General features: G+C 56.8%; 51 protein-coding genes and 1 pseudogene (1 of these 52 running past the window's edge). 30 read left to right on the forward strand and 22 right to left on the reverse strand.

Going from position 1 to position 51,713, the window contains the following annotated elements:
* Positions 1-1,107 carry the 5' portion of a hypothetical protein gene (locus JFT58_RS21915; protein ID WP_054898830.1) on the reverse strand. The gene continues 114 nt to the left of window position 1, outside the view, so 1,107 of the gene's 1,221 nt are visible here — the first part of the coding sequence; its start codon is at positions 1,105-1,107; the stop codon falls past the left edge of the window.
* Positions 1,108-1,120: 13 nt separating this feature from the next.
* Entirely contained in the window at positions 1,121-1,570 is a 450-nt protein-coding gene (locus JFT58_RS21920) for a YcgN family cysteine cluster protein (RefSeq protein ID WP_003172524.1), read from the reverse strand.
* Positions 1,571-1,724: 154 nt separating this feature from the next.
* Between JFT58_RS21920 and JFT58_RS21925 the strand changes: the two genes are divergently transcribed.
* Entirely contained in the window at positions 1,725-2,318 is a 594-nt protein-coding gene (locus JFT58_RS21925) for a nitroreductase family protein (protein WP_054898831.1), read from the forward strand.
* 122 nt (positions 2,319-2,440) lie between these two features.
* Here JFT58_RS21925 and JFT58_RS21930 read toward each other — a convergent pair whose 3' ends face one another.
* From JFT58_RS21930 to JFT58_RS21950, 5 genes are all read right to left on the reverse strand, one after another.
* The gene (locus JFT58_RS21930) at positions 2,441-3,373 is read right to left on the reverse strand and encodes a D-2-hydroxyacid dehydrogenase (protein WP_054898832.1); all 933 of its coding nucleotides are present in this window, start codon (positions 3,371-3,373) and stop codon (positions 2,441-2,443) included.
* Positions 3,374-3,480: 107 nt separating this feature from the next.
* Complete coding sequence (locus tag JFT58_RS21935; protein ID WP_003189597.1) at positions 3,481-3,774, reverse strand: YcgL domain-containing protein; 294 nt, start codon at positions 3,772-3,774, stop codon at positions 3,481-3,483.
* Complete coding sequence (rnd, locus tag JFT58_RS21940; protein WP_034126618.1) at positions 3,771-4,904, reverse strand: ribonuclease D; 1,134 nt, start codon at positions 4,902-4,904, stop codon at positions 3,771-3,773. The genes JFT58_RS21935 and rnd overlap by 4 nt, the downstream gene beginning before the upstream one ends.
* A gap of 122 nt (positions 4,905-5,026) precedes the next feature.
* Positions 5,027-5,626, reverse strand: a complete 600-nt coding sequence (locus JFT58_RS21945; RefSeq protein WP_054898833.1) for a class I SAM-dependent methyltransferase — start codon at positions 5,624-5,626, stop codon at positions 5,027-5,029.
* 100 nt (positions 5,627-5,726) lie between these two features.
* Positions 5,727-7,097: a glutamine synthetase family protein gene (locus tag JFT58_RS21950; protein ID WP_034126616.1), complete on the reverse strand. Its 1,371-nt coding sequence runs from the start codon at positions 7,095-7,097 to the stop codon at positions 5,727-5,729.
* A 447-nt stretch (positions 7,098-7,544) separates the two neighbouring features.
* On the opposite strand from JFT58_RS21950, the gene JFT58_RS21955 reads away from it, so the two are divergent.
* Positions 7,545-8,318, forward strand: coding sequence for a transporter substrate-binding domain-containing protein (locus JFT58_RS21955; protein ID WP_054898834.1), 774 nt, complete (start codon positions 7,545-7,547; stop codon positions 8,316-8,318).
* Positions 8,319-8,411: 93 nt separating this feature from the next.
* Here JFT58_RS21955 and cynR read toward each other — a convergent pair whose 3' ends face one another.
* Positions 8,412-9,263 (reverse strand): transcriptional regulator CynR, encoded by an 852-nt coding sequence (gene cynR, locus JFT58_RS21960; RefSeq protein ID WP_054898835.1) that lies wholly within the window; start codon positions 9,261-9,263, stop codon positions 8,412-8,414.
* Positions 9,264-9,375: 112 nt separating this feature from the next.
* On the opposite strand from cynR, the gene JFT58_RS21965 reads away from it, so the two are divergent.
* Genes JFT58_RS21965 through JFT58_RS21975 form a run of 3 tightly spaced genes read left to right on the forward strand, consistent with a single transcriptional unit; the run spans position 9,376 to position 11,411 of the window.
* Positions 9,376-10,017: a carbonic anhydrase gene (locus tag JFT58_RS21965; protein WP_198834596.1), complete on the forward strand. Its 642-nt coding sequence runs from the start codon at positions 9,376-9,378 to the stop codon at positions 10,015-10,017.
* A gap of 28 nt (positions 10,018-10,045) precedes the next feature.
* A complete protein-coding gene (gene cynS / locus JFT58_RS21970) occupies positions 10,046-10,516 on the forward strand; it encodes a cyanase (RefSeq protein WP_014717475.1) in 471 nt (156 codons plus the stop codon).
* Positions 10,517-10,571: 55 nt separating this feature from the next.
* The gene (locus JFT58_RS21975) at positions 10,572-11,411 is read left to right on the forward strand and encodes a cache domain-containing protein (RefSeq protein WP_034126612.1); all 840 of its coding nucleotides are present in this window, start codon (positions 10,572-10,574) and stop codon (positions 11,409-11,411) included.
* A 56-nt stretch (positions 11,412-11,467) separates the two neighbouring features.
* Here the strand turns inward: JFT58_RS21975 and JFT58_RS21980 are convergent, their stop codons facing one another.
* Both JFT58_RS21980 and pobA read right to left on the reverse strand, forming a co-directional pair.
* The gene (locus tag JFT58_RS21980; RefSeq protein WP_054898836.1) at positions 11,468-12,985 is read right to left on the reverse strand and encodes an MDR family MFS transporter; all 1,518 of its coding nucleotides are present in this window, start codon (positions 12,983-12,985) and stop codon (positions 11,468-11,470) included.
* A gap of 66 nt (positions 12,986-13,051) precedes the next feature.
* Positions 13,052-14,236 (reverse strand): 4-hydroxybenzoate 3-monooxygenase, encoded by a 1,185-nt coding sequence (gene pobA, locus JFT58_RS21985; protein WP_169918859.1) that lies wholly within the window; start codon positions 14,234-14,236, stop codon positions 13,052-13,054.
* A 189-nt stretch (positions 14,237-14,425) separates the two neighbouring features.
* Here pobA and JFT58_RS21990 point away from each other — a divergent pair, with 189 nt between their 5' ends.
* Positions 14,426-15,301: a helix-turn-helix domain-containing protein gene (locus JFT58_RS21990; protein WP_054898838.1), complete on the forward strand. Its 876-nt coding sequence runs from the start codon at positions 14,426-14,428 to the stop codon at positions 15,299-15,301.
* On the opposite strand, the gene JFT58_RS21995 is transcribed toward JFT58_RS21990, so the two are convergent.
* Together JFT58_RS21995 and JFT58_RS22000 are read right to left on the reverse strand one after the other, a co-directional pair.
* The gene (locus JFT58_RS21995; RefSeq protein ID WP_003189580.1) at positions 15,294-15,473 is read right to left on the reverse strand and encodes a hypothetical protein; all 180 of its coding nucleotides are present in this window, start codon (positions 15,471-15,473) and stop codon (positions 15,294-15,296) included. The genes JFT58_RS21990 and JFT58_RS21995 overlap by 8 nt on opposite strands.
* 91 nt (positions 15,474-15,564) lie before the next feature.
* Positions 15,565-16,470 carry a LysR family transcriptional regulator gene (locus tag JFT58_RS22000; RefSeq protein WP_034126609.1) on the reverse strand — a complete coding sequence of 302 codons (906 nt, stop codon included), beginning with the start codon at positions 16,468-16,470 and terminating at the stop codon, positions 15,565-15,567.
* A 105-nt stretch (positions 16,471-16,575) separates the two neighbouring features.
* On the opposite strand from JFT58_RS22000, the gene JFT58_RS22005 reads away from it, so the two are divergent.
* Entirely contained in the window at positions 16,576-17,442 is an 867-nt protein-coding gene (locus JFT58_RS22005) for an MBL fold metallo-hydrolase (RefSeq protein ID WP_054898839.1), read from the forward strand.
* Positions 17,443-17,476: 34 nt separating this feature from the next.
* Positions 17,477-18,091, forward strand: coding sequence for an NAD(P)-dependent oxidoreductase (locus tag JFT58_RS22010; protein ID WP_054898840.1), 615 nt, complete (start codon positions 17,477-17,479; stop codon positions 18,089-18,091).
* A gap of 147 nt (positions 18,092-18,238) precedes the next feature.
* Here the strand turns inward: JFT58_RS22010 and JFT58_RS22015 are convergent, their stop codons facing one another.
* Entirely contained in the window at positions 18,239-19,108 is an 870-nt protein-coding gene (locus JFT58_RS22015; RefSeq protein ID WP_054898841.1) for a LysR substrate-binding domain-containing protein, read from the reverse strand.
* A 111-nt stretch (positions 19,109-19,219) separates the two neighbouring features.
* Between JFT58_RS22015 and JFT58_RS22020 the strand changes: the two genes are divergently transcribed.
* The 3 genes from JFT58_RS22020 (at position 19,220) to JFT58_RS22030 (ending at position 23,285) form a co-directional block, all read left to right on the forward strand.
* Positions 19,220-20,842, forward strand: coding sequence for a 5-guanidino-2-oxopentanoate decarboxylase (locus tag JFT58_RS22020; RefSeq protein ID WP_054898842.1), 1,623 nt, complete (start codon positions 19,220-19,222; stop codon positions 20,840-20,842).
* A 182-nt stretch (positions 20,843-21,024) separates the two neighbouring features.
* The gene (locus JFT58_RS22025) at positions 21,025-22,212 is read left to right on the forward strand and encodes a cyanate transporter (RefSeq protein WP_054898843.1); all 1,188 of its coding nucleotides are present in this window, start codon (positions 21,025-21,027) and stop codon (positions 22,210-22,212) included.
* A 137-nt stretch (positions 22,213-22,349) separates the two neighbouring features.
* A complete protein-coding gene (locus tag JFT58_RS22030) occupies positions 22,350-23,285 on the forward strand; it encodes a LysR family transcriptional regulator (RefSeq protein WP_034126603.1) in 936 nt (311 codons plus the stop codon).
* Positions 23,286-23,318: 33 nt separating this feature from the next.
* On the opposite strand, the gene JFT58_RS22035 is transcribed toward JFT58_RS22030, so the two are convergent.
* Positions 23,319-24,278, reverse strand: a complete 960-nt coding sequence (locus JFT58_RS22035; protein ID WP_198834597.1) for a LysR substrate-binding domain-containing protein — start codon at positions 24,276-24,278, stop codon at positions 23,319-23,321.
* Positions 24,279-24,556: 278 nt separating this feature from the next.
* On the opposite strand from JFT58_RS22035, the gene JFT58_RS22040 reads away from it, so the two are divergent.
* The 7 genes from JFT58_RS22040 (at position 24,557) to JFT58_RS22070 (ending at position 31,113) form a co-directional block, all read left to right on the forward strand.
* A complete protein-coding gene (locus JFT58_RS22040) occupies positions 24,557-25,516 on the forward strand; it encodes an isopenicillin N synthase family dioxygenase (protein ID WP_198834598.1) in 960 nt (319 codons plus the stop codon).
* Positions 25,517-25,530: 14 nt separating this feature from the next.
* Positions 25,531-26,067 carry a hypothetical protein gene (locus JFT58_RS22045; protein ID WP_057975672.1) on the forward strand — a complete coding sequence of 179 codons (537 nt, stop codon included), beginning with the start codon at positions 25,531-25,533 and terminating at the stop codon, positions 26,065-26,067.
* Between the two features lie 180 nt (positions 26,068-26,247).
* Positions 26,248-27,318, forward strand: a complete 1,071-nt coding sequence (locus JFT58_RS22050) for a fatty acid desaturase family protein (RefSeq protein ID WP_054897595.1) — start codon at positions 26,248-26,250, stop codon at positions 27,316-27,318.
* 142 nt (positions 27,319-27,460) lie between these two features.
* Positions 27,461-28,480 carry a TauD/TfdA family dioxygenase gene (locus JFT58_RS22055; protein ID WP_198834599.1) on the forward strand — a complete coding sequence of 340 codons (1,020 nt, stop codon included), beginning with the start codon at positions 27,461-27,463 and terminating at the stop codon, positions 28,478-28,480.
* A gap of 18 nt (positions 28,481-28,498) precedes the next feature.
* Positions 28,499-29,683: an amidohydrolase family protein gene (locus JFT58_RS22060; RefSeq protein ID WP_054897596.1), complete on the forward strand. Its 1,185-nt coding sequence runs from the start codon at positions 28,499-28,501 to the stop codon at positions 29,681-29,683.
* Positions 29,684-29,793: 110 nt separating this feature from the next.
* Entirely contained in the window at positions 29,794-30,681 is an 888-nt protein-coding gene (locus tag JFT58_RS22065; protein ID WP_229999924.1) for a hypothetical protein, read from the forward strand.
* Between the two features lie 27 nt (positions 30,682-30,708).
* Positions 30,709-31,113: a hypothetical protein gene (locus tag JFT58_RS22070; RefSeq protein ID WP_054897598.1), complete on the forward strand. Its 405-nt coding sequence runs from the start codon at positions 30,709-30,711 to the stop codon at positions 31,111-31,113.
* A gap of 46 nt (positions 31,114-31,159) precedes the next feature.
* On the opposite strand, the gene JFT58_RS22075 is transcribed toward JFT58_RS22070, so the two are convergent.
* Both JFT58_RS22075 and JFT58_RS22080 read right to left on the reverse strand, forming a co-directional pair.
* Positions 31,160-32,086, reverse strand: coding sequence for a LysR substrate-binding domain-containing protein (locus tag JFT58_RS22075; protein WP_003189553.1), 927 nt, complete (start codon positions 32,084-32,086; stop codon positions 31,160-31,162).
* 242 nt (positions 32,087-32,328) lie between these two features.
* A complete protein-coding gene (locus JFT58_RS22080) occupies positions 32,329-32,475 on the reverse strand; it encodes a hypothetical protein (protein WP_169918770.1) in 147 nt (48 codons plus the stop codon).
* A 197-nt stretch (positions 32,476-32,672) separates the two neighbouring features.
* Here JFT58_RS22080 and JFT58_RS22085 point away from each other — a divergent pair, with 197 nt between their 5' ends.
* Positions 32,673-33,980 carry an MFS transporter gene (locus tag JFT58_RS22085; RefSeq protein ID WP_003189550.1) on the forward strand — a complete coding sequence of 436 codons (1,308 nt, stop codon included), beginning with the start codon at positions 32,673-32,675 and terminating at the stop codon, positions 33,978-33,980.
* Complete coding sequence (locus tag JFT58_RS22090) at positions 33,977-34,735, forward strand: substrate-binding domain-containing protein (RefSeq protein ID WP_034126595.1); 759 nt, start codon at positions 33,977-33,979, stop codon at positions 34,733-34,735. Before JFT58_RS22085 ends, JFT58_RS22090 begins: the two co-directional genes overlap by 4 nt.
* On the opposite strand, the gene JFT58_RS22095 is transcribed toward JFT58_RS22090, so the two are convergent.
* Positions 34,727-35,629 carry a LysR family transcriptional regulator gene (locus tag JFT58_RS22095; protein ID WP_034127031.1) on the reverse strand — a complete coding sequence of 301 codons (903 nt, stop codon included), beginning with the start codon at positions 35,627-35,629 and terminating at the stop codon, positions 34,727-34,729. The genes JFT58_RS22090 and JFT58_RS22095 overlap by 9 nt on opposite strands.
* A 210-nt stretch (positions 35,630-35,839) precedes the next feature.
* On the opposite strand from JFT58_RS22095, the gene JFT58_RS22100 reads away from it, so the two are divergent.
* A complete protein-coding gene (locus JFT58_RS22100) occupies positions 35,840-36,244 on the forward strand; it encodes a ribbon-helix-helix domain-containing protein (RefSeq protein ID WP_080757712.1) in 405 nt (134 codons plus the stop codon).
* Positions 36,241-36,594, forward strand: coding sequence for a type II toxin-antitoxin system RelE/ParE family toxin (locus JFT58_RS22105; protein WP_034126594.1), 354 nt, complete (start codon positions 36,241-36,243; stop codon positions 36,592-36,594). The genes JFT58_RS22100 and JFT58_RS22105 overlap by 4 nt, the downstream gene beginning before the upstream one ends.
* Positions 36,595-36,612: 18 nt before the next feature.
* On the opposite strand, the gene JFT58_RS22110 is transcribed toward JFT58_RS22105, so the two are convergent.
* The 3 genes from JFT58_RS22110 to JFT58_RS22120 form a co-directional block, all read right to left on the reverse strand.
* A complete protein-coding gene (locus JFT58_RS22110) occupies positions 36,613-37,665 on the reverse strand; it encodes a histone deacetylase family protein (protein ID WP_198834600.1) in 1,053 nt (350 codons plus the stop codon).
* Positions 37,666-37,799: 134 nt separating this feature from the next.
* The gene (locus JFT58_RS22115) at positions 37,800-39,032 is read right to left on the reverse strand and encodes a Zn-dependent hydrolase (protein ID WP_057975667.1); all 1,233 of its coding nucleotides are present in this window, start codon (positions 39,030-39,032) and stop codon (positions 37,800-37,802) included.
* An 11-nt stretch (positions 39,033-39,043) separates the two neighbouring features.
* Complete coding sequence (locus JFT58_RS22120) at positions 39,044-40,360, reverse strand: MFS transporter (RefSeq protein ID WP_054897601.1); 1,317 nt, start codon at positions 40,358-40,360, stop codon at positions 39,044-39,046.
* Between the two features lie 156 nt (positions 40,361-40,516).
* On the opposite strand from JFT58_RS22120, the gene JFT58_RS22125 reads away from it, so the two are divergent.
* Together JFT58_RS22125 and JFT58_RS22130 are read left to right on the forward strand one after the other, a co-directional pair.
* Positions 40,517-41,458 carry a LysR family transcriptional regulator gene (locus JFT58_RS22125; protein ID WP_054897602.1) on the forward strand — a complete coding sequence of 314 codons (942 nt, stop codon included), beginning with the start codon at positions 40,517-40,519 and terminating at the stop codon, positions 41,456-41,458.
* Positions 41,459-41,591: 133 nt separating this feature from the next.
* Positions 41,592-42,818 (forward strand): MFS transporter, encoded by a 1,227-nt coding sequence (locus JFT58_RS22130; RefSeq protein WP_054897603.1) that lies wholly within the window; start codon positions 41,592-41,594, stop codon positions 42,816-42,818.
* A 72-nt stretch (positions 42,819-42,890) separates the two neighbouring features.
* On the opposite strand, the gene JFT58_RS22135 is transcribed toward JFT58_RS22130, so the two are convergent.
* Positions 42,891-43,142, reverse strand: coding sequence for a DUF6124 family protein (locus tag JFT58_RS22135; RefSeq protein WP_054897604.1), 252 nt, complete (start codon positions 43,140-43,142; stop codon positions 42,891-42,893).
* 642 nt (positions 43,143-43,784) lie between these two features.
* Between JFT58_RS22135 and JFT58_RS22140 the strand changes: the two genes are divergently transcribed.
* The 4 genes and pseudogenes from JFT58_RS22140 to JFT58_RS22155 all read left to right on the forward strand — a co-directional run bounded on the left by JFT58_RS22140 (position 43,785) and on the right by JFT58_RS22155 (position 48,461).
* On the forward strand, positions 43,785-44,024 hold the full coding sequence (locus JFT58_RS22140; RefSeq protein ID WP_054897605.1) for a type II toxin-antitoxin system RelB/DinJ family antitoxin: 240 nt from the start codon (positions 43,785-43,787) through the stop codon (positions 44,022-44,024).
* A pseudogene (locus JFT58_RS22145) lies at positions 44,014-44,305 on the forward strand (type II toxin-antitoxin system RelE family toxin). The gene JFT58_RS22140 and the pseudogene JFT58_RS22145 overlap by 11 nt, the downstream one beginning before the upstream one ends.
* A gap of 253 nt (positions 44,306-44,558) precedes the next feature.
* The gene (locus JFT58_RS22150; protein WP_198834601.1) at positions 44,559-46,130 is read left to right on the forward strand and encodes a site-specific integrase; all 1,572 of its coding nucleotides are present in this window, start codon (positions 44,559-44,561) and stop codon (positions 46,128-46,130) included.
* A gap of 492 nt (positions 46,131-46,622) precedes the next feature.
* Entirely contained in the window at positions 46,623-48,461 is a 1,839-nt protein-coding gene (locus JFT58_RS22155) for a hypothetical protein (protein ID WP_198834602.1), read from the forward strand.
* A gap of 46 nt (positions 48,462-48,507) precedes the next feature.
* Here the strand turns inward: JFT58_RS22155 and JFT58_RS22160 are convergent, their stop codons facing one another.
* Positions 48,508-49,476: a DNA-methyltransferase gene (locus JFT58_RS22160; protein WP_078481968.1), complete on the reverse strand. Its 969-nt coding sequence runs from the start codon at positions 49,474-49,476 to the stop codon at positions 48,508-48,510.
* A gap of 288 nt (positions 49,477-49,764) precedes the next feature.
* Here JFT58_RS22160 and JFT58_RS22165 point away from each other — a divergent pair, with 288 nt between their 5' ends.
* Complete coding sequence (locus tag JFT58_RS22165; protein ID WP_198834603.1) at positions 49,765-50,439, forward strand: hypothetical protein; 675 nt, start codon at positions 49,765-49,767, stop codon at positions 50,437-50,439.
* Positions 50,440-50,689: 250 nt separating this feature from the next.
* Positions 50,690-51,616 (forward strand): replication initiation protein, encoded by a 927-nt coding sequence (locus JFT58_RS22170; RefSeq protein ID WP_198834604.1) that lies wholly within the window; start codon positions 50,690-50,692, stop codon positions 51,614-51,616.
* Positions 51,617-51,713 lie beyond the last annotated feature (97 nt).

Consider the following 51,713-nt stretch of genomic DNA (forward strand, 5'->3'; position numbering starts at 1 on the left):
ATCGTCCAGGGAGCGTTTGTTGTGGGTCTTCACGCGGATCTCACGGTCCAGTTCCTGCAATACCACCACCGAACGCGCCAGCGTCGCGCCGTTGACGTGCTCGCCTTTGAGAGTGGTGACATCTTTGCCTTCTTTGGTCAGCCGCGCCTGGATCGCCGCATAGCGTTCATCGGTGATGCCACCGGCACGCCGCATCAGCTCAATCGCGTAGTACTCGCCCAAGCCCTCGCTGATCCAGTCACTACTGTCGTGGTCATTAAAGCGCCCGATGGCCTGCACCACTTCGCGCAGCAACGGGCTGCTGCCATTTTCGCCAACCAGCGGCGTGCGGCTGTTGAGGTAGATCGAATCGCGTAACGAATAAGCGCCCCGCCGCATCGGGTCACTGGCACCGACAATCAACAGTTTGCCAGGATGGCGCGGGAACGCGGCCTCCATCTGGGGCCAGACAAACGTCAGTAACGTCAGCACGTCCATGCGGCGCATCCCCTGGCCCTTGGGCGAGGCCACGGTGACGTCGGTATCACCCAGGCGCAGGCGGCGGCTGCCGAGGTTGCCCGCCAGCATCCAGCCGGTGGGGCGGTCGAACAGGCGGGACACGTTGTCGATGCGGAATTTGTTCTGGCCGATGCGCGGCCAGGCGGTTTCGACGCTCTTCCAACCCGTCGGCAGTTCAAACATCAGGCGTGAGACCAGTTCGACGCCGTCTTGCTGGTCGAGACGGGCGGCCGGCACCAGGTCTTCGCCGCGCAGTAACGCCCAGCCGGGCGTGATGCGTGTGTCATACACGCCGGGCTTGCGCGCATGGGCCAGGCGCACCCGGTAGGTCAGGCTGGCCTTGTCAGGGCTGGGTTGCCACAGGCCACGGTTGCCCGTGACTTGCCACTGGCCATCGGCCTTGAAGTCGCTGTAGTCACCGTCGCGGCCCAGGTCGAAGTTCAGGCTGCGCACCGCCGCGCCCTGGGACAGGCTGACGCGCACCTCGGCCTGCTGGCTTTGGGGCAACAGCTTGATGTGGTAATCCAGGTCGACTTTCTTCGCGCACCAGCCCGGTCCGCTCAGCGCCAGCACGACCAGGCCCGCTGCCCACTTGGCGGCCACCTTCATACACACTCCTCATTCAGCCTGCGCGGAAAATCAGGTAATCCTCCCAGTCGTCCTCGGGCACGCTGCCTTCGCTGAGCATGCGCCCGGACTGGGAAATGCGTTCGTGGTGCACCGCATCACGGTCGCCGCAGACCAGGTGATGCCACAGCGGCAAATCCTTGCGCTCGCTGACCAGGCGGTAACCGCAGGTCGGCGGCAACCATTTGAACTGATCGGCCTGGCCCGGTGTGAGCTGAATGCAATCAGGCACCGAGGCGCGGCGGTTGGGGTAATCAGTGCACTGGCAGGTTTTCAGGTCGAGCAGTTTGCAGGCGATACGCGTGTAATAGACGCTGTTGTCGTCCTCATCCTCAAGCTTTTGCAGGCAGCACAGGCCACAGCCGTCGCACAATGACTCCCACTCCTCTTGGTCGAGGTGCTCAAGGGTTTTGCGTATCCAGAAAGGTTCGACTTTGGCGGCCATGGCTCTGCATCAGTATCGGAAGGTGAAAAGGCCGCCAGTCTAGTGCCCAAGCCCGTTGGGGCCAAGCGCTTACGACTGACGGTGTTGCAAGACTTGTCAGGCCTGGGTGGGCGCAGTAGTTTTGAATCCCGTTTTTTTCCATCAGGGTCTGTCCATGAGCAATAACCCCCGTGTTGCCGATTATCCGATCCACACCCAATTCACCGAGCGCTGGTCGCCCCGCGCCTTTACCGGCGAGAGCATCCCGCAGGAGACGCTGCTGAGTTTCTTCGAAGCGGCACGCTGGGCGCCTTCGGCCTACAACTCGCAGCCGTGGCGGTTTCTGTATGCGCGCCGTGACACGCCGGACTGGGAGCGCTTCCTGGGCCTGCTGAATGAATTCAACCGCAATTGGGCGCAGCATGCGTCGGCCCTGATCATCATCGCGTCGAAAACCGACTTCATCGCCCCCGGTGCTACCGAAGAAACCCCGGCGCTTTGGCACACCTTCGACACCGGCTCGGCCTGGGGCCACCTGGCGCTGCAAGCCAGCCTCAGTGGCTGGCACACCCACGGCATGGCCGGTTTCGACCAGGAACTGACCCGCAAGGAGCTCAAGATTCCCCAGGGTTATGCGCTGCATGCGGCCGTGGCGGTGGGCAAGCTGGGTGACAAGTCGAGTTTGCCGGAGTACCTGCAAGGGCGCGAAATGCCGAGCCCGCGCAAGCCGTTGAGCGAGCTGGTGTCCGAGGGTGACTTCAGTCTCTAAGACTTGCGTACACTCAATGTGGGAGCGGGCTTGCTCGCGAATGCGGTGTGGCAGCCACCCAATGTGTTGACTGATCCACTGCATTCGCGAGCAAGCCCGCTCCCACATTTTTCCGCGTTTTGTCAGTAGCCGCGCTCGAAATCCACTTCCCCGCGCAGCGCTTGCTTGGCCTGATACGCCCGCAGGTTCTGCACAAACAACGCCACCATCATTGGCGGCGAGGTCGGGGCCGAGCTGTGCCCGGTCAACAGCAAACCCCACGCCGTCCAGAACGGATGGCGTTGCGGCAAGGGCTCCTGGCGGCACACGTCGATCACCGCGCCGGCCAGGTGCCCTTCTTTGAGCGCCTCGACCAGGTCGGCGTCCACCACCGCCACGCCGCGTCCGACGTTGATAAACAAACCGGTGGGTTTGAATTGCTTGAACAGCGCCGCGTCGTACAGGTCATGGGTATCAGGCGTGTTGGGCAGCAGGTTGATCACGTAATCCACCTCCCCCACCAGCCGGCCCAACTGGTCGAGCCCCGCCACTTCGATAAACGGTGCCTGCTCGCGGGCCTGGCTGGCGATGCCATACAACTGCACGCCGAACGGCAGCAGAAACTCGGCCACGCGCTGGCCGATGTCACCGGTGCCGACGATCAGCGCCTTACGCCCCGCCAGGCTCTGGCCCATGCGGTTATCCCATTTGCGCTCCACCTGGCTGACCAACCGCGCCAGCACTTCGCGCTCGTGGCCCAGCATGTAGGTGAGGACAAACTCGGCCATGACCTGGCCAAAAATGCCTACCGCGCGGGTCAGCCGGTAGTCGCGTGGCAAGCCATCGGCCAGCAGGGGCGTGATGCCCGCCCAGGTCGATTGCAGCCATTGCGGATGATGGCCCTGGCGCAGCAGGGTAGCCAACAGATCGGGCTGGCCCAGCCACACCGGACAGTCGGCGGCCAGGCGCGAGAGTTCGGCCGAGTCGCCGCTGGTCAGCACTTCGAGGTCTGGGGCGGCGTCCCTGAGCAATTGGGCGTAGAGCGGATGATCCTGTTCAGCAATCAGAACACGCATGGTTCAAACCTTTGAAAAAACAGTGCAGACGGCCGCCCGCATCCTTACGGCCACCGTCCTCTAATACGATTCCATTGAAGCTGTGCCCTGAAGCGGGCACTGGTCGATCACATCGGGTCGTTGCGGCGCAGCAGCTCTTCGGGCAAGTGCTCGATGTACTCGTCCTCGGCCGGCGGCATTTGCAGGTGGTAGCCCTGCTTGTCGAGGTTTTCCAGCACCACGGCGATGTCTTCGCGCGACAGCTTGCGCTCCGGCGTCAGCACCATGTCAAAGGCGTGATGCGCCTTGCCAAAGGCTTCCATCAACGGCTCGGGCACGCGCTCCAGGGCATCGCTTTTGAGCACATAGAGGTACATGCCGTCTTTTTTCTTGCTGCGGTAGATGGAGCAAATACGTTTCAAGGCTGTTCTCCGGCATTGGCCAGGCTGTCGAGCAACGCCTGGCCCATCAACTCGCGGCGCCAGCCACGCAGCGAGTCTGGCAATTGGTAAGGCCCATCGGGGTAGCCACTTTTAACCAGGGCTTCGAGGGTTTTCTTGCGCAGCATCAGTTCCGGCGCCATGTCCAGGCGCTCGGCGAAGGTTTGGCCCAGGGCCCGCAGTTGCTTGATCAACGCTGCAGCGTCCACCGGTAACGGCTCTGCCACGGCAGGCGGCCATTGGTCCATGGGCAGGCTGGCAGTGCGTTTGATCAGGTCCAGCAGGAACTGGCCGTCCTGGCGCACCGTACGCGGGTGCATGTCTTCGATCTTGCCCAGGGCGGCGAGGTTATCCGGCTGGGATTTGGCCAGGGGCCATAACGAGTGCTCGCGAACGATGCGGTTGCGCGGCAAGTCGCGGGCACGGGCCTGCTGCTCGCGCCAGGCGCAGAGCTCACGCAGCACTGCGAGTTGGGCACGGGACAATTTCCACGCCAGCTTGGCGTCGCGGTACAGCTCGTAGGGGTCGATCTCACGGCGCAGGTTGGCCACCAGTTCGGCGCCGTCTTCCAATACCCACGCGTATTTGTCGTCCGACAGTTGCGGGCGCAGGCGGGTGTAAACCTCGGCCAGGTGCACGGCGTCTTCGGCGGCGTAGCTGACCTGCGTCTCTGACAATGGCCGCTGCAGCCAGTCGGAGCGGGTTTCGCCCTTGGGCAGCTCGATATCCAACACCGCCTGCACCAGGCGCGAGTAGCCCATGGAGAAACCGAGGTTGAGGTACGCCGCCGCCAATTGGGTGTCGAACAACGGCACTGGCAAGCTGCCAGTCAGGCGCAACAGCACTTCCAGGTCTTCGCTGCAGGCGTGCACCACCTTGATCACCGCCGGGTTCTCCAGCAAGGCGGCCAAGGGTTGCCAATTGTCGATAGTCAGGGGGTCGATCAGGTAAGCGCGCACGCCATCACCGATCTGGATCAGCCCGGCAATAGGGTAAAAGGTGTCGACCCGCATGAATTCGGTGTCGAGGGCGACGAATGGCAACTGCTGCCATTCGGCGCAATGCTGGCCGAGGCTATCGTTGTCGCAGATCCAGTGAATATCGATGGCCACACGGCTCTCCCTTGAAGAATGGCGCGCAGTATATATCGCGAAAGGGGCTTGCGAGCATCCGCAGTGCACACGCCATCATGAAAACTCCGACAGAAGAGGAAGAATAGTCCGACAAATGGGCGTTATCCTCTCTTACGCAAAACGTAGACGCACCATCGCCGCGAGCCCGGCAGGAACTCTTGGTAATTGAGGATTTTGAAGCCGGCTTGGCGAAACTCGCTCTCTACCGGCGTGCCCACGTTCACGGCAACAATCACCGTGTCGCGACTGACGCGGTGAAACTCATGCAATAACATGAGCCGTGCATCGCTGCCGGGCACATGGCGAAACAAATCCAGGCAGAAAATGCAGTCCACCGCATTCGCCGAAAGGCCAATGGAAAACGCCGAGCCCTGGAATGTTTTGACACGCTTGAGCAACGTACCCGGGTGATGGGTGCGCGCGTGATCGAGCATCGCCTGGGAGTTGTCCGAGGCCAGGATCACACGGTTGACGTGTTCGGCCAGCACCGGCCAGAAGCGCCCGGAACCGCACGCCAGGTCGAGGATAAGCCCTGGCTCGCCCGCCACTTTCAGGGCCTGGCGTACCAACCGCGCATCGCGCCACGCCGACAGGCGCTGCAACAGCCTGGGCGGACGCGGGTCGCCACAGCCCCTGGCATGCTCACGGTCATAGCGCTCGGTGAATTCGGTCTCGATGGAGAATGGAGGTTGTGGCGACATCGCGGGCTCATGTGAATGAAACGGTAGTGAACGACCTTGATCCGCAGCTTAACCTTCGCAACGTGAAAAAAAGGTCGAAAGCCCACCCCGCTAAAACCGGTCACGCTTGATGCAAGTACCACCGCCAATCCTGCTCCCCCACCTCGCCCATGAACTGGCGGTATTCGGCACGTTTGACCGCCAGGTAAACGCTTAGGAATTCGCGCCCGAACGCATCCGGTGCCCAGCGGGAGGTTTCCAGCGCGCGCAAGGTGGTCAGCCAGTCGGTGGGCAGCAGTTCCTTGGCCTGGGCGTAGCCGTTGCCTTGCACCGGGGCGCCAGGGTCGAGCTGTTCGCGGATGCCTCGATGAATGCCGGCCAGGATCGCAGCAGCCGCCAGGTAGGGGTTGGCGTCGGCACCGCAGATGCGGTGTTCGATATGCCGGGATAGAGCCGGGCCACCGGGCACGCGCAGGCTGACGGTGCGGTTGTCCACGCCCCAGGTGGCAGCGAGCGGCGCATAGCTGTTGGTTTGGAAGCGTCGATAAGAGTTGGCGTTGGGGCAGAACATCAACAGTGAATCGAGCAAGGTACTGAGCATGCCGCCCACGGCTTGGCGCAGCAGTGGCGTGCCGTCGGTCGCTTCACTGGCAAACAGGTTATTGCCCTGGGCATCGGCCAGGCTGACGTGCATGTGCATGCCGGTGCCGGCCAGGTCGTCGAACGGCTTGGCCATGAAACAGGCGGTCATTCCATGTTTGTGCGCCACGCCCTTGACCAGGCGTTTGTAGCGCACGGCTTCGTCCATCGCCTGCAGCGCGTCGGTGCGGTGTTCGAGGGTGATTTCCACTTGGCCCGGCGCGTACTCGGAGATAGCTGTGCGCGCCGGAATCCCTTGCAGTTTGCAGGCGCTGTAGAGGTCGGCAAGAAACGGCTCGATCTGCTCCAGTTCGCGCAAGCCGTAGACTTGCGTCGAACGCGGGCGATTGCCATCCACATCCCGCGCCGGTTGCGGGCGGCCGTTGCTGTCGGGCTTCTGGTCGAGCAGGTAGAACTCCAGCTCCGCCGCCATCACCGGGTAATAACCGTCGGCCTTGAGCGCCTCGATAACATTGGCCAGCAGGTGCCTGGGGTCGGCCACGGTGGCGGGCAGACCTTCGGTGGGGTGCATGCTGACTTGCACCGCTGCGGTGGGGATCAAGCGCCATGGCATGCGCTGCAAGCTGCCGCTGATCGGGTAGGCGCGGCAGTCAATATCCCCCACCTCCCAGACCAGCCCGGAGTTTTCTACGTCATCGCCATTGATGGTCAGGCCGAGGATGGTACTGGGCAGAGGCCGGCCACTTTCGTACACCGCCAGCAGTTCGTCGCGGTGCAGCAGCTTGCCGCGCGGTACGCCGTTGTTATCGAGGATAAACAGCTCGAACATCTCAATGTCGGGGTTCTGTTCAAGGAAGGTCTGGGCTTCATGCAGGCTGGCAAAAACACTCATGGGAATTCTCATACGTTTGCGTCAGGCAAGCGCGCAGGCGCCGCCGGGCAGATGCGCACAGGTGCGCGTCATCCTTGGGGGTAGATCAACGTAGGAGAGAGGTATCTGGCGGGCGCGCGTGTCGGCAATGGAACAGAGCCCAGAACGCAAGCGCAGACGGCAATGTCGCGGTGTGAGTGTCGGGGCAAGCGTGCATGCGCGATTCACAGTGATAGAAAGACTTGAGCGTCACACGCGAGGTTACACGGGTAAATTCAGGCTTGATGGAGTTTGGTTGCAGTTTGGCTAAACATTCTGTCTGGAGGAGCGAGCTTGCTCGCGAAGATCGTTAACGATAACGCGGGGTGCCTGGTTCACAGCGGCGCACACAGCTTTTCCGCGAGCAAGCTCGTTCCTACCAAAACGGGCATTATGGCTGCTTCAACCGAGCCCCAAGGATTCGACTCCATGAAAGCGCCTCTGGCCCTCTGTGTACTGGCAAGCCTGGCCAATGTCGCCCAGGCCGACACAGCCGCATCACGCCTTGACGACGTGATTGCGCGCGGCACCCTCACCGTATGTACCACCGGGGACTACAAGCCTTACACCTCGCTGCGCAGCGACGGCGGCTATGAAGGTATCGACATTGCCATGGCCGAGTCCCTGGCCAACAGCCTCAACGCCAAAATCAACTGGGTGCCCACCACCTGGAAAACTCTGATGCCGGACTTTCTGGCCCAACGCTGCGACATCGCGGTGGGCGGTATTTCCGTGTCGTTGGAACGTCAGAAAAAAGCCTTCTTCAGCCAGTCTCTCGGGGTCGATGGCAAGATCCCACTGGTGCGCTGCGCCGATGTGCAGCGCTACCAGACGGTGGAACAGATCAACCAGCCCCAGGTGCGAGTGATCGAACCCGCCGGTGGCACCAATGAAGTGTTTGCCCGTGCGCACCTGGGCCAGACGCAGATTCGCCTGCATGACAACGTGACGATTTTTGATGAACTGCTGGCGGGCAAAGCCGATGTGATGATTACCGACGCCAGCGAGGCGCGTTATCAGCAGAAGCTCAAGCCTGGGTTGTGTGCGGTCAACCCGGAGCAACCGATGCAGTACAGTGAAAAAGCCTTTTTGCTGCCGCGCGATGATGTGGCCTGGAAGAGTTATGTGGATCAGTGGTTGCATTTGAGTGTGGCGACGGGGGCGTATGCGGGGATTGTGGGGCAGTGGTTGGCTGCGCCTTGAATGCGGGGTGTCAGGTAGATCGGTCTTGATTGTCCGGCCGTCATCGCAGGCAAGCCAGCTCCCACATTGGGATCCTGGGGCGTCAGCCCGGTCCTACGCCTTGATCAACGCTACAAACGCCGCACACGCAGCGCTGCGATACGCGCCCTTGCGACTCAGCAGTGCCGCGGTGCGCTGCGGCAACGGTGGATTGATCACCACGGCATGCAGGCCCGCCTGAGCCTCGGCCAGTGCGCGGGGCAGGATGGTTGCCAGGGGCGTGCTGCGCACGATTTCGATAATCGCGCTGATGGAATTGGCTTCCATGGCAATCTGCGGTTTAACCCCTTGCTGGTGGCAGTAGTCGTCGATATAGCGGCGGGTGGCGAAGCCTGTGTTCAGTAGCACCAGGGGCTGTTCGAGCCAGGCTGGTTGTGTGCGTTCTGGATGGCTGGCACTGACGACCAGGCTCAGCTCTTCGACAAACAGCGCCTCACAGTCGATCTCCAGCCCATGCTCGCCGGTAAAGCCGATGCCGACATCCAGCAGGTCCTCGCCCAGGGCTGCTTCGATGCGGTCTTGGGTCAGTTCCTCAATGCTCAAGGTGATGCCGGGATACAACGCATTGAAGCGTGCCAGCAGCGGGCCGATCAGGTAGGCGGTGAAGGTCGGCGTCATGGCCAGGCGCAAATGCCCCCGGCGCAGGTCCTGCACGTCATGTATGGCGCGGGTGCCGGCCTGTAGATCCTGCAAGGCCAGCCGCGCATAACGCACATAGGCCTGCCCCGCGTCGGTCAGGCTGACACTGCGCCCGGAACGGTCCAGCAGTGGCGCGCCCAGGCTTTCTTCCAGTTGCTTGATCTGTTGCGACAAGGTCGGCTGCGACACGTGCAGCGCCTCGGCGGCACGCGTGAAATTGCGATGCTCGGCAACGGCCAGCAAGTAACGGATATGACGCAACAGCATGGGCAGTGCTCCAACTATAGGAATAACTTATAGAAAGCATAATAAACCGGTCTTGGACGCTATAGCCGAAAACTTCCATCCTTGCCCCATCAGCGACGCAAGGAGAACCACCATGCAGCATCTCATCGACGGCTTTCGCAAATTCCAACGTGAAGCCTTTACCCCGCGCAGTGACTTGTTCGAACACCTGGCGACCACGCAAAACCCCGGCACCTTGTTCGTGTCCTGCTCTGACAGCCGCGTAGTCCCCGAGCTGTTGACCCAGCAGGAACCCGGTGACCTGTTCGTCATCCGTAACGCCGGCAACATAGTGCCGTCCTACGGCCCGGAACCGGGAGGCGTGTCGGCCACAGTCGAATATGCCGTAGCGGTGCTGGGCGTCAGCGACATTGTGATTTGCGGGCACTCGGACTGCGGTGCAATGACTGCAATTTCTACCTGCAAATGCCTGGACCACCTGCCCGCCGTGGCCAACTGGTTGCGCCATGCCGAGTCGGCCAAGGTGATCAATGCAGCCCGTACGCATGCCTCGGACGCTGCCCGCCTGGATGCCTTGGTGCGCGAAAACGTGGTCGCCCAACTGGCTAATCTCAAGACCCACCCTTCGGTCGCCCTGGCGCTGGAACAAGGCCGGATGAACCTGCATGGCTGGGTGTACGACATCGAAACCGGCGGCATCGACGCTTTGGACGGGCACACCGGGCGCTTCGTCTCCCTGCTCGACCACCCCAGCACCCGCGCCCACGCCGCCTGAACCTTATTCAACCCAAGAGGACGTCACCATGTTGCAATCCCAATTCGCCCAAACCCCACGCCTGGCCCTGGCCGACACCGTTATCGACCTCAAGGCACGCAAAAACCTGTCGTGGCAGGACCTCACCGACGGCACCGGGCTGAGCCTGGCATTCGTCACCGCAGCCCTGCTCGGCCAGCACCCGCTGCCCAAGGAGGCGGCCGACATCGTGTGCGGCAAACTCGGCCTTGACGAGGACGCCAGCCGACTGCTGCAAAGCGTCCCACTGCGCGGCAGCTTCCCGAGCGGTGTGCCGACCGACCCAACCATGTACCGTTTCTACGAAATGCTGCAGGTCTACGGCTCTACCTTGAAGGCCCTGGTGCATGAGCAATTCGGCGACGGCATCATCAGCGCCATCAACTTCAAGCTGGACATCAAGAAAGTCGAAGACCCGGACGGCGGCTCCCGTGCGGTCATCACCCTGGACGGCAAATACCTGCCGACCAAACCCTTCTGATTTGCCGCCAACCGTCTACGCTCTTGGCACACCAACAAGAACGAGGGACGGGTAAATGAAGAGACTGCTCCGATTCACCTGGCTGCTGCTGTTGTGTTGCAGCCAGGTGCATGCCGCCACGGCACAGGAAGCGGATGCCCAAGCCGCCAAGGCCCTGCTGGAAAAAGCCTTGGCGTACTACCACAAGCAAGGTGACAAGGCCTTCGCCGCCTTCAGCCGTCAGGGCGAGTTCATCGACCAGGACCGCTATGTGTTTGTGGTCGATACAAAAGGCGTGCTGTTGGCCAGTGGCGGGCCCTCCTCCGCGCTGATCGGTCGCGATGTGTCCGAGGTGCTCGGGCCCGACCTGCAAGCCTCGTTCAAACAAGCCCTTAGCGTGCCCGAAGGCCAGGGTATCCAGCAGGCTGACTATCGCTGGCAGAACTGGAATGACGGCAAGGTCGAACACAAGCATGTGTTTTATCAGCGGGTGGGCGAACGCATCCTGGCGGTCGGTTATTACTTGCCGCGCGCCACGCCGGAACAGGCACGGGCGCTGCGCAACAAGGCGGTGGAGGCGTTAGTCAAGGATGAAACCGGCACGCTCAAGGCGATCAACTCTTTGCAGGGTGGCTTCCTGCAAGATGACCTGTACGTGTTTGTGGTGGACCTGAACACCCGGCGCTACGTCGCCCACGGCACCAACCTGCGCCTGATCAACACCGATTTTGCCAAGATCAAGGACCCGGATGGCAAACCGGTGGGTGTGCCGATCCTCCAGATGATGGCCGAACAGGACCAGGGCGAATACAAATACCGCTGGAAAAACCCGGTGACCGGCAAGGTCGAGAACAAGCATGCCTATGTGCGCAAGAGCGGGCATTTCATGGTTGCGGTGGGGTATTACAGCCCCTGATCCTGATCGTTCCCACGCTCTGCGTGGGAACGCCGCCTGGGACGCTCCGCGTCCGCTTATCTAACTTTGTCTTCACGGCCGCGCAGTACCCGATTCGGCATCGCTATCGCAGCGGCCAACCCCAGCAGCGACACCGCCGCACTCACCATCAGCAAATGCCGGAACGTCACCGCCAGCTCGTCGCGCAACGCATCCTGCGCCGGGCCGGGTGCGGCGTTGAGGCCGTCGAGCAGTACGTTGCCGGAACTGCCTTCGGCCACCAGTGCGCCGCTCGTCAAATGGGCGAAACTGGAATCGTGCAACAGCGCCAGCAGCAACGCCGACATGCAGGCCACCCCCACTGCCCCGCCCAGGGAGCGAAACAGGTTGGTGGTGCTGGTGGCCACACCGATATCCCGTTGCTCTACCGAGTTCTGCGTACCCACCAACGAGGTCGGGAACTGCATGCCGGCGGCGATACCGCACAACAACATGAAGACGCTGGTAAGCGCCACCGCCTGGGGGGCGCTGTAGGCCATGCCGAGAATCGCCAGCGGGCTCAACACCGCGCCGCTGAGGATCATCGGTTTATAGCGGCCGGTCACCGAGGTCATGCGCCCGGCGAAATACGCGCCCATCGGCAAGCCCATCGCCAACGGCAGCAAGTGCAGGGCTGCGCTGTCGGCACCAGCGCCGGTCACGGTCTGGTAGCGCAGGGGCATCAGCACCGTCAGGGAAATCGCCTGGAAGCTGGTGACGAAAATCGTGCACCAGCACAACACCGCACTGCGGTTGGCAAACAAGTGCATCGGCAACAGCGGTTCCCGTGCGCGGCGTTCGTGCCATACAAACACGCTCAAGGCCAACAGGGCACAGGCCAGCAACCCCAGCACTTGATCGTCACGCCACGAATGGCCCTGGCCGATTTCAGTGATGCCCAGCAACAAGGCGGTGAGGCCGACGATCATCAGCACCGTGCCGAGGTAATCGATGATCGGCTTGCGCTGCGGCACCGGCAGCCCCACCAGAGTGCGATGGGCCACGTACCAGGCACCGACGCCCAGTGGCAGGTTGATCAAAAACACCCATCGCCACGACAGGTACTCGGTCATATAACCGCCCAGTACCGGCCCGGCCACGCTGGCCACCGCGTACATGCTGCTGAAATACCCCTGATAACGTCCCCGTTCGCGGGGAGGAATAATGTCGCCAATGATCGCCTGGCTCACCGAGACCATCCCGCCAGCGCCGATACCCTGCAGAACCCGCGCCAGCACCAGTTGCTCCATGCTTTGCGCAAGGCCGCAGAACAGCGACGCGAGGGTGAACACGCCCATGCCGATGAGCATCATGGGGCGGCGCCCATACAGGTCACCGAGCTTGCCGTAGATCGGCACCGCCACGGTCATCGCTACCATGTAGCCGGAGATCACCCAGGCGAGCAGGTTGACGTCATGGAACTGTGCGGAAATGGCCGGCATGGACACGGCGACAATGGTCTGGTCCAGGGCACCCAGGAAGATCGCCATCATCAGCGCGACCAGGATACTGCGCACGGCGGGAACGGTTGGAGCGGGCTGATAGAGGTGTGTCACGGCAGAACCTTCGAGCAGGGCCCACAGGCAACGGTCACCGGTGGGAATGCTCGATACGATAGCAGGCTATTCGATAGGCTCGTAAGGAAGGCCGACGTAATTTTCTGCGATGGTTTTACGCCCAGCCTCAGAGCGAATGAAATAGTCCAGTTCGCTTTCGGCAATACGCTGGCTGAAGTCATCCGCCTGGGGAAACTGATGCAGCATCGAGGTCATCCACCAGGAAAACCGCTCGGCTTTCCACACTCGGCGCAGGCAGATTGCCGAGTATTTTTCCAGCAAGTCCAGGCGCCCTTCGCGGTACACCTTGAGCAAGATGCGGAACAAGGTGCTCACATCACTGGCTGCCAGGTTCAAGCCCTTGGCACCGGTGGGCGGCACAATGTGCGCGGCATCGCCGAGCAGGAACAGGCGCCCGTACTGCATGGGTTCCACCACAAAGCTGCGCAGCGGCGCGATGCTTTTCTCGATAGACGGGCCGGTCACCAATTGTTCGGCCAATGAGCCGGGCAGGCGGCTTTTGAGTTCATCCCAGAAACGTTCATCTGCCCAGTCTTCCAGCTTCTCTTCGACCGGCACTTGCAGGTAGTAACGGCTGCGGGTCGGCGACCGCATGCTGCACAGCGCAAAACCCCGCGCATGTTTGGCGTACACCAGTTCGGCATGTACCGGCGGCGTGTCGGCCAGCACGCCCAGCCAGCCGAAGGGATAGACCCGTTCGAACACCTTCAGCGCTTGCGCCGGTATCGACTGGCGGGCCACGCCATGGAAACCGTCGCAGCCGGCAATGTAGTCGCACTCCAGGCGACAGGCTTGGCCTTCATGCTCAAAGGTCAGCCACGGCTGTTCACTTTTCAGGTCATGGGGTTGAACATTGGAGGCTTCGTACAGAGTGATGGCACCCGCGGCTGCGCGGGCGGCCATCAGGTCGCGGGTGACCTCGGTCTGGCCGTAGATCATCACCGACTGGCCGCCGGTCAAGGCCTTGAGGTCGATGGAGGTGAGTTGGCCATTGAGGGCAATATCAAACCCGTCGTGCACCAGACCCTCGGCGTCCATGCGTTGGCTGACGCCGGCTTCGCGCAGCAGGTCGACCATGCCCTGTTCCAACACACCGGCGCGGATACGGCCTTGTACGTAATCGGCGCTCTGACGCTCTAGAACGAGGGTCTGGATGCCAGCGTTGTGCAGCAGTTGGCCGAGCAGCAATCCGGAAGGACCGGCACCAATAATGGCGACTTGGGTTTTCAGGGTTTTCATTATTTTTATGACCTTCAAGCTTCACGCGAACGTATGGAGTGAAAGAGTTGTCATTGCTCTTGTGGCTGACATTTTTCACTTGAGTGAGGCTCATAAGAAGGTGAAAACTGCGTCAAAACCTGTGCTTTTCGCCAATCGGGGCGATTACCGAACCATTATCCTGAGTATCGGATTGAAACCATGACCAAAACCGCGATTCCGGTCTTCAAGCTTTACGGGGAAAGCCAGCAGTGGCCGACTCCCGATTTGTTGCACTGCGAAACCATTTCCCGGCGCAGTCGGGAATACCAGTGGGAAATCCAGCCCCACCGGCACGCGGACCTGTGCCAGTTGCTGTATGTGCACAAAGGCCAGGCACAACTGGAAATCGAGGGCCAGCGCACCACGCTTAACGAGTCGAGCCTGCAAGTGCTGCCACCGCTGTGCGTGCATGGCTTTCGTTTTTCCGAGGATGTGGAAGGGTTTGTGGTAACGCTTTCGGCGCCGCTGGTCAGCCACTTGCAGGCGCAACTGGGCTCTACCGTCGATGGCCTGCACACACTCGGCAGCTACCCGGCGGGCAAGGACAGCGATTACTTGAACAGCCTGTTCGTACGCTTGCAGGACGAATACGCCGATGACCAACCGGCACGGGACATGATGCTGCACGCCCTGGTCAGCGTGTTGTTGGTATGGGTCAGCCGCCAGGCGATCGAGCGCCGCCATCCACGCGCGCCGCGGGGTCGTGAGTACTTTCGGCGGTTTACGCAACTGGTCGAACAGCATTACCGCGAACACCCGAAGATTGAAGACCTGGCCCACAAGCTGGGCATCTCGGTCTCACATTTGAACGGGACGTGTCGGGAGTTGGGTGGGCAACCGGCGTTGCAGATCATGCATGACCGCCAATTGCTGGAAGCCAAGCGCCTGCTGACCTACACCAGCATGACCATCAACGAGATGTCCGAAGTGCTGGGCTTTTCCGACCCGACCAACTTCTCACGGCTGTTTCGCCGCAGGGTCGGGTTTTCACCCAAGGCGTTTCGTGAACAACTGAAGGCAGAGCAGCCTACCTGAGCGCACTGAAACTGCCGGTGCGGGGAACGCATTGGTCCTGATGGCAGCTGATAGCGAACGCCGCTGGCTGCATGCGCGTTTGCTCGACGCGGTAGGCGGCAGTCCCATACAGCGCTGTCGCCAATGCGCAGAGGGTGAAAATCGTCAGGTACTTTCTGGTTTTAATGCTCATGGCACAGACCTCTGAACGGATCTACAGGGTGCTGTTTAAAGCATAGGTCAACTTGCCCTGATGCGATGCCATTCAGCGCGCTTATTTCAGCTCAAAGCCCGACATCCCAACCCGGCTCTTCAGGAAAGCGCAGCACCAGGAAATCCAGGAGGCTACGCAACGCCGAAGGCATGTGTTTGCGTGAGGCGTACACCGCATAGATGTTCATTTGTCGTGGCTCGGCGTGCGGCAGCAAGCGCACCAACTCCCCACTGCGAATCAGCTCGCCGGCCTGATAACTGGGCAGCATCGCCACCCCTGCCCCGGCCAGCGTCACGCGCATTAACGTGCTGGCCTCATTGGCCGTGATATTGCCGTGGACCGGCACCGACACGTGCTCTCCGTTTTCTTCGAAATGCCACAGGCTCTTGCCGAAGTAGGAGTGAGTCAGGCAATTGTGCCGGGCCAGGTCTTCGACTTTCTGCGGCGCCGGATGCTCGCGCAGATAAGCCGGTGTGGCGCACACCACCGAGCGACATACGGTCAGGCGCCGGGCGATCAGGTTGGGGTCCAGATCATTGCTGGTGCGGATCGCCAGGTCGATGCGCTCGTCCACCAGGTTCACCGTGCGATCAAGCATCTGCAAATCCACCGTCACCAGGGGGTAAAGCTTGACGTATTCGGCAATCGCCGCGCCCAGTTGCGCCTGGCCGAACGAGGTGCTGACGCTCAGGCGCAACAGACCTCGGGGCGCATCATCGGGTTCGCTGACGGCGGCCTGCATATCCCCACACAAATCCAACAATTGCCGACAACGCGGTAGTGTTTCACCCCCGGCGGCAGTGAGGCTGAGCTTGCGCGTGGTGCGGTGTAGCAGGCGTGCACCCACCCAGTCTTCCAGCTCCGCCAGGTAACGCGAGACCACCGGGCGCGACAGGTCAAGGTGGTCGGCGGCGGCGGATTGGCTGCCCAGGTCCACCACGGTGACAAACACGCGCATTGCTTGAAGACGATCCATGATTTGCCCGATTTTAGAAACAAACTATGTCCCAGCATCGCATTTTTTGTCGCGTTTTATGCAACTAAGCTCTGTGCATCCCTTATCTATGGCAGGAGCTGCCCGATGTTCTCGACCTTCAAACGCTTGACCCTGGCTACTGCCGCCCTGGCATTCGCTGCCCACGCAGCGGCGGCAGAGCTGAAACTGGACGTGTACAACCCAGGCGAAGCCGCGATCTTCCCGGTCAGCTCGGTGCTGGTGAGCGGCGAGAAAGACGCGATCCTGGTGGATGCGCAATTCGGCAAAGGCCAAGCCGAGCAACTGGTGCAGAAGATCCGCGCCAGCGGCAAACGCCTGACCACCATCTACATCAGCCATGGCGACCCGGACTACTACTTCGGCCTGGACACCCTCACCGCCGCTTTCCCCGACGCCAAGGTGCTGGCGCCGCAGCCGGTGGTCGACCATATCAACGCCACTGTCGCCGACAAGCTGGCCTTCTGGGGCCCGAAAATGGGCGCAGACAAACCGGCCAAGACCCTTGTACCGCAGGTACTTAAAGGCCACAGCCTGACGCTGGAAGGACAGCAGCTTGAAGTGGTGGGCCTCGACGGCCCGCAGCCAGATCGCAGCTTTGTGTGGATCCCGTCGATCAAGGCCGTGGTCGGTGGTGTGGTGGTCGCTGAAAACATCCACGTCTGGATGGCTGATACCCAGAGCGCGCAATCCCATAAAGACTGGTTGGCCACCCTCAAGCGCATTGAAGACCTGAAACCGAACACCGTGGTGCCAGGCCATTACCTGGGCACGCCATCGCTGGTCTCGGTCAACTTCACCGCCGATTACATCAAGGCCTTCGACCTCGAAACCGCCAAGGCCAAGGACTCCGCCGCCCTGATTGCGGCCATGAAAAAACGCTACCCCACCCTCGCCGACGAAAGCTCGCTGGAACTGAGCGCCAAAGTCGCCAAGGGCGAAATGAAGTGGTAACTGGCTTTAAACCTTAACCCTGTTGGAGAACATCATGAGCAAGATTGCAATCATTGGTGCCACCGGCCGCGCCGGTAGCCAACTGCTGGAAGAAGCGCTGCGTCGCGGGCATACCGTCACCGCCATCGCCCGCAATACCGACAAGCTGGCTGTGCGCCCAGGCGTTACGGTCAAACAGGTTGATGCCCTGGATGCCGAGGCCTTGCAACACGCCATCAGCGGTAGCGACGTGGTGATCAGCGCGGCGCACTTCGCCACCCTTCCCGCCAGCGCCGTGATCGGCCCGGTGAAAAAGGCCGGGGTGAAACGTTTGTTGGTGGTCGGCGGCGCAGGTTCGCTGTTGTTGCCCGGTGGCGGGCGCGTGATCGACAGCGAAGGGTTCCCGGCTGAATATAAAGCTGAAGCCAGTGCCGGGGCTGACTTCCTGGAAACGTTGCGTCAGGAAAAGGAGCTGGATTGGACCTTTCTGTCGCCATCGGCCCTGTTCGACGGCACCGAGCGCACGGGCAAATTCCGCCTGGGCACGGATGAGCTGCTGGTGAACAGTGACGGCAACAGTTCGATCAGTTTTGCCGACTTCGCCATCGCCATGCTGGATGAAGTGGAGACACCGAAGTACTCGCGCCAGCGCTTTACCGTCGGTTACTGACCCAACGCTGGCTTGCCTTTTTTGTAGGAGCGAGCTTGCTCGCGAAAAACTCACAGGCGCCGCGTTCATTCAGGATGTAGGCGTTATCGTTGACGCTTTTCGCGAGCAAGCTCGCTCCTACATAGGGCGATGTACGGGCAAGCCAGCTCACGCACTGGCCTCACTGACCAACCAATCCATCAGCGCGACCAAGCCAACCGACGGTTCCTTCCCCGGCGGATACACCAGGAAATACCCCATCCCCGTCGACACCCGCAGTTCAAACGGCATCGCCAACCGCCCCGCCTTCAGATCCTCGCCAATCAGCGCACTGTCGCCCATCGCCACCCCGGTGCCCTGGGACGCTACGGTCATTGCCAAGTCCAAGGTTTCGAAGTGGTGCCGTTGGATGGGATCGCTCAAGCAGGCATTGGCAGCCTTGAGCCACAACGTCCAATCGCGCTCGTCTCGGGTCGGGTGCAACAGTACCTGATGCTGCAAATCCTGCGGCGTACGCAAACTGCCCAGCAACCCAGGCACGCAGACCGGCGTTAGGCGCTCGTCGAATAAGTGCCGCGCCTCGGCCGACTGCTCGGCGATGGGCCCGTAGATCACCGCCGCGTCAAACGTCTCACGACGAAAGTCGACGTTATAGGCCACCGTCGTGGTGAGCTCCACCGGCACATCCGGGCGTTCTTTTTGCCATTGCAGCAAGCGCGGCAACAACCAGCGCATCACGCAGGTGGACGCTTTGAGCTGCAAGGTGCGGCGCCGGTCACCGATGTGCTCCACCGCGTCAGCGAGCAAGCCAAACACCTGTTGCGCGCACGCCAGCCATTCGCGCCCCTCCTCCGTCAGGCTCAAGCCCCGCGCCTGGCGCTGAAACAGGGCATAGCCCAACTGGCTTTCCAACCCGGCCACCTGCCGGCTCACCGCGCCCTGGGTGATGTGCAGGTGTTCGGCGGCACGGGTGAAGTTGCAGCACTGGGCCGTGACCCAGAAGGTGTGCAACGCAGGTAACGGAGGGAGGCGTTTCATCGGGGTGCAGCCATGACGGGAGGACATGGCGAGTATGACTTTTTATCGATTGTTGCCGCCACTGGCCAACCGCTCCAATAGCGCTTCGAATCCATCACAAGAGCGACCTGTATGGCGACCTGCGGCGAAGTATTGGTGCACCTCCTGGAACGCTACGGCGTGGACCACGTGTTCGGCATTCCCGGCGTGCACACCGTGGAGCTGTACCGGGGCCTGGCGCGCTCCAGTATTCGGCATATCACCCCGCGCCACGAACAGGGCGCCGGCTTCATGGCCGACGGTTATGCGCGCACCTCTGGCAAGCCCGGCGTGTGCTTTATCATCACCGGCCCCGGCATGACCAATATCACCACCGCCATGGGCCAGGCCTATGCCGACTCGATCCCGATGCTGGTGATTTCCAGCGTGCAGGCACGCAGCCAGTTGGGCGGCGGGCGCGGCAAGTTGCATGAACTGCCGAACCAGAGCGCGCTGGTGGCCGGGGTGGCGGCGTTCTCCCATACCTTGATGTCAGCGGCCGAACTGCCCGCCGTGCTGGCGCGGGCGTTTGCGTTGTTCCAGGCTGGTCGGCCGCGCCCGGTGCATATCGAGATCCCCCTGGATGTGTTGGTGGAAAATGCCGACGCGTTGCTGGGCAGCACGCCTGTCAGCGTCACCCGTGCCGGCGCAGCACCGGCTGCCATTGAGCAGATGCGCCAGTGGCTGGCTGCGGCCAAGCGCCCGCTGATCCTGGCCGGTGGCGGCGCCATTGACGGCGCCACCGAACTGACCCACCTCGCAGAAACCCTCGGCGCGCCCGTGGCCTTGACCATTAACGCCAAGGGTATGTTGCCCGCCGCGCACCCGCTGCTCATCGGCTCCACGCAGACACTGCCCGCCACCCGTGCCTTGGTGGCTGAAGCTGACGTGGTATTGGCGATCGGCACCGAGTTGGCGGAGACCGACTACGACGTCACCTTCGCCGGCGGTTTCAACATTCCCGGAACGCTGCTGCGCATCGATATCGACCCGGACCAGACCGTACGCAACTACCCGCCCCAAGTGGCACTGGTGGCCGATGCGCGCATTGCCGCCCAAGCCCTGCTTACCGAAATCAACCGCCAGCCGCTGGCGCCGCGCACTGCCGACTGGGGTGCAGCACGCGTCTCCCGTTTGTGGGCCGAGCTGGAACCTGCCTGGGACGCTGCGACGCGTGCGCAAACCCGGTTTCTCAACGCGGTTCTGGAGGAATTGCCCGGCGTGATGTTCGTGGGCGACTCCACTCAACCGGTGTACAGCGGCAACCTGACCCTGAACCTCGACCACCCACGTCGGTGGTTCAACGCCTCCACCGGTTACGGCACCCTGGGTTATGCCCTGCCCGCCGCCATGGGTGCCTGGCTCGGGCGCGGCGATGGCCAACCGGTGGTGTGCCTGATCGGCGACGGCGGTTTGCAATTCACCTTGCCGGAACTGGCCAGCGCGGTGGAGGCCCGTACTCCTGTGATTGTGCTGTTGTGGAATAACCAGGGTTATGAAGAGATCAAGAAGTACATGGTCAACCGTGACATCGAGCCGGTGGGTGTGGACATCTACACGCCGGACTTTATCGGCGTGGCCACGGCCTTGGGTTGCGCGGCAGAAAGCATCCGCGGCATCGAACATCTTCGCACCGCATTGCATGCTGCTGCTGATCGCCAGGGGCCGACGCTGCTTGAAATCGACCAAGGGCGGTGGGAGTTGACGAATCTGTAATCCCGCAACGCTGGACCTGTGGCGAGGGAGCTTGCTCCCGTGACGCCCTGCCAGCCAGCGCCCAATGCGCGCTTACCTCACCCCTCGGCATCTGCATTTTTTCAATAGCCCCTGCGACTTTCTGATTTGCCCCGCTGCACGCTCCATGGCCTGATTCGCCCTTGTTCATTCAAGGCAGGCCCATGGAAAACGTTCAGGCAAAATCCACCTCCGCACTATGGCTGATGATCAGCGTAGTGCTCGTCGCTCTCAACTTGCGCCCCTCGATGGCGGCCGTGGGGCCCTTGCTGGCGTCGATTCGTGCGGATGTGCCGCTAAGTTTCAGCAGCGCCGCCTTACTGACCATGTTGCCGGTCATGGCCATGGGCCTGGCGATGTTCTTTGGCATGGACTTGGCCAAGCGCGTGGGCGAGCATCGCAGCATTGTGCTGTCGCTGCTGGTGATTGGGCTGGCGACCTTGTCGCGGTTGTTCCTGGATTCGGCACTGGAACTCATCGTGAGTGCCATCGCGGCGGGAGTCGGCATTGCGCTGATTCAGGCATTGATGCCGGCGCTGATCAAGTCGCGGTTCAGTGCCAATGTCTCGTTATTCATGGGCCTGTATGTCACCGCGATCATGGGCGGCGCGGCTCTGGCTGCTTCGTTCTCGCCGTTGGTGCAAGCCCGGACCGGCAGTTGGCGTATCGGCCTGGCTATCTGGGCACTGCTGGCGTTGCTGGCCCTGGTGTTCTGGTATGCCCAGCGTGCGGCACTGCCGCCGTTGCCTCAAGCCGGCTCGGGCCCTCAGGAGGCTTTTTTCAGCAATCGCCGCGCCTGGTTGCTGGCGATCTTTTTTGGCCTCGGCACCGCGTCCTACACCTGTGTGCTGGCGTGGCTGGCGCCCTACTACGTCGAGCAGGGTTGGAGTGAACAGAATGCCGGCTTGCTGCTGGGCTTCTTGACCGCCATGGAAGTGATCTCCGGCCTGGTCACCCCGGCCATCGCCAACCGCCGCCAGGATAAGCGTAGCGTGGTGGCGGTGTTGCTGGTGCTGATCATCCTGGGTTTCTGCGGGCTCATTCTCAGTCCGCAACACTGGAGCCTGTTGTGGCCATGCCTGCTCGGCCTGGGGATTGGCGGCCTGTTTCCGATGAGCCTGATCCTGTCCCTGGACCACCTCGACAACCCGCGCCGCGCCGGTGGCCTTACCGCGTTTGTGCAGGGCATCGGTTATCTGATCGCCGGCCTGTCGCCGCTCATCGCCGGCATGATCCGCGACCAATTGGGCAGCTTCGAATGGGCCTGGTGGTCATTGATGGCAGTGAGCGGGCTGATGCTGCTGATCGTCATGCGGTTCAACCCGGCGCATTACGCACGCCATATCCGCTGACGTCGTATTACAAACATTTTTTGTCCCACACAAAACATTGAAGGGTCCTACAGAGCTTTCTATTGGTACGAGCGTTCCGTTAACATTTTGCTCAGTCTTGTACTGAGTTCGGTACAAAGGGTTTACGGACGAAACCGATGCTAAACAGTAACTTGCTCAGAAAGCTCGATATGCAGGATTTGATGGTGTTCATCGCCGTCTACGACCAGAGCAGCGTTACCGAGGTGTCTGAAACGCTGTTCGTCAGCCAGTCCACCGTGAGCTATAGCCTGAAGAAGCTGCGCACCAGCTTTGAAGATGAGCTGTTTATCAACACCCGCGCAGGCATGCGTCCTACGTACAAGGCCACCACCATGTACGAGCACGTGCACAAGATTCTGGAAAGCATCAACCTGTGCCATGCCGGTGGCCAGGCTTTTGATCCGACCCAACAGGCCGTGACCTTCAATGTGTGCGCGCCGGAATATTTCGAACAGTTGATCCTCCCGCGCCTGCTGAAGCGCTTCGACCATGCCGACCTGCCGGTAATCGTCAATGTGCAGAAGCTGGAAACCGACATCCCCGCCGACGACCTGCGTGAAGGTCGCCTGGACCTGGTGATCTGCTTCGGCCCGCACTTTCACCGCGCTCACAAAGACTTCAAGACCCAGATGCTGTTGGAGGACGACTTGGTCTGCGTGTGCGACCAACGCTCAGCGCCGAGAGAACAGGCGTTCAGCCTGCAATCCTTCGTTGAGCGGCGCCACGTATTCCCTACGCCGTGGACCTCCGACACCAACATGATCGATGGCTGGCTTGCGCGCCAGGCCCGCAAGCGTCAGGTGATTGCACGGGCCAACAGCTACAGCGCGGCATTGAAGATGATTGCCGGCACCGATTTCATCGTCACCTTGCCCCGCCGCGTGCAAAAGTTACTGGCACCAGCGCCGGCATTCGGTGTTTGCGAAGCACCTAACGGTTTGCCGGGGTTCACCCTGGATATGCAGTGGAACGAAACCAGTGGGCAGGACAGCGCCAATACCTGGTTTCGGGAACAAGTGGTGAAGGTGTGTGCGGATCAGGGTTTGTTATAGGAACGCGCCTGATCAAGCTCTCCACCCCCCTAATCAGATAGCCAGTGACGTTCGGCGCTTAATGACAGCCTGCGACGCGACATCCCGAGCGACAGGGCAATCGATATGGCAGTCTGCTATTACTTTGACCATCCACGCCAGAAACTGCTTTACGGCACCTGAACGCTCACGCCCCGGCACGCATACAGCTGAAAACTGCGCGCCCGGAATCTTGATGTCGGGCCTGTAAGGAATCAGCAATCCATTCGCAACATAGTCTGCCGCCAAGACCGTGCTCGCCAGCGTCAAGCCATGCCCGGCAATAGCGGCCTGGAGCGCAAAATGCTCATCGTTGTATTCACGATAGACCGCGTTTGATAGCCAACTTTCATGATTCGCAGCCGCGCACCAGGACGCCCAACTAATTGAAGCGGGCGATGACGTAGCCCAACGTATACTTATAAGTTTCAAAGAAGCTTCAACTTCCTCTTGCCTCCAGTGGGCATGAGAGAAAACACCAAACTGTTCGCGCATAAGCGCGTGGCTGTACAAGTCTGGAAAATCGCGAAACCCACAACGAATCGCTAAATCAACAGATGAGTCACGAAACAAATCCACCACTTCATTACTGGTTTCAACACTGACATGAATGTCTGGATGTTCGCTATAAAATTTCGCCAGCCGAGGGATCAACCATAAAGACGCAAATGCCGGCGTGGTAGAAACTCGGAGTGTGTTGGAGTCGGCGGGTGGCTTGAGCGAAGACATACTACCGCTTATATCCAGAAACGAAAGATGCACCTTTGAATATAGCCTCTCACCGTTCGCTGTGAGTTGAACACCGTGGGGAGTGCGTACAAAAAGCATACTGCCCAGTAAGTTTTCAAGTGTTTTTATTTGTTGTGATACTGCCGCTGGGGTAACAAACAACTCCGCGGAGGCTGCTTTAAACCCACCGAGTCTTGCGGCAGATTCAAATGCACGAATGGCTGTCAACGGCAATTTTGCGAACATTAATCAATCCCCCTTCCATGGTAAAAAAACTAAGCCAGGCTTACTTTATCTGATTTGCCTTCGCTTTCATAGAAGTGAATTCTAGGCTACGCCACCTAGCCGGTAACAGGAGGCGCGTCGATCGAGAATGTCGAGTCCATACTGACTGCGCTTGCGGATTGACGAAATTCTTTAGTCTAACTAAATGACACTGGCCTATATACGGTCTATCCCTGAGTGCACTTCAGCGTTCATGGAGTAGGTCTCGTTGCGCCTTTTTTAGAGCACATGGTGCATTCATGGAAAAGAACATACCTATCATTGACGTCGGTAGTTTGACGCAGGGAGCAGAGATATCACCACGTCTAGTAAAGGAGATCGACAACGCGTGCAGGGAGGTCGGATTTTTCACCGTCGTCAATCACGGTGTAGATAACACGCTTATTTCAACTGTCTTCTCTCAAATAGAATCGTTTTTTGACCTGCCTGTTCAGGCCAAGGAAAAAATCGAAATTCATAAATCCCCCTATATGCGTGGCTACTTTAGCGAAGGCGCTGATAAGTCGGATGGCATATTGGGCGATGTCAAAGAGGGTTTTGACATGGCCGCGGACTTGTCGCTTGACGACGAGTTCGTAAAAGCCAAATTACCTTTTTACGGCCCCAATGTATGGCCAGAGGAATTACCCGACTTCAAGCTTGCGATGAGGGAATATCACTCGCAAATGCTTGCGTTCGGAAAAAAACTGCTAAACGTGTTTGCCCTTGCTCTCAATATGCCGATCGATTACTTCGATGATAAATTCAAGAAGCCGATGGCCCAATTGAGAGTCCTGCGTTATCCCTCCACCCAATATACGCAGGGAGCGCCGATGGGTGCTGGAGAGCATACAGACTTCGGCTGGATCACGATGATCTCGGAAAGTGCCACCGGGGGGTTAGAGGTACAGAGTGCCAACGGCACCTGGATCAAAGTCAAACGCATCCCAAATGCCTTTGTCGTCAATGTCGGGGATCTAATGTCTCGCTGGACGAATGACCGTTACAAGGCAACGCTGCATCGAGTGATAAATACCTCCGGCAAATTACGCCATTCGGCGGCGTTCTTTATGGACCCAGACTACACCGCCAAAGTGGAGTGCCTGCCCAGCTGTTGCGCAGACGGCAGTCCTGCGAAATACGGAGCGATCATCGCGGGTGAGTACATGGACCAGAGGTTCTTGGAAACCACCACATTTCGTGAACTTGAACCCAACTAGTAGGAGTATTGAACGTGCTAGGTAAAGAATACACATTCTATCTATCAGCGATCGTAGCGATACTGGGCACCGTGGGCTATCACATGCTCATGAAGAAAATACCGTCTACGATCAACCCCTTGGTTTCAATTGTCAGTATTTATGTGGCGATCGTTATCCTGTCCACCTTGATGTTGCCGTTTTTTTTGGGCAGTGGAACGTTACTCGCGGGCTTGAAGCAAATGACCTGGCTTCAGGGAGGCATCGCGTTTTGCATCTTGATGATGGAAATCGGCTTTTTGATGATGTATCGCAGTGGATGGGACCTCAGTACGGGCAATATCGTTACCGGCGCCATTATCAATATTGCGCTCGGCTTTATCGGGGTATTTCTGCTTAAAGAAGGACTCTCTTATTTAAATATTGCCGGTGTTTTATTGTGCATCGTCGGCGTGATACTGATCGGCTACAAATCCAGTAGCAGCGAACAACCCGTGGACGCGGATACGCACGCTACGGTCTCGCTAGTACCACCTTCACTGGTGCCAGATGCAACACCAAAAGAACCCTAGCCAGCCGTACACCTGCAATACATCTCTGGCATTGTGTATGCACACATATTCAAACCCCGCCGTTAGTTCCACATGCGCACGGAAGTGATTACACCTGTCCAGGCATGATAGGTTGTTCAATGCTAGCCCCCAAACCAGCTCAATAAGCGTTTCAGTGATTTTGCTCTTGAAGGTGATGAGATGTCTTTACTGTATGCTGATAATTATCTGCGCGCCATCAAAGACGCCAACGTGAAAACCCTGCTTATTTCAATAGCTAAAGAGCGAAGACTGTTGCCATCGGTGATGATACTAAGTGCAATAGCATCCTTCACTGTAGGGGGCATATTCCTGGCGTATACTCAACAGATCGTTGCGGTACTCGGTGCGATTATCTTGATTGCCCTTGCCAAAATCTGGTCCTGGTACCTGAGCCACGATTGCGCGCACAATTCTGTTTTCAAGTCGAAGAAAGTCAATTCTGTCATCGGAGAGTTGCTGTCTTTCCTTAACGGCCTCTCTTTCTTTTCATTTGAAGCCTATAGAAAAGATCATGTTCGCCATCATGCCGAAAAAATTGATATTGGTGGGTTCGATAGTGGTCACTTTGCTGTCGCTCATCCGAGGCTATTCAGTGCAATCATTGTTGCAGAAAAAATATATCTTCCCGCCTTCTACTATGTGATCAAGCTTACCAATATTTACTCCGTGATATTCAGCGGCAGCAGGCGCGAAGTTGCAAGGGGTATTGGAAGCCTGTGCATTTACATTGTAGCCTTCGCTACGTTTGCCCGGTTCTCCCTGATACTTGTGGTGGTATGGCAAGCCTCCTCCTTCCTTAGGATACACATCGTACGATTCGTCGACTGTTTCCAGCATTCTTTCCAGCAGGTGTATACGGCGGGAGAAAAGCTAACCCATGGAAAACACTACGAAATCCAGAATACCTTCTCCGTACCGGTGGCAAGAAAGTTTACCTTCCTCAATCTGATTATTTTGAATTTTGGTTACCACGCGGCCCACCACTGCTTTCCAACATGCCCTTGGTATATGTTGCCACAACTGGAAGCTGCCATAACCAAACAGTTGAGGCTTTACGGAATAACGGACACAAGAGAAGAAAGCACGCCATTCTTCAACTTCATGACTGCCTACCATCGTGGGCGGTTATCAAGAATCATCAGCACCGATGAAGGACAACCCTACGATGTTGATGGCCAATTTAACACCCACCATTTCACCGGTGCGTACACAGATAAGCTCTTAGGTTGAGTCACCCACTCAGGTCGGGCCTTATCAAAGCATGGACACTGTCAGGTCGTGGATACGGAGACCCCCACCTCAGCGCTTGAAAGTCGTAACTTACTTATAACTCAACTCATGACAAATCAATCAGATCTATAAAGGAGTGCGTGTGGACGATTCAAGTGCAGACGCCAACAGCTTCTGGCTGACGGCTGTTGAAAAAGAGAGTATTCGGGACGCGCTCATAGACATTTGTTACGAGCCAACGGGAGGGCGAGACTACATCCACCTCATTCGCATGACCGCTTATCAAAAGTTTCCCGCGCGACTTCTAAAAAAGCTTGAATCACTTAAAGATGACGATGCTTCTTATTGTGTATTTGAGAACCTTCCGATTGATGACGCATTTGGCAGCCCGCAAGGCGACGCTAATAGCTTGAACTTCAAAAGTGGTTATCTTTCTGAAAATGTGCTGGTTGCCCTGGGCAGTTTGATAGCGGAGCCCTACTCCATCAAGCATGAGGGGCCAAAACTGGTCAATGACGTGGTACCGCATCCGGAGGCCGTAGGCGAGTATACCGGCAACGGTTCGGACCTGGAGTTGGACCTGCACACCGAAAATGCCTTTCAGGCTTATGACTCCCGTGGAGACACCTCGCCGCTGGCTCTTCTGCTTCTCGGCGTTCGCGGTGACCCTGCCGGGGTGGGCCCGAAAACCTGGGTGGCCGATGCGAGGGAAGCCCTTCAGGTTCTGGAACAGGCCGATATTGAAATCCTATATGGCAAACATTTCATCATTCGTCAGCCCTACCGCTGGAGGAACAGTGCCGCAGGCGCGAAAGAAACTCATGTGTACCCAATTCTGAGCGGCCCGCTGACTCACCCTAGAGTCACTGCTGCGTTTTACCCGGACATGGTAATTGCCGCTGATCACGAAGCACAAAATACCCTGTTGAGGTTTTACAACGCGCTTAAAAGCGTAGCGCGGCCGCTGGACATTCAACCTGGCAAGTTGGTGTACATCAACAATCGTTTCATGCTCCATTCGCGTGACAAGTTCACCCCCAGTTTCGATCCAGAGGGGCATGCGTATCGTTGGATCCAGCGTTTGTTCATCACGAACAACTTGTGGAACTTCCGTTCATTCAACAAGTGTGGCGCGCGGATATTCGAACCCGTTACTCGATGATATAAAGAGATAAATTAAATGTCGAACCATAAGCCATATACATCAATTATTCATAATATAGGCACTTTCCTCACGGGTGATCTCGCGTCTCCACTCATTACAGCAGATACCCTCGTCAGTGTTGATGGAATGATCACCTACGTGGGTCAGGCAGCAGATGTGGATTTTTCACACGCAGACCTGGTGATTGACGCCAAGCAGAGCACGGTCATGCCAGGTTTGATCGACAACCACACTCACCCGACCCTGGGTGAGTACAGCCCGCGCTCTGGCAACCACAATTGGATCTGGCACTCCTTGCAGGGCGGCGTGACGACCATGATCTCTGCCGGGGAAGTGCACGTTCCGGGGCTACCGACCGACAGGGTCGGTACTATCGCCATGGCAATCGCAGCGCAGCGCTCTTTCTCCAATGCGCGCCCTAGCGGAATAAAAATGGAAGCCGGCGCGCCACTGCTCAACGATGAATTTTCGGATGAGGATTTCGCCGCAATGGTTGCTCAAGGCATCAACCAACTGGGAGAGGTCGGGATAGGCCCGGTCAAGTCAGTCAGTCGTGCAGCTGAATTGGTCAAGATGGCTCGCAAACACGGCATGACTTCCATTACCCACACGGGCGGTCCTTCAATTTCTACCTCCCAGAGCATGGGTGCAGAAGAGATCCTTGAAATTGCGCCCGATATCATCGGGCACATCAATGGCGGCTATACCGCACTGGCACCCAGCCAAATCAGATGCCTGTGTGAAGGCTGTCTGGGTGCCCTGGAAATCGTACATAACGGCAACGAGTTCGCGGCGGTCACCACCCTGAATTACGCACGAGAAATGAACCAACTGGACCGTATCGTCATTGGCACGGATTCCCCTGCCGGATGTGGGGTTCCCGCGCTTGGCATGCTCAGGGCAATTGCCTTGCTCAGTAGTTTCGGCGACGTTCCACCGGAAAAGGCCGTCTGTTTCGCAACGGGTAACACCGCCAAGGTGAGAAAGTTGAATCGGGGGATTCTGGGCGTCGGAAGAGAAGCCGACATTCTGATCGCCTGTGGGCCTTTGGGAGGAGCGCAACCCAGCGTACTTGGAAGTTTCAGCAGTGGTGACCTTCCAAGTATTACCTCGATTCTGATCGATGGGCGCCTGGTCGTGAGGCAATCCAGGAACTCGCCACCGCCATCTGTCACACCTGAAATAACTCTGCGTACCTAATAGCAGCGTCCCGAAAGGGACGTCGCCTCGAGAGCACTCATATGCATAGAATTCTGCCCGAAATTACGCGCAGAGGGCCTACCGTACTCGCATGCGGTTGCGCAATTGGATTGGCTATTCCCTATCTTGCAGACTTGGCGAGGCCATTGCTCGCCGTCATGGTTTTCATATTTGTCCTGGGCACTCTCCTGCGTATTAACAACGCTGAAGTCATCACTGCAGCCAGAAACTTGAAAATATCCCTGATATTTCCAGCCCTGATGGTGGTGGCTTGCCCTTATATTTTTGGAATGCTTTCGCTTTACCTCACCGGCAATCAAGAACTTTCCCTTGCGATAGCCATCGCTGTTGCCGCCCCGCCCGCCAGCGGAAATGCAGCCGTCGCGAGAATGCTCGGGCTTGACCCTTCCATGTCACTGGTGACTGCGCTCTGCTCAATGGCAATTATCCCTGTCACCGCTCCGATGATACTCCACCTATTCGCTGATGGCCTTTCACTCTCCTTGAACCCCGTTGATCTGGCGATCAGACTGGCCGTGTTGATAGGAGGCGCCGAAGGCGCTGCTATTTTGATACGTCGTTTTTCGCACACCTTCGTCGCCACGCACGGCCTGGCTATTGACGGTATTGTCGTCATCGCGCTTTTCCTCTTTGCAGTAGGCACGATGGCGGGCATGCAGCAGGTAATTCTGGAGACCCCGTCGTTGGCCATCTCGATGATCGCCATTGCCTATTGCATCAACGTCTGCCTGCAGCTCCTCATGGGCTGCTTATATCCCGGGTCATTGATCGCCAAGTTCACCATGGCACTCAACGGTGGCAATAGAAATGTTGGACTATTATGGTCTGCTCTTGGTGTCAGCTTATCGCCCACAATGGCGTTGTATTTTGCATGCTGCCAACTGCCTATTCACACCATGCCGAAGATACTGCAGTTTGTTTTACCCAGAGTTGAAAGCTATTTGAACAAACTGGTTTTAAGCAAGAATCGAATCTGAGCTATTACTGCCTGGAACTGCATAAAAATGATACTCACGCCAGAAAATATCAGGCAGATTGCCGAACGCTCTTCGCTGGAGACTACTGCCTGCTCTTGTATTCGGGGCTTGTCGCAGGGGTGGGAAACCTTACCCAAAACACTCGAGGCGAGCAGCCTGTTGCGCTTCCTAGGCGAAATCTCGACCGATAGGGCACAAGAACTCAGCCTTGAGGAATACCACCCGAACGGTACCCATTTCTGGTCTGAAGACGCGCCTATCTGCTTTGATTTCTTTCCTTATAATATTTCAAGCGTCTGGGGCTGTAAGTGTTGCGCGCGAGCATTCCTCAGGTTTACGGAAGCAGGCGCCTATCACTCCGAACAACGCATCCGTATTTTGCGTGCGTCGCTGATTGGCAACCCCGTTCAAGAAGAGCACGTTCAGGATTAGCCGTTCTTGAGGCGCCCCCCTCCTTCCCCTAGCACGGGTATAAACCTCAGGCTTTATTCGCTACCAACCCGCGATCACTCATGAATGCCTCCAGCCGCGAGCGCATCCAGCGTTCCGCCGGGTCTGTGTCAACGTGGCTGAGCCACACCATGGACAAATCCAGGGTCGGGGTTTCGAACGGGAACGGCTCGCAGAACAGATTCCCGCTGGCGGCCATAGCCTGGGCGGTGTAATCCGGCAGGCTGGCGATCATGTCGGTGCCGGCAAGCAAGGCCGGCAACGAACTGTATTGCGGCACCGAGAGCACTACATGGCGTTTGCGGCCCACCTCTGCCAGCCACTCATCGGCAAACCCGGCCACATTGGCGGTGTGGGACACCAGCACGTGGGGCCGTGCGCAATATTCGTCAAGGGTCAGCGGGGTGTCCGAGGCATCGGCGCGCAGCAGGCACGGGCGGATGTGCCGCAATAGCTTGCGCTTGGCATTGGCCGGCAACCCGCGGGTCTGGGTGATTCCGACGGTAATATCGCCAGAAGCCAGCAGGTCGGGAATGCGCCAATAATCCACATGCTGCACCACGAACACCACCTGCGGCGCTTCCTGACGCAAGGCCCGTAGCAAGGGTGGCAGCAGGCCGAACTCAACGTCATCGGACAGGCCGATGCGGAAAGTCATGGTGCTGATGGACGGGTCGAAATCATGGGTCAGGCTCAGGGCCGAAGACAGCGAGTCGAGGGCCGGCGACAGGTGCTGGATGATCTCCTCGGCGCGCGCCGTAGGCTCCATGCGATGGCCGACACGAATAAACAGTGGGTCGTTGAAGAGGGTACGCAGGCGGTTGAGGGCCGAACTGATGGTCGGTTGGCCGAGAAACAGCTTCTCCGCAACCCGCGTCACATTGCGCTCGAGCATCAGTGCTTCAAAGACCACCATCAGATTGATGTCGGCCTTGCGTAATTCATTGCGATTCATCGGCGCCTGCCCCTTTCCCCAAGACAAGCGGCAGTTTAGGAAGGCTGCGGGGCTGCGTCTATGTGCGTACTGCTCAATAACGGGTTGGGGACGGTAAATCTGCGTTTGAAGGTTGCCGCTGCGCTTAAAAATGTGGGAGCGGGCTTGCTCGCGAAGGCGGTGGATCAGCCGACGACTCCGTTGACTGACACACCGCCTTCGCGAGCAAGCCCGCTCCCCCAATTAGACCGCGTTTACCTGACTCAAGGCTTGAGCGGTCGCTCCTGGTCACGCTCGGAAAGCTCGGTGCCATCGTCCGGATGCTTCCAGGTTTGCGGCTTTTCGTCTTCGCGCTGCCGCCGGGGTTCTTCACGCTCCGGCTCGTTGTGCTGCTTGTGTTCGTTCCCCATAACGGCCTCCGCCCATAAGAATTGGAAACAGCTTCAAGCATAGGACACGGCGGGTTGTCTTGAAGCCGGAATGGATTGATAGCAAATACGCATCAATTCATCCAAATTAGTCACTTATCATTTCTAAATGTGTCAGCCACTATCCCAAGTCTTAAGCGAAACAAGCACTTTAAAAAGAACGCTGGAGACACAAAACCATGACGACCCCTTCCCGGCCTGCGGCTGCCCCCTCGAAAGTAGGCGCGGTATTGCGCGTTACTTCGGGCAATTTCCTCGAACAGTTCGACTTCTTTCTGTTCGGTTTCTACGCCACCTATATCGCTGCCGCGTTCTTCCCGGCCGCTAATGAGTTTGCGTCATTAATGATGACCTTCGCCGTGTTCGGCGCTGGCTTCCTGATGCGTCCATTGGGCGCGATTATTCTGGGTGCCTACATCGATGACGTGGGCCGTCGCAAAGGCTTGATCGTGACCTTGTCGATCATGGCCAGCGGTACGCTACTGATCGTGCTGGTGCCGAGTTATCAGACCATCGGCCTATGGGCGCCGTTTCTGGTGCTGCTGGGGCGCCTGCTGCAAGGTTTCTCGGCCGGTGCGGAGCTGGGTGGCGTGTCGGTGTACCTGTCCGAAATGGCCACGCCGGGCCGTAAAGGCTTCTACACCAGTTGGCAGTCGGGCAGCCAACAGATCTCCATCGTCGTCGCCGCGGCCCTGGGTTATGGCCTGAACGTGTGGATGGAACCTGCGGTGGTGGCCGATTGGGGCTGGCGTATTCCGTTCGCCGTCGGCTGCGTGATCATTCCGTTCATCTTCGTGCTGCGTCGCAACCTGCAGGAAACCGAAGAGTTCGCCAACCGCAAGCATCGCCCGACCATGCGTGAAGTGATGGCGACCCTGGTGAAGAACTGGACCGTGGTCATCGGCGGCATGCTGATGGTGGCCATGACCACCACCGCGTTCTACCTGATCACCGTGTACGCGCCGACTTTCGGTAAAACCGTGTTGCACCTGAGCACCTCGGACGCCTTGCTGGTGACCTTGCTGGTCGCGATCTCGAACTTTTTCTGGCTGCCGATCGGCGGCACGTTAAGCGACCGCTTCGGCCGTAAACCCGTGCTGATTGCCATGACGGTGCTGACTGTCCTTACGGCTTATCCGGCATTGTCCTACGTGGTCAACGCACCAAGCTTTGCGCACATGCTGGAAACCCTGCTGTGGTTCTCGTTCCTGTATGGCATGTATAACGGCGCGATGATCCCGGCGTTGACTGAAATCATGCCGGTGGAAGTGCGTGTGGCGGGTTTCTCCCTGGCCTACAGCCTGGCGACAGCAGTGTTCGGTGGCTTCACGCCAGCGATCTCCACCTGGTTCATTCACATCACCGAAGACAAGGCTTCACCTGCGTATTGGATGATCTTCGCCGCGCTGTGTGCATTGTGTTCGACCCTGGCGTTGTATCGCCGCGCCAATACCCGCGGCCAAGTCATGCAGGAGGCTGCGCAATGAAGCCGCTGTTCAAAACCCTCGCTGCTGTCGTCCTCGGCACCCTGGCGCTATCAGCCCAGGCCGAACAACTCAAGGTCATGACCTCGGGCGGCTTCACCGCCGCGTATAAATTGCTCGGCCCGCAATACGCCGAGCAAAGCGGTGACACCCTCGACACCATCCTTGGCCCGTCCATGGGCAAGGCGCCGGAAGCGATTCCCAACCGCCTGGCCCGTGGCGAACAGGCCGATGTGGTGATCATGGTCGGCTATGCCCTGGATGAGTTGATCAAACAAGGCAAAGTCGATCCCGCGTCCCGCGTGGAGCTGGCCGACTCGCGGATTGGCCTGGTGGTGAAGGAAGGTGCGGCCAAACCTGTGATCAATACAGACGCCGAGTTGAAGGCCGTGCTGAGCAAAGCCAAATCGGTGGCCTATTCGGATAGCGCAAGCGGCGTTTATGTCGAGAAGGAATTGTTCAAGAAGCTCGGCATGCCGGCCAAGGGCACCATGATCCAACGCGTGCCGGTGGGCGAACAGGTGGCCAAGGGTGATTACGAGGTCGGCTTGCAACAAGTGGCGGAATTGTTGCCAGTCAAGGGCGTGACGTTCGTAGGCAAGATCCCGGAAGACGTGCAGTCCGTTACCCGTTTCGCCGCCGGTATTCCAGTGAACGCCAAACACCCTGAGCAGGCCAAGGCACTGTTGCAGTTCATGGCATCGCCCGAGGCCCAGCAGGAGGTGCAATCCACCGGCCTGGACTCGGTGTCACGCTGACCGGAACGGCATCTCCCGTACCAGTCGCTCCAACTCCAGCGCCGCCGGTGGCAACGTCCGCCCGCGGCGCTTGATCAAGCCCACATTGCGCAGCACCTGGGGCTCCACCAGCGGCACACTGACCAGAATCGGGTGAGTGTGCGCCGGCATCGCAATCGACGGCACCATCGCCACTCCCAGCCCCGCCTCCACCAGCCCGATCATGGTGGTCACGTGGTGCGTCTCGCAGATACTCGGCTTTTTCACCCGCACCCCACGCAAGGCCTGGTCGAGCAGGAAGCGGTTGCCCGACGTCTTGTCCACCTCGATGTAGTCATGCTCATAGGCCTCGGTCCAGCTCACGCTGTCACGCCCAGCCAGAGGGTGATCACGCCGGCAGGCCAGCACGTAGCGCTCCTGCAGCAGCAACTCGAATTCCACCTCATCGGCCAGGCTACCGCTGAAACTCACGCCAAAGTCCGCCTCGCCGCTGGCCACCGCATTGCACACCTCGCCGGCACTGGCATCCAGCACCCGCAGGCGAATCTTCGGATACAGCTTGTGGAACTCGGAGATTACGTGGGGCATGAAGTAGTACGCGGTAGACGGCACGCAGGCGATGGTGACATTACCCATGCGCGTCGAGGCGACGTTGCTGATACCCATCAGCGCGATGTCGAGATCGTCGAGCATGCGCTCGACCTGGGGTAAAAATGCACGCCCGACCATGGTCAGGCTGACCCGTCGCGTGGTGCGTTCGAACAGCTTTACATCCAGCGCGGATTCGAGCTTTTCGATACGCCGACTGAGGGCCGGTTGCGAGATACGGATGGCCTCGGCAGCGCCACGAAAACTGCCCTTGTCCACCACGGCGCGGAAAGCTTGGAGGTCGTTGAGGTCGAAGTTGATGATCACGGGAGGCAGGCCAAAGGTGGTCGAGGTGGCGAGCATTATCGTATGGGAGCCGGTGGGACGCCATGTGTGCCTAGATGGTTTGCCGAGATCATCCTGTTACACATATGAAGTCATACATATCAGCAGGTTATCAGCCACCTACGGCAACGCGATCGCCAAAACGGGTCAATACTTTCGGCCTGACCTACACAACTGGAGACGTAGCAACTCATGGAAACCTACCCCTTCTGGATGGACGACGAGGCGCCGGGCATCGGCATCGATCAGTTGCTTCTTGCATCGCGCCAATGGTCGAGTAGGATTGAATCCCACTCACCTCAGGCGGATACACCCATGCGCTCAACCCAGCAAATGAGCATCACCTTGCCCCTTGAAATGGCGGCTCTGGTCAAAGCCAAGGTGGCTGCTGGCGAATATGCCAGCGAAAGTGAAGTGATTCGCGACGGCCTGCGGGCGTTGCTGGCGCGTGATCGTGCCATGGAGGATTGGCTCAGAGCCGAAGTCATCCCCGCAGCGACCGCCCTTGAGGCGAAGCCTGAGCTTGGGTTATCGCCAGAACAGGTCCGCGAACATATGGCCGCCAGACGTCAGCGCAAAGGCACAGGGGAAGCGTGAGCTACTCGGTAGTTTTCTCGCCCGAGGTCTTGGCGCAACTCGATGCTCTCGAAGACTACATCAGCGATGTCGGCTCCCCTCCTGTAGCGGCGCGTTTTATCGACAATCTTGTCAGCTACTGCGAAAGCCTTGCCCTGTTTCCCTTGCGTGGCATGCGCCGTGACGACCTGCTGAAAGACTTGCGCATCACTCACTATCGTCGCAGCACCATTATTGCTTTCAGGGTGAAGCCTGACTTCAAAACGGTATCGATAGTAGGGGTGTTTTATGGCGGGCAAGACTACACGGCGTTGTTGCACGCAGATCAGAACGAGCACCCGACAAGGGCTGAAAAGCCTGCTGAAAACTGATCAGCAGGCTTTTAGCGTTCAAACATCCTTTAATGAAGGGCCTGATAGCGAGTTCCAAGCCGCTGGTGCACCGAAAAACGCCTGGGCATTACTGTCCAACGTTTCCAAGTGATACCCGCCTTCCTGCACGATCACGCAGGGCAACCCCAGCGCACGGATGCGGGCTCCCAACCGCACAAAGCCTTCCCGCGTCACCGCGACTTTGCTTTGTGGGTCCAGCTCATAGATATCGAAGCCCAGTGACAACACCAGCACATCCGCCGAGAAGTCCTTCACCGCTGCCAGGGCCTGCTCCAGTTTTTCAAAGAACACCGCTTCGCTGGCACCATGGGGCATCGGCAGGTTGAGGTTGTACCCCTCGCCGGCGCCGTTGCCTTTTTCCTCGGCAAAGCCTGCGACGCCAGGATAGAAGTTGGTCGGGTCGCCGTGGATCGACACATACAGCACGTCGTCGCGGTCGTAGAAAATTTCCTGGATGCCTTGGCCGTGATGCATATCGGTATCGAGCACGGCGACACGCTGGAAACCTTGGCGCAGTGCCTGCGCAGCCACGGCCGCATTGTTGATGTAACAGAAGCCACCGGCCGCGTCGAAGCGGGCGTGATGGCCCGGGGGCCGGCACAAGGCGTAGGCGGCAGGGGCGCCGTCGAGGATGTCTCCCGCTGCGGCGATGGCGCTTTGGGCTGACCAATAAGCCGAGCGCCAGGTCAACTCACCGATGGGGCAACTGCCATCGGCCAGGTAGCGTGCCGCCTGAGCCAGGATGCCGCGCAAGGCATTGGGTTCACGCACGAAGATGTTGGACATGACTTCGTCGCCCCAGTCTTCGGGAATTTCTTTCCAGCGCTGGTGAGCTTCTTGAAGAAAAGCCAGGTAGTCGCCGCCGTGCACCGCGAGCAAAGGATCCATACCGCAATCGGTCGGTTGCTGGATATCGAAGCCCAGGGTTTGCGCAGCCAACAGCAGGTTGCGCGCTCGCTCGGGAACCTCCTGGGGCGTGCGCATCTGGCCGCGGGAATAGTAGCTACGCGGGTGATGCAGGAGTTGTTCGGGGTGAAAAAACGTCTTCATGAGTTGCTCCTGGATAAACACAGAACCTGTGGGAGCTGGCTTGCCTGCGATGGCGGTGAATCAGGCAGTACATTGCTCTCTGACAGTGCGCAATCGCAGGCAAGCCAGCTCCCACAGGGGTGCGGCGTCGGCCTTTAGAAATGAACATGCCCGGCGCGTTTCAAGACGGCGTTGAGCAAGACATCGGTACCCTGGCGCACATCGTCGGGCAAGACATCCTCGGCTTCGTTGTGGCTGAGGCCGCCGACGCAGGGGATGAAGATCATCGCGGTGGGGCAATAGCGCGCCAGGTGAATCGCATCGTGGCCGGCGCCGCTGACGATGGTCTGCTGGCTGTAGCCCAAGCCGTCCACCGCAGCCTGCACGCAAGCCACGCACTCGGCGTCGAACGGCGTAGCCGGGCTGATCCATTGAGGCGTGATGGTGACGCTCAGGCCACGGTTGTCCGCGATAGCCTGCAGGCGTGCACGCACTTGCTGCTCCATGGCGTCGATGTCGGCGTCGCGGTGATGGCGCAGGTCGACGGTAAAGTTGAGCAAGCCGGGGATGGTGTTGCGCGACGACTTGGCGATGCTCAGTTCACCCACAGTGGTAAGGCCCTGCGGGGCAAAATCGGCAGCGAGGTTTTCCAGGGCCTGGATCATTTTTGCCGCGCCGCACAGCGCATCTTTACGCAACGGCATCGGCGTGGTGCCAGCGTGCGCGGCCATGCCTTCGACCCGTACATCGAGCCAGCGAATCGCTTGACCACCGGTGACTACGCCGATGCTGTTGGCGTTGTCTTCCAGAATCGGGCCTTGCTCGATATGCGCTTCGAAATACGCATCCACTGCGCCACCCAACGGGCGCTCACCGTTGTAGCCGGTGGTGCGCAACGCCTCGTTCACGCTGATACCGTCTACATCAGCGGTTGCCAGTGCCATGTCCAGGGCAAGCGTGCCGGTGAACACTGCCGAGCCCAGCATCGCCGGGGTGAAACGGGCGCCCTCCTCGTTGGTCCACACTGCAATTTCCAACGGCTTGCGCGTCTGGATGCCGTGGTCGTCGAGGCTGCGGATGACCTCCAGGCCAGCCAACACGCCGTACACCCCATCGAAGCGTCCGCCTTCGGGCTGGGTATCCAGGTGGCTGCCCATCATCACCGGGGCGGCGTCATTGTCGGTGCCCGCGCGGCGGGCGAACAGGTTGCCGATGGCATCCACGCTCAACGTCAGGCCGGCTGCTTTACACCAGTGGCTGAACAGCTCACGACCGGCCTTGTCTTCAGCGCTCAACGCCAGGCGGCAGCTGCCACCGCGTGCGGTCGCGCCGATCTCGGCCATGTCCATCAGGCTACGCCACAGGCGCTCGCCATTAATCTTCAACATTGCTGACTCCCTCAACTGTGTGCCATTTCCAGGCGGTGGGCCGTGGCATGGCGGCGGGACAAGGCCAGTACGCACACCAACGAAACCGCCGCGATCACGCTGTAAAACACTGCCATCGGCCACCATTGGCCCAAGTATTGATGGGCCAGCCAGGTGCCGATCAACGGTGTCAGGCCGCCGGCCAGCGCGCCGCATACCTGGTAAGCCAGGGAGATCGCGGTGTAGCGCACACGGGTTTCAAACAGGCCGCTGACAAAACCTGCGATGACGGCGTAGAACGACGCCATGCACACCACCGCCAGGGCAATGCCGAGGATGATCAACGGTGCCTGAGCGCTGCTGACCAGGACGAACATCGGGTACGGCGAGGCCATTGCCAGCACGCACATGGCGCACAGAAACCGCGTAGCGCCGACCTTCTCCGCCACCCAGGCGGCCAGCGGCTGGACGCAGAACTGAATAATGGCGACGAAGAACAGGCATTCCAGAATCAACGAGCGCGGCAGATTAAGTTGCTGAGTGCTGTAGGCAATCATGAAGGTGTTGGTGAAATACACGCCGGCAATTCCCAACGTATTGGCGCCAATGCACAACAACAGTGGACGCCAAGCGGTCTTCAGCACTTCCAGCACGGGGGCTTGGTCCTGCTTGATCGCTCGCGCTTTTTCCGCCAGAGCCTTGTCTTCGAGGAACTCCGGCGACTCGTTCACACCCAGGCGAATCGCGAGGCCGACGATCAACAGCAAGGCACTGGCCAGGAACGGCAGGCGCCAGCCCCAGCTGAGCAGGTCCTCTTCAGGTAAACGAGTGACGGCACTGAACGCTAGCAAGGAAAGAATCAAACCGGCCGGGCTGCCCAACTGCGCGAAGGATGCAAAGAAATTACGCCGCCCTTTCGGCGCGTGCTCGCCAGCCATCAACACCGCCCCACCCCACTCGCCGCCAACCGCAATACCCTGCACCACCCGCAACAGGATCAACAGCACCGGTGCGGCAGCGCCGATCTGGGCATAGGTCGGTAACAGGCCGATGCACACCGTGACCACGCCCATCATCACGAGGGTAATCACCAGGGATTTCTTGCGGCCGATGCGGTCGCCGATATGACCGAACACGATGCCGCCCAACGGCCGCGCAAAAAAGCCGACGGCGAAGGTGCCGAACGCGGCCATGGTGCTGAACAATTTATCGTCGGAGGGGAAGAACAGTTGACCGAACACCAGCGCTGCAGCGGTGGCATAGATGTAAAAGTCGTACCACTCGATCATGGTGCCGATAAAGGCGGCGGCCGCAGCACGGCGAGGCTGCGGCGAAGCGGAAGGCTTCATGGGGCTGGCTCCTTTGTTTATTTTTTTGGCAGGAGAAAGTCAAACCGGTGCGCTCTGGTGGCGCTCGTTAAACCCGATTTTTCGGCCAGGGGCTATGATTAGTCAATTTTCTATTTATTATCTTGATTATAAGAACTGCTTATATCGAGCGCCGCCATGCCCGAATTCCGCCGCGATATTCACCCTCTGCTCAATGACCGCCTGGACTGGAACCTGCTGCGCACCTTCCGCGTGATCGGCCAGGAACTGAGCATCAGCCGCGCCGCCGCCCGCCTGCATCTGACGCAACCGGCCATCAGCCAGGCGCTCAAGCGCCTGGAAGAACAGCTGGATTGCCAGCTCATCCTGCGCCGTGGCCCGCGCTTCGTGCTCACCGAAGCCGGTGAGCAGATCTTCGCCATTGCCGGAGAGATGTACGGCCAGGTCTCGCAGATGAGCAACGCCCTGCAAAAGCCGGGTGATGAAGTGATCGGCAAAGTGCGCTTGCTGATGATCAGCCGGATTAATTCCGACACTTTCGATGACTTTCTCGCGGGTTTTCATCGCGAACATCCACGGGTCGATCTGGAAGTAGAAGTGATGCGCAGCTCCGACATTGTCGCCGCGCTGCTGGAAAAAACCGCGACCCTGGGGCTCAGCCTCAATCGCCGGCCACAACCGCGCCTGGAACAGCATCTGTTTCTGCGTCAGCGTTATGCGTTCTTTTGTGGAAAACACCACCCATTGTTCGGACGCACAGGGTTAGTCGAAGGGGATCTGCAATCGGAGAATTTCGTGAGTTTTACCAGCGACCAGATTGGCGGCATGTTGTCGCCGCTGACTATTTTCCGTGATCAGCAAGGGTTTGGCGGGCGGATCGTAGCGTCATCCTCCAGCCTGGAAGAAGTGCGGCGATTGGTCATCGCCGGGTTTGGCTTGGGCTGTTTACCCACTCATGTGGTGGCGGACGATGTGGAGCGCGGGCTGCTGTGGCGGTTGCCGCCGGATGAGGGGATTGCGGATGTGGATATTCATCTGTTGTGGAACCGGGAGCAGAAGATGAGTCGGGCGGAGGGGGTGTTTATTGAGTGTCTTCTGGAGCGGTTGGCCGAAAAATGATTGCTCACATCGATAGCACTGATGATTACTATCGAAACGAGCGCCTGAACGATTGCCGACACTGATTCCTATAATCGCCCCACATTCCCTCCTCGCCTGGCTTCAGGCGACATTCCTCCCGGAACCCAATCCCATGCCAAGCGCGAGCCAGGCCCCTAGCGGGCATCCTGAACATAATCAACAAAGCGTCAAACAGCAGTGGTTGGCGATTCTTTCGGTCGCCGTGGGTGCCTTTGCCCTGGTGACCAGTGAGTTCCTACCGGTGGGCGTACTCAACGACGTCGCCAGCGATTTGGGCATCAGTGCCGGTCACGCCGGATTGATGGTGACATTGCCCGGCATCATGGCTGCCCTCGCCGCGCCGTTTCTGTCGGTCAGCATTGGCGCCATGGACCGTCGTTACTTGCTGATCGGCCTGACATTGGTGATGATCATCGCCAACTTGGTGGTGGCCTTCGCTAATGATTTCAGCCTGCTGCTGTTCGGCCGCGTATTGCTCGGCATCAGCATCGGCGGCTTCTGGGCCACGGCCATTGCCCTCAGCGGGCGGCTGGCGCCCAAGGGCGTGGGCGTAGCAAAGGCCACCTCGATCATCATGATGGGCGTGACCCTGGCCACCGTTCTGGGCGTGCCTGTGGGTACCTGGCTCAGCGGCCTGATGGGCTGGCGGATGACCTTCCTGGTCACGGCGTTGGTGGGCATTCCGGTGCTGTTGGCGCAAATCTTCCTGCTGCCGCGACTCACCCCTGAGAAAGCCATTCAGATCCGTGACCTGCCAGCTTTGTTTATCAACCCACAAGCGCGGGTCGGGTTGATCGCCGTACTGCTGATCGGCCTGGCGCACTTTGCTGCGTATACCTATGTCGCGCCGTTCTTTAAACACAGCTCCGGCTTCGACGGGCCAACGATTGGCTCATTGTTGCTGCTGTATGGCGTGGCGGGCGTGCTGGGCAATGTGTTCGCCGGCTTCGCCGCCAACCGCAGCGTACGCAACACCCTGCTGCTGGTCGCGCTGATGATCGGTACCAGCACTGCACTGTTCCCCTACTTCGCCACCGGTATGACAGGCGCCGTGGTGCTGATCGCGCTCTGGGGCTTTGCCTTTGGCGCCTTCCCGGCCTGCGCCAGTATCTGGATGTTCGTGGTAGCGCCCAAGGATGTGGAGCGAGGCATGCCGCTGTTCGTGGCGCTGTTTCAGGTGATCATTGCCCTGGGCTCGTTCTTTGGTGGGCGGATCGTCGACCAAATGGGCAGCTCGGTGTTGTTGAGCCTGGCCACTGTGTTGGTGGGGTTGGGGTTTGCGACCGTGCTGGTGTTGGGCCGCAAGGTGAGCAACAGCTTGGTGGCGCAGCCTGCCTGACCGAGTTGCAGCCAAAAAAAAGCCTGCTGAGCGTTGAGTTCAGCAGGCTTTTTTCGTTTCCGGAGCAGGTGTTTATTGGGCCGTGGGGAAATCACGCTCGAGGACAGCGTCCACCAGGGCTTGCGCGTTCTCAATCAATTGAGCCAGGGCCATGATCACGGGTGACTGCGTGCTGACTGGATCTTCGGCGCATTGGTAAGCGGTTTGCAGGGCGGATGACAGGATTTCGGTGGCGTTTGTGAGGGCTTCTTCGGTGCCAACGTCAGCGCCTACATGGAATATTTTACGAGGGGAAAATTCGGAATCAGAATCGAGATTGCTCATTGTGTAGCTCCTGTATGCAATGGGAACTGCCACATCCCGCTGTCAAACAGGATCAGGTGGCAGCTGTGCGCGGGTTGACAGACCGGTATACAGGACCCGGCGCACCCGAAGATGCCCCACGCACAGCCGCCATAAAACGACGTCACAGCAGAAACGCTGTAATCGCATGGAGGACGTACACCTGTAAATCAGTCTGTCAAAACTGGTCGCCATGAGGACGACGGCGGAAGGTTAGCGCCCTACCCCAGCCAACGCAACCCTGCCCGAAAACTGCCGCCTCCGCATAACGTAAGCACCTGTTTCGGAAAAGCTTGGTAACCAGAATGCCCACAGGGAACCTTGTGCGCATAAGCCTCTGAGCTAGCCTGAAAAAGGTCGCCGCCGGGGCGGCATACTGTCAAGGGTGCTTATATGCCAACAAGATATCGCGATGCGGTCACAGGTGAATACGTAACAGAGCAAGAGGCGAAGAAAAGACCAAGAGAAACGGTGAAAGAAACCGATAAAAAGCGCCCGGCAAAGCCGACGAGCAAAAAGTAGGATCAACAGATGAGAGCGATTGCCGTATGTCTAGACAGACTTGCCAATGAAACCCGATTGCTCCAATGTAATGACCAACGTCATTACACAAGGAGCTATCCCTTGGCATCTATCAACATCCGTATCGATGACGACCTGAAAACTCGCGCCTACCTGGAGCTGGAGAAACTCGGTGTCACCCCTTCCGAACTGATACGCCAGGCGCTGCAATATGTTGCCGAGCGCGGCCAGTTGCCATTTAAGCCTGTGCTGATGACTGAAGAGGATGAAGCCTTGATGGCGACCGTACGTGAGCGTCTTGCATCGCCTCAACGCGTGAAGGTTTCTTTGGATGACCTATAGCCTTGATTTTGATGCGCGTGCATTGAAGGAATGGCAAAAGCTCGGTGACACCCCGTCAGCAACTCAAAAAGAAGCTAGTCGAAATCCTGAACAACCCACGTATTGAAGCTAATCGCCTCCATAGCCTGCCTGACTGCTACAAGATCAAACTGCGTAGTAGCGAGTACAGGCTGGTGTATCAAGTGATCGATCAGGAAATTACGGTGTTCGTGGTCGCCGTTGATAAACGTGAGCGTGATCAGGCTTATCGCAAAGCGTCTGAGCGCCTTGAACAGCGCTAGGCAGGACTAAAACAAATCCCTGAAACAGCCATTAATAACGGCCGGAAACGAAAAAGCCCCGCAGCTTATTCAGCTGCGGGGCTTTTTTCTATGTAATGGCGGAGAGATAGGGACTTTCCGAACCAACCCATCAACCCCTTTAAAATCAAGGCTTACAAGGCTTTCAGGCGATTTTGCTACAAATTTTTGCTACAAATTCAGACCAAAACCAGCTACCTTTTTCGGCATCCCAATCCAACGATCAGTGACGAAAATGGCAAGCGAAAACCTCGTTTTACGGTCAGGCACTTGGCACGTCCGCCTAAGCATCCCGAAGGACGTTCGCCACGTCCTGAACCGAAGCGAGTTCACCGAATCGCTCAAAACCGGCAGCAAGCCAGAAGCTCAGGTAAAGAAATTGGCGTTCCTACACGTATGGAAACAGGCCATAGCGAACGCTCGGCTACGCATTGCAGGGCCAACCCCCGACCACCTGCCAGAAACCTCGTTTAGCGTTTCCCAGATGATTCAGACAAGCCAGCAAGACGGGCTACTAAGCCTTGTCATGGCTAAAAATTCCGATGACGTAGACCCGAGGTTCAGCCGGGAAAGCTTGGACGAACTCGGAAGTTACATCATCGACGTAATTTTGCATGGTCAGAAATGGAAAAGCCCCAAGGAAGCGTTTGAAGCCAATTTCGACCTATACGGCCAAAAACCTTTCAGCGAATACCAAGCTTTCAAAGAAAAATGGTATGAATTGGGTGAAAATATTCCGCTCGAACGAAAAATTGAGCGATTTAATGACTACATCCGCCTACAAAAAATCGTAGAACATTACGAGATCACCGCAGGGCAAACCATCAGCGTCAGCAGCATTGAAGAAATTAAATCAATTCTCGACAACCCCACCAACTACAAAATCAAGTCCCCCATTACAACTAATAGAATCGCCTCATTTGAAGCCTATCAGACCAAGACCAAGGGCATTATTCAAAAGACAGTAGACACGCAGGCAAATCGCTTGAAATTGATGAATGCTTGGCTTGAGACAGAGCAACGCGACCTCAACCACGAAAGCATTGCCAGCTATCTCGATACGCTCAACCTTTCCATTAAGACTAAAAAGCAATATCTTTTCGCCGGGTCAAGTTTTTGGAAATGGGCCATTAAGCACGACGATAATTTTAAAAAACTGCACCGCGACCAGCAATCCCCCTTTGAAAAGCATGATTTCCCAGTCAACCGTAGCAAAAGGAACGATGGTTCAATGGAAAGGAAGGCATTCACACCAGAAGACGTTACAAAGCTTTATGACGCTGCAAAAGCCACCAAAAACCGTGAAACACTCACCGACCTTATACTATTAGGTGCTTACACCGGGGCACGCATTGAAGAGCTTTGCCAGCTTCAAGCCCAAGACATAGTGACCGAGGAAGGCATTCAATGCTTCTACTTCTATGATGGAAAAACCGCCGCCAGCGAACGACATACGCCGATACACCCAGCCATAAAAGAAACCGTGGAAAAGTTGATCCGTAATTCAAAAGACGGTTTCTTGATTAGCTCACCAGCAGGAAATAAATACGGAAACCGATCCGACGCACTCAGCAAACAATTTGGCAGATTAAAAACCACTCTTGAATATAACAGCCAATACGTTTTCCATAGCTTCCGCAAGACCGTTATCACGCAATTACAACGTGCAGACGTGCCCGGAATACTCATTGCCTCAATCGTCGGACATGAGACCGGAACCGTCACATTTGACGTATACAGTGCAGGGCCAAGCCCGAAGCAAAAACACGATGCAATATCAAAACTAAAATACAAGCTAAAAATCTAAAATCGCAAGCGTTACACGTTAAAGATCAGAACAATAATCAAAGGTTCCTAAGCTCTTACCCACCAGAAGAGCTTTTGACCTTTTCTAAACGACCATCTTTTTTACAAATCGTCTCGCATAATGCACGCCCCTGCACACGCCTCATGTGTACGCACGCACACGCCTGCGTCTTTAGTTATCAATATATAGATATCAAATATATTAGATAACAATAATAAAGATTACTACACCGCACGCACACATACGCAAGCACAAACAGCCTACAAATTTGATTAAAAATTAATCCATGGTAAATTACAAATAAGGGAAATGAGCAAAGCGACATGAAGCATTTATCAACCCTTTGGTTACTACTTCACACTTTTGCTTCGCAAAAGATGAGAAGTAGTAACGTCGGGCCAAAGGGTGCCCCTTTGGATACCCAAGAGCAAAGCAAAAGCATCTCGCTGAAATTTAGGAGTAAAAAAAAAAACAACAACTACTGAGGGTTAAATGAGCAATGAAATCAAAAGCACAACCATGCTATATAAGAGGCTTAACTTTTCAGTCTCTACAATTAAAAAACTAGACAAATCCTTAAAGCATTCCTTGCGTGTTCACAGCAAAGAAGAAAAGAAAATACAATGGGACGAAGACCTATCCCATAACAACATATTCATAATTAACGGCAATCGCGTCTCGATGAATGAGGCGTCCGCCTTGTCATTCATTAAAGACACGCTAACACCCTTTCATCTGGTCAATAGAAGCAAAGAGCAGAGAAAAGAAGACGTAGAAACTAAAGGCAAATATAAATACAAAATCAAGAAAATCATTAAAGATGAGGTAGGCCAACCCATAGCCGCCTATCTTGATGATCTGATCGAGCGTGGCGATTACATCGACGGCGAACAGGTCAAAGAAGATTTTGAAGCCTTCGAGGTCAGCAGGAAGGCCCAGAAGCTCAAAAGCGTCCAAAACTACATAGACCTACACAACACTATCACCCAAGCAGAAAAACCACTGGATGGCCGTAAAACGGTTATCCAAGAGGCTTTCTTTAAATTCCCCATGCACAACCAAGTAGATCTACCGCCTGAATTTTACGTTTCTGCAATTCAGGACTTCTACGCCAAATATTTTCCCGACTATAACGTCCTATTGACGGTTTACCATGGCGATGAATTAGAGGGAGGTAAAAAGAAGGTTGGCGACCACCCTCATATCTTTATCGACTGTAAAAACAAAAGAACCGGGGAATATGACCTGACAGAACAGCAAGCGGTGCTTGCCAACAAAGTCATTAAACATCTTGAATTCTTCAAGGATTACACGCCTGTAAACACCAAGCAACAGACATATCAGGAGAGCCAAATAATAGGCGAAGCGTTGCAGGAGCTATTTTACAAGCACATCAACAAAAAATTTAAAACAGAAAACATACCACTTGAAGCTAATAGATTGGAACAAACCCAAGAAAACCTTGAGCTTAGAAAGAAAATCAGGCTTGAAAGTAAGAAAGCCAAAGAAGATAGGGCATTTAACCTTTATACAATGCGACAAGAGCAACTTGAAGACAAACAAAATAAACTTGAGGAAGTCTCAATAGAAATCGAGAATAAGCAACAAACAAAAGGCACGATTGACCAAGAAATACGCCAAGGCCAACAAATCAGCCTTAATTTAAAAATTAAGATTGAAAAGGCCGAAACACATTGGAGCAAAAGGCTCGCCCAGTTTGAAAGCAAAATCAAAGAAAACACGACAATCCTTAGCACCATCACGCAAAAACGAACAGATATTCAGCGAGACATTACACAGCTACAAAACAAAAAAGTTGAGTTAGGGAAAAACTTTAAAGCAGAAAAAGATAAATTACAAAAAAATCTAAATAATTTAAAAGGAAAAGTGACAGCCGAATCCGCAAAGCACAAAAGAATTAAGCAAGCTATAACGATACTTGACCAAAAACTAGAACCACTAATCCATAAATTTGACGTAAAGGTGGACAAGGTACTACATGCCAAACGAATGCACGAGGACACCGATACCCTGTATCAAGAAATGAAAGAAAACATCTTACAAACCGCTAAATACATGGGAAAAGAAAAGCGACACGACTATCTATGGTCTGTAAAAGAACAGCTTGAAGAGAAAGGACTAGACCCCAACAAGGTTGCATTTGGCTTTAAAGAAAAAGTTCAGCTATTCGTATCTGACAAGTTTACCAACACGCAAATAATAGAATTTGACAGAGAAGAAGCCGAGCAGGCGAAACAGGCAAGAAAGAGAAGACTTTTAAAACCTAAGCCCCCAAGCCCGTTTCAAGACCCTTATGACCCTTATCAATAGCCAAACCCACTCAATAAAAAACCCGCAGCAATGCGGGCTTTTTATTTCAGTCAAATCTAAATTTGCTGGCTTCTAAATACTCTTCAACTTGGTCAAAGGCAAACCAATACCGTTTTAATCCTTCAGCCACTTTCCCAGTGGTATTAGATCCCGCAAACGGGTCAAGCACCACATCACCGGGATCGGTAAGAAGCTTGATAAAAAACTCAGGCAAAGCAGCCGGAAAGCGTGCAGGGTGTATTTTAATCCCCGCTTCCTTACATCTTTTCGTGTAAGAATCGTTAGCCGAATTATTTCCGAATTTCAACAAGTCAGTTGGCGTATCATCGTCAATCATATTTGGTGGTATGGAGCCGCCAGCGTGAACTTTATCGAAGGAGTCACGGATAGCGTGCCCAGATGGCCTAGTAGTAGTTTTAACGCCTTTCTTGTTCAATCTAAGCATATCGTCACTGTATGGACGTAAGGCGTTCCTATTATTTGCCTTGGGCCATGGAGTTTTTGATAGCCACCAAACGTATTCAACGGAGTCTTTAATTCGTATACGGCGAACAGTAACCCATTCCGCAGGAACTGGCATTTTTGCGGGATTATACCAGAAGCACTCTTGTGCAAGGTAGAAACCGACAGTTTCAACCAATTCGATCAAAAGCTTGTAATGATAAATCGAGCGTGTTGGCTCGCCTTTATTGTAACTACCGCCAATGTTAAGGACAAAACTACCATCATCGGTAAGGATTCTGGCTACTTCCTTAGCAAACGGGATAAACCATTCATTGTAATCGGCTTTATCTTTGTTTCCGTAAGCTTTCTTAAAATGCAAAGCATAAGGGGGAGACGTGACCACAAGATTAACCGACCCGGTTTTTATGCTTTTCAGGTAATCCAATGAATCCCCGAGATATGCCTCTCCCCGGTCGGTGGAATAGAAAGGATTAGAAAAGCCATTCTCAAAAATATTAGGAATGGCCAATTTTTCAGTTTCTTCAACTGCAAGGGTAAGTTGTTCAGTCATTCTGGCCGTGATCTAATAGAGGATTTTCGAGGATATGGCGAGCCAAATCCTACCACACGGCAAGGTTAAGTTAATGGGTTGTCAATGTCAACCAATTTAGACGAATGGGTCTCACAGGCAGACGCGGCAAGGCTCAGAGGCGTTACCAGACAAGCCATAGGCCGACTGATCAAGCGGGGACGAGTCCGCACCCTGACCGTAGCCGGGTATGTCCTCGTCTCTCGTGAGGACGTTATGAATTTCCAGCCGGAGAAGGCTGGACGCCCAAAGGTAGCCAAGGAGCAGTGAATGATCGAGTTACGGCAACGTCTATCCGAACTCAGCAACGAGGAACGGGAAGAAATTTTCAAATACCTCCGTAGTGAGATAAAAATACATACTCTGGAGGATGAGTTTAACGCACAGGCGGAAGTCATACTGGAAGCCATTTCACGCGGCTCAGATCTTACCAAGCGAGGAATCCGGGGGATTATTGCAGAAGCGAGTTTCAAAGTTGAAGTTCTGGATAAACTAACAGGCTGGCAAGACATCACGCCGCCCGGCGACCTCCCGTTCGACTTTAAAATTTCCGATACCATTGGAAACATTGGTATTCAGGTAAAGATGCAGCGTAAGAAAGAACAGCGACCTATGATGGCAAATGAAGGCTATCGAGTCCTTTCCCCCGAAAAATATGTTGTTGAAACTCAAAAGACACGAGGCGGTAAAAAAGGCGAGGAAAACACCCGACCATACCGCTTTGGAGAGTTTGACCTTCTGGCGGTATCTATGCATCCGGCTACGAATGACTGGAGCCAATTCCGCTACACCGTAGCATCTTGGCTACTCCCAGACTTTAAGGACGCAAGCTGTATTTTGAAATTCCAACCCGTACCATTACATAGGGATGATGAGTGGACGGATTCGCTCGAAGAGTGCATTGAATGGTATAGGTCTGGCCGACAGCATACTATTAGCCAGTAATTATCCAGTCCAAAACACTAAAAGCCCGCAAACAAGCGGGCTTTTTTACCGTCCAAGTTTGACAAAGCTCGAAAGTATGGCAACTTGAAAGGAGCAGAAAAAGAAAACCACCTTGGGGAAGGTGGCGAAGGATACTACAATAAAATTTTAAAAATTCTAATCAACACAACCATTTAACCATCATAAAAATTATTGTCAAGTCATCTCCCAAGGTTTTCTTTTTCTAAATTAATAATTAGAAGAGGAATATATGGGATGCGTAAAACTATTTGAGGACTACTTACCAAAGAGACCTTATCACACCGATGATTTAATCAGCGGCTTAAAAATCAACAAAAAAGAAAAAGCGAAACTTGCAAGGCTTATTCAGCCGAATGGCCCTACCCATAGATATTGGATGGTGTTTGACTTAGACCGTACCGATGCTGGTATGCACTGGGATACCGTAGGGGCACCACCTCCGAACCTAATCGCTCGAAATCCGGCCAATGGGCACGCTCATTTACTCTACTTGCTACAAACCCCTGTCCGAACCGCTATGGACGGCAAAACCGCCCCTTTACGCTACGCTGCAGCCGTTGAGGCGGGCTTACGTAGTCGCCTTGGAGCAGACAGAGGCTACAGCGGCCTGATCTGTAAGAACCCCATAAATCCCCACTGGATAGTGACCCAATGGCAGGCCGATCCATACACATTGGACGACTTGGCCGACTACGTTGATTTAACGCCGGAAAAGGCCAAACAGAAGCCCGTAGAGGATTACGGCTTGGGTCGCAACTGTATGCTTTTCGATGAGTTAAGGGCGTGGGCATACAAAGCCATCCGCCAAGGCTGGCCCGACTACAACCAATGGCTAAACGCTTGCCTAGACCGTGCCACAGGCTACAACGTCAATTTCTCCACACCCTTGGACATATCCGAGGTTAAACATACGGCAAAGAGCGTAGCCAAGTGGACGCATAGAAACTTTAACCGTGGAACCTTTGACGATTATGTCGCCAGAACTCACACAAGCAGAATACAGGCAATAAGAGGCAAGAAAGGCGGAAAAGCAAAAGGTAAAACCAAGAGAGAACGAGGCATTATCTTGCTTGAAGCCGGGGCGTCTATTCAGCAAGTCATGAAGGAGTTAAATGTAAGCAGAGCGACAGCATACAACTGGAGAGTGACTCCGTAACATTATAATCTGTCTAAATAGCCTATATCAGATAATAGCACCCGGTGAGGGTGTTTCTTCTTCCTTTCCCGCCCAACCCCTCCCTTTCCTCCCCGTC

This window comes from Pseudomonas sp. MF6767 (assembly GCF_016405475.1).
GTDB classification, from domain to species: domain Bacteria; phylum Pseudomonadota; class Gammaproteobacteria; order Pseudomonadales; family Pseudomonadaceae; genus Aquipseudomonas; species Aquipseudomonas paracarnis.

Bases quoted from the DNA above. Each gene is read 5' to 3' on its own strand.
- JFT58_RS21920 (WP_003172524.1), bottom strand. From the start codon at position 1,570: ATGGCCGCCAAAGTCGAACCTTTCTGGATACGCAAAACCCTTGAGCAC.
- JFT58_RS21925 (WP_054898831.1), top strand. From the start codon at position 1,725: ATGAGCAATAACCCCCGTGTTGCCGATTATCCGATCCACACCCAATTC.
- JFT58_RS21930 (WP_054898832.1), bottom strand. From the start codon at position 3,373: ATGCGTGTTCTGATTGCTGAACAGGATCATCCGCTCTACGCCCAATTG.
- JFT58_RS21945 (WP_054898833.1), bottom strand. From the start codon at position 5,626: ATGTCGCCACAACCTCCATTCTCCATCGAGACCGAATTCACCGAGCGC.
- JFT58_RS21950 (WP_034126616.1), bottom strand. From the start codon at position 7,097: ATGAGTGTTTTTGCCAGCCTGCATGAAGCCCAGACCTTCCTTGAACAG.
- JFT58_RS21955 (WP_054898834.1), top strand. From the start codon at position 7,545: ATGAAAGCGCCTCTGGCCCTCTGTGTACTGGCAAGCCTGGCCAATGTC.
- cynR (WP_054898835.1), bottom strand. From the start codon at position 9,263: ATGCTGTTGCGTCATATCCGTTACTTGCTGGCCGTTGCCGAGCATCGC.
- JFT58_RS21965 (WP_198834596.1), top strand. From the start codon at position 9,376: ATGCAGCATCTCATCGACGGCTTTCGCAAATTCCAACGTGAAGCCTTT.
- cynS (WP_014717475.1), top strand. From the start codon at position 10,046: ATGTTGCAATCCCAATTCGCCCAAACCCCACGCCTGGCCCTGGCCGAC.
- JFT58_RS21975 (WP_034126612.1), top strand. From the start codon at position 10,572: ATGAAGAGACTGCTCCGATTCACCTGGCTGCTGCTGTTGTGTTGCAGC.
- JFT58_RS21990 (WP_054898838.1), top strand. From the start codon at position 14,426: ATGACCAAAACCGCGATTCCGGTCTTCAAGCTTTACGGGGAAAGCCAG.
- JFT58_RS21995 (WP_003189580.1), bottom strand. From the start codon at position 15,473: ATGAGCATTAAAACCAGAAAGTACCTGACGATTTTCACCCTCTGCGCA.
- JFT58_RS22000 (WP_034126609.1), bottom strand. From the start codon at position 16,470: ATGGATCGTCTTCAAGCAATGCGCGTGTTTGTCACCGTGGTGGACCTG.
- JFT58_RS22005 (WP_054898839.1), top strand. From the start codon at position 16,576: ATGTTCTCGACCTTCAAACGCTTGACCCTGGCTACTGCCGCCCTGGCA.
- JFT58_RS22010 (WP_054898840.1), top strand. From the start codon at position 17,477: ATGAGCAAGATTGCAATCATTGGTGCCACCGGCCGCGCCGGTAGCCAA.
- JFT58_RS22015 (WP_054898841.1), bottom strand. From the start codon at position 19,108: ATGAAACGCCTCCCTCCGTTACCTGCGTTGCACACCTTCTGGGTCACG.
- JFT58_RS22020 (WP_054898842.1), top strand. From the start codon at position 19,220: ATGGCGACCTGCGGCGAAGTATTGGTGCACCTCCTGGAACGCTACGGC.
- JFT58_RS22025 (WP_054898843.1), top strand. From the start codon at position 21,025: ATGGAAAACGTTCAGGCAAAATCCACCTCCGCACTATGGCTGATGATC.
- JFT58_RS22030 (WP_034126603.1), top strand. From the start codon at position 22,350: ATGCTAAACAGTAACTTGCTCAGAAAGCTCGATATGCAGGATTTGATG.
- JFT58_RS22035 (WP_198834597.1), bottom strand. From the start codon at position 24,278: ATGTTCGCAAAATTGCCGTTGACAGCCATTCGTGCATTTGAATCTGCC.
- JFT58_RS22040 (WP_198834598.1), top strand. From the start codon at position 24,557: ATGGAAAAGAACATACCTATCATTGACGTCGGTAGTTTGACGCAGGGA.
- JFT58_RS22050 (WP_054897595.1), top strand. From the start codon at position 26,248: ATGTCTTTACTGTATGCTGATAATTATCTGCGCGCCATCAAAGACGCC.
- JFT58_RS22060 (WP_054897596.1), top strand. From the start codon at position 28,499: ATGTCGAACCATAAGCCATATACATCAATTATTCATAATATAGGCACT.
- JFT58_RS22070 (WP_054897598.1), top strand. From the start codon at position 30,709: ATGATACTCACGCCAGAAAATATCAGGCAGATTGCCGAACGCTCTTCG.
- JFT58_RS22075 (WP_003189553.1), bottom strand. From the start codon at position 32,086: ATGAATCGCAATGAATTACGCAAGGCCGACATCAATCTGATGGTGGTC.
- JFT58_RS22080 (WP_169918770.1), bottom strand. From the start codon at position 32,475: ATGGGGAACGAACACAAGCAGCACAACGAGCCGGAGCGTGAAGAACCC.
- JFT58_RS22085 (WP_003189550.1), top strand. From the start codon at position 32,673: ATGACGACCCCTTCCCGGCCTGCGGCTGCCCCCTCGAAAGTAGGCGCG.
- JFT58_RS22090 (WP_034126595.1), top strand. From the start codon at position 33,977: ATGAAGCCGCTGTTCAAAACCCTCGCTGCTGTCGTCCTCGGCACCCTG.
- JFT58_RS22100 (WP_080757712.1), top strand. From the start codon at position 35,840: ATGGAAACCTACCCCTTCTGGATGGACGACGAGGCGCCGGGCATCGGC.
- JFT58_RS22110 (WP_198834600.1), bottom strand. From the start codon at position 37,665: ATGAAGACGTTTTTTCACCCCGAACAACTCCTGCATCACCCGCGTAGC.
- JFT58_RS22115 (WP_057975667.1), bottom strand. From the start codon at position 39,032: ATGTTGAAGATTAATGGCGAGCGCCTGTGGCGTAGCCTGATGGACATG.
- JFT58_RS22120 (WP_054897601.1), bottom strand. From the start codon at position 40,360: ATGAAGCCTTCCGCTTCGCCGCAGCCTCGCCGTGCTGCGGCCGCCGCC.
- JFT58_RS22125 (WP_054897602.1), top strand. From the start codon at position 40,517: ATGCCCGAATTCCGCCGCGATATTCACCCTCTGCTCAATGACCGCCTG.
- JFT58_RS22130 (WP_054897603.1), top strand. From the start codon at position 41,592: ATGCCAAGCGCGAGCCAGGCCCCTAGCGGGCATCCTGAACATAATCAA.
- JFT58_RS22135 (WP_054897604.1), bottom strand. From the start codon at position 43,142: ATGAGCAATCTCGATTCTGATTCCGAATTTTCCCCTCGTAAAATATTC.
- JFT58_RS22150 (WP_198834601.1), top strand. From the start codon at position 44,559: ATGGCAAGCGAAAACCTCGTTTTACGGTCAGGCACTTGGCACGTCCGC.
- JFT58_RS22155 (WP_198834602.1), top strand. From the start codon at position 46,623: ATGAGCAATGAAATCAAAAGCACAACCATGCTATATAAGAGGCTTAAC.
- JFT58_RS22160 (WP_078481968.1), bottom strand. From the start codon at position 49,476: ATGACTGAACAACTTACCCTTGCAGTTGAAGAAACTGAAAAATTGGCC.
- JFT58_RS22165 (WP_198834603.1), top strand. From the start codon at position 49,765: ATGATCGAGTTACGGCAACGTCTATCCGAACTCAGCAACGAGGAACGG.
- JFT58_RS22170 (WP_198834604.1), top strand. From the start codon at position 50,690: ATGGGATGCGTAAAACTATTTGAGGACTACTTACCAAAGAGACCTTAT.